55 protein-coding genes, 4 tRNA genes and 1 riboswitch (2 of these 60 cut by a window edge) are annotated in these 56,538 nt (G+C 54.2%); of the genes, 24 read left to right on the top strand and 35 right to left on the bottom strand.

The features are described from left to right. From acnB to NITSA_RS03990, 3 genes are all read right to left on the bottom strand, one after another. A protein-coding gene (acnB, locus tag NITSA_RS04000) for a bifunctional aconitate hydratase 2/2-methylisocitrate dehydratase (RefSeq protein ID WP_013553742.1) crosses the window boundary here: on the bottom strand, positions 1-1,085 show its 5' portion. Its footprint begins 1,489 nt before the window's first position; only the first 1,085 of its 2,574 coding nucleotides appear in the window; it begins with the start codon at positions 1,083-1,085; its stop codon lies beyond the left edge, outside the window. Between the two features lie 153 nt (positions 1,086-1,238). Then, complete coding sequence (locus tag NITSA_RS03995) at positions 1,239-1,637, bottom strand: hypothetical protein (protein ID WP_013553741.1); 399 nt, start codon at positions 1,635-1,637, stop codon at positions 1,239-1,241. 62 nt (positions 1,638-1,699) lie between these two features. Continuing rightward, positions 1,700-4,135, bottom strand: coding sequence for an FtsK/SpoIIIE family DNA translocase (locus tag NITSA_RS03990; RefSeq protein WP_013553740.1), 2,436 nt, complete (start codon positions 4,133-4,135; stop codon positions 1,700-1,702). A 171-nt stretch (positions 4,136-4,306) separates the two neighbouring features. On the opposite strand from NITSA_RS03990, the gene NITSA_RS03985 reads away from it, so the two are divergent. The 3 genes from NITSA_RS03985 to NITSA_RS03975 all read left to right on the top strand — a co-directional run bounded on the left by NITSA_RS03985 (position 4,307) and on the right by NITSA_RS03975 (position 4,800). After that, complete coding sequence (locus tag NITSA_RS03985) at positions 4,307-4,579, top strand: HU family DNA-binding protein (protein WP_013553739.1); 273 nt, start codon at positions 4,307-4,309, stop codon at positions 4,577-4,579. 47 nt (positions 4,580-4,626) lie between these two features. Beyond that, positions 4,627-4,711, top strand: a tRNA-Leu gene (locus NITSA_RS03980). 14 nt (positions 4,712-4,725) lie between these two features. Continuing rightward, positions 4,726-4,800 (top strand) — tRNA-Gly (locus tag NITSA_RS03975). A 49-nt stretch (positions 4,801-4,849) separates the two neighbouring features. Here the strand turns inward: NITSA_RS03975 and NITSA_RS03970 are convergent. Further along, on the bottom strand, positions 4,850-5,686 hold the full coding sequence (locus tag NITSA_RS03970; protein ID WP_013553738.1) for a M15 family metallopeptidase: 837 nt from the start codon (positions 5,684-5,686) through the stop codon (positions 4,850-4,852). Between the two features lie 260 nt (positions 5,687-5,946). Next, positions 5,947-6,483 (bottom strand): hypothetical protein, encoded by a 537-nt coding sequence (locus tag NITSA_RS10785; RefSeq protein WP_013553737.1) that lies wholly within the window; start codon positions 6,481-6,483, stop codon positions 5,947-5,949. Positions 6,484-6,829: 346 nt separating this feature from the next. Here NITSA_RS10785 and NITSA_RS03960 point away from each other — a divergent pair, with 346 nt between their 5' ends. Further along, the gene (locus tag NITSA_RS03960; protein ID WP_013553736.1) at positions 6,830-7,507 is read left to right on the top strand and encodes a MerR family transcriptional regulator; all 678 of its coding nucleotides are present in this window, start codon (positions 6,830-6,832) and stop codon (positions 7,505-7,507) included. Beyond that, positions 7,504-10,944 (top strand): acyl-[ACP]--phospholipid O-acyltransferase, encoded by a 3,441-nt coding sequence (locus NITSA_RS03955; RefSeq protein ID WP_013553735.1) that lies wholly within the window; start codon positions 7,504-7,506, stop codon positions 10,942-10,944. Before NITSA_RS03960 ends, NITSA_RS03955 begins: the two co-directional genes overlap by 4 nt. Before the next feature lie 13 nt (positions 10,945-10,957). Here the strand turns inward: NITSA_RS03955 and NITSA_RS03950 are convergent, their stop codons facing one another. Further along, complete coding sequence (locus NITSA_RS03950; RefSeq protein WP_174254512.1) at positions 10,958-11,446, bottom strand: hypothetical protein; 489 nt, start codon at positions 11,444-11,446, stop codon at positions 10,958-10,960. A 119-nt stretch (positions 11,447-11,565) separates the two neighbouring features. Between NITSA_RS03950 and NITSA_RS03945 the strand changes: the two genes are divergently transcribed. Then, positions 11,566-11,874, top strand: a complete 309-nt coding sequence (locus tag NITSA_RS03945) for a transposase (RefSeq protein WP_013553734.1) — start codon at positions 11,566-11,568, stop codon at positions 11,872-11,874. Continuing rightward, complete coding sequence (locus tag NITSA_RS03940; RefSeq protein WP_013553733.1) at positions 11,874-12,689, top strand: IS3 family transposase; 816 nt, start codon at positions 11,874-11,876, stop codon at positions 12,687-12,689. The genes NITSA_RS03945 and NITSA_RS03940 overlap by 1 nt, the downstream gene beginning before the upstream one ends. Before the next feature lie 360 nt (positions 12,690-13,049). Here the strand turns inward: NITSA_RS03940 and NITSA_RS03935 are convergent, their stop codons facing one another. After that, the gene (locus tag NITSA_RS03935) at positions 13,050-14,864 is read right to left on the bottom strand and encodes a nuclease-related domain-containing protein (protein ID WP_013553732.1); all 1,815 of its coding nucleotides are present in this window, start codon (positions 14,862-14,864) and stop codon (positions 13,050-13,052) included. Positions 14,865-15,191: 327 nt separating this feature from the next. Here NITSA_RS03935 and NITSA_RS03930 point away from each other — a divergent pair, with 327 nt between their 5' ends. After that, on the top strand, positions 15,192-15,986 hold the full coding sequence (locus tag NITSA_RS03930) for a transposase (protein ID WP_083799791.1): 795 nt from the start codon (positions 15,192-15,194) through the stop codon (positions 15,984-15,986). A 532-nt stretch (positions 15,987-16,518) separates the two neighbouring features. On the opposite strand, the gene NITSA_RS03920 is transcribed toward NITSA_RS03930, so the two are convergent. Both NITSA_RS03920 and NITSA_RS03915 read right to left on the bottom strand, forming a co-directional pair. Next, positions 16,519-17,145, bottom strand: a complete 627-nt coding sequence (locus tag NITSA_RS03920) for a hypothetical protein (RefSeq protein ID WP_148224934.1) — start codon at positions 17,143-17,145, stop codon at positions 16,519-16,521. A gap of 62 nt (positions 17,146-17,207) precedes the next feature. Beyond that, positions 17,208-17,298, bottom strand: a tRNA-Ser gene (locus NITSA_RS03915). Positions 17,299-17,524: 226 nt separating this feature from the next. Between NITSA_RS03915 and NITSA_RS03910 the strand changes: the two genes are divergently transcribed. From NITSA_RS03910 to NITSA_RS03895, 4 genes are all read left to right on the top strand, one after another. Continuing rightward, positions 17,525-20,158: a DUF2339 domain-containing protein gene (locus NITSA_RS03910; RefSeq protein WP_013553730.1), complete on the top strand. Its 2,634-nt coding sequence runs from the start codon at positions 17,525-17,527 to the stop codon at positions 20,156-20,158. Then, a complete protein-coding gene (locus NITSA_RS03905; RefSeq protein WP_013553729.1) occupies positions 20,155-21,138 on the top strand; it encodes an amidohydrolase family protein in 984 nt (327 codons plus the stop codon). Before NITSA_RS03910 ends, NITSA_RS03905 begins: the two co-directional genes overlap by 4 nt. A gap of 72 nt (positions 21,139-21,210) precedes the next feature. Further along, positions 21,211-22,245, top strand: a complete 1,035-nt coding sequence (locus NITSA_RS03900; protein WP_013553728.1) for a phosphagen kinase — start codon at positions 21,211-21,213, stop codon at positions 22,243-22,245. A gap of 28 nt (positions 22,246-22,273) precedes the next feature. Next, a complete protein-coding gene (locus NITSA_RS03895) occupies positions 22,274-22,960 on the top strand; it encodes a carbonic anhydrase (RefSeq protein WP_013553727.1) in 687 nt (228 codons plus the stop codon). A 6-nt stretch (positions 22,961-22,966) separates the two neighbouring features. On the opposite strand, the gene NITSA_RS03890 is transcribed toward NITSA_RS03895, so the two are convergent. The 3 genes from NITSA_RS03890 to NITSA_RS03880 all read right to left on the bottom strand — a co-directional run bounded on the left by NITSA_RS03890 (position 22,967) and on the right by NITSA_RS03880 (position 24,801). Then, positions 22,967-23,722 (bottom strand): TSUP family transporter, encoded by a 756-nt coding sequence (locus tag NITSA_RS03890; RefSeq protein WP_013553726.1) that lies wholly within the window; start codon positions 23,720-23,722, stop codon positions 22,967-22,969. A 9-nt stretch (positions 23,723-23,731) separates the two neighbouring features. Beyond that, a complete protein-coding gene (locus tag NITSA_RS03885; RefSeq protein ID WP_013553725.1) occupies positions 23,732-24,337 on the bottom strand; it encodes a hypothetical protein in 606 nt (201 codons plus the stop codon). 161 nt (positions 24,338-24,498) lie between these two features. Further along, a complete protein-coding gene (locus NITSA_RS03880; protein ID WP_013553724.1) occupies positions 24,499-24,801 on the bottom strand; it encodes a hypothetical protein in 303 nt (100 codons plus the stop codon). Between the two features lie 221 nt (positions 24,802-25,022). On the opposite strand from NITSA_RS03880, the gene rsmD reads away from it, so the two are divergent. The 4 genes from rsmD (at position 25,023) to NITSA_RS03860 (ending at position 27,134) form a co-directional block, all read left to right on the top strand. Beyond that, entirely contained in the window at positions 25,023-25,652 is a 630-nt protein-coding gene (rsmD, locus tag NITSA_RS03875; protein WP_013553723.1) for a 16S rRNA (guanine(966)-N(2))-methyltransferase RsmD, read from the top strand. Then, a complete protein-coding gene (locus NITSA_RS03870; RefSeq protein WP_013553722.1) occupies positions 25,642-26,454 on the top strand; it encodes an ABC transporter permease in 813 nt (270 codons plus the stop codon). The genes rsmD and NITSA_RS03870 overlap by 11 nt, the downstream gene beginning before the upstream one ends. Before the next feature lie 77 nt (positions 26,455-26,531). Then, positions 26,532-26,825 (top strand): type II toxin-antitoxin system RelE/ParE family toxin, encoded by a 294-nt coding sequence (locus NITSA_RS03865; RefSeq protein WP_013553721.1) that lies wholly within the window; start codon positions 26,532-26,534, stop codon positions 26,823-26,825. A gap of 9 nt (positions 26,826-26,834) precedes the next feature. Then, positions 26,835-27,134: a HigA family addiction module antitoxin gene (locus tag NITSA_RS03860; protein WP_013553720.1), complete on the top strand. Its 300-nt coding sequence runs from the start codon at positions 26,835-26,837 to the stop codon at positions 27,132-27,134. 31 nt (positions 27,135-27,165) lie between these two features. On the opposite strand, the gene NITSA_RS03855 is transcribed toward NITSA_RS03860, so the two are convergent. The 3 genes from NITSA_RS03855 to rhuM form a co-directional block, all read right to left on the bottom strand. Further along, positions 27,166-28,356, bottom strand: a complete 1,191-nt coding sequence (locus NITSA_RS03855) for an acetate/propionate family kinase (RefSeq protein WP_013553719.1) — start codon at positions 28,354-28,356, stop codon at positions 27,166-27,168. Continuing rightward, complete coding sequence (pta, locus tag NITSA_RS03850; RefSeq protein ID WP_013553718.1) at positions 28,353-30,452, bottom strand: phosphate acetyltransferase; 2,100 nt, start codon at positions 30,450-30,452, stop codon at positions 28,353-28,355. Before pta ends, NITSA_RS03855 begins: the two co-directional genes overlap by 4 nt. 117 nt (positions 30,453-30,569) lie before the next feature. Continuing rightward, positions 30,570-31,541 (bottom strand): RhuM family protein, encoded by a 972-nt coding sequence (rhuM, locus tag NITSA_RS03845; RefSeq protein ID WP_013553717.1) that lies wholly within the window; start codon positions 31,539-31,541, stop codon positions 30,570-30,572. Between the two features lie 268 nt (positions 31,542-31,809). Between rhuM and NITSA_RS03840 the strand changes: the two genes are divergently transcribed. The 3 genes from NITSA_RS03840 to NITSA_RS03830 all read left to right on the top strand — a co-directional run bounded on the left by NITSA_RS03840 (position 31,810) and on the right by NITSA_RS03830 (position 35,089). Continuing rightward, positions 31,810-32,376 (top strand): LemA family protein, encoded by a 567-nt coding sequence (locus tag NITSA_RS03840; RefSeq protein ID WP_013553716.1) that lies wholly within the window; start codon positions 31,810-31,812, stop codon positions 32,374-32,376. A gap of 4 nt (positions 32,377-32,380) precedes the next feature. Beyond that, complete coding sequence (locus NITSA_RS03835) at positions 32,381-34,258, top strand: DUF2207 domain-containing protein (protein ID WP_013553715.1); 1,878 nt, start codon at positions 32,381-32,383, stop codon at positions 34,256-34,258. Positions 34,259-34,330: 72 nt separating this feature from the next. Beyond that, the gene (locus NITSA_RS03830; RefSeq protein WP_013553714.1) at positions 34,331-35,089 is read left to right on the top strand and encodes a hypothetical protein; all 759 of its coding nucleotides are present in this window, start codon (positions 34,331-34,333) and stop codon (positions 35,087-35,089) included. Here the strand turns inward: NITSA_RS03830 and NITSA_RS03825 are convergent. Genes NITSA_RS03825 through NITSA_RS03805 form a run of 5 tightly spaced genes read right to left on the bottom strand, consistent with a single transcriptional unit; the run spans position 35,059 to position 38,766 of the window. Next, positions 35,059-35,721, bottom strand: a complete 663-nt coding sequence (locus NITSA_RS03825; protein WP_013553713.1) for an HAD family hydrolase — start codon at positions 35,719-35,721, stop codon at positions 35,059-35,061. The two genes, NITSA_RS03830 and NITSA_RS03825, sit on opposite strands and share 31 nt — an antisense overlap. Before the next feature lie 4 nt (positions 35,722-35,725). Continuing rightward, entirely contained in the window at positions 35,726-36,634 is a 909-nt protein-coding gene (locus NITSA_RS03820; RefSeq protein ID WP_013553712.1) for a PDC sensor domain-containing protein, read from the bottom strand. After that, positions 36,631-37,458: a phosphatidylserine decarboxylase gene (locus tag NITSA_RS03815; protein ID WP_013553711.1), complete on the bottom strand. Its 828-nt coding sequence runs from the start codon at positions 37,456-37,458 to the stop codon at positions 36,631-36,633. Before NITSA_RS03815 ends, NITSA_RS03820 begins: the two co-directional genes overlap by 4 nt. Continuing rightward, entirely contained in the window at positions 37,451-38,290 is an 840-nt protein-coding gene (locus tag NITSA_RS03810; protein WP_013553710.1) for a hypothetical protein, read from the bottom strand. Before NITSA_RS03810 ends, NITSA_RS03815 begins: the two co-directional genes overlap by 8 nt. Then, positions 38,287-38,766 (bottom strand): iron-sulfur cluster assembly scaffold protein, encoded by a 480-nt coding sequence (locus NITSA_RS03805; RefSeq protein WP_013553709.1) that lies wholly within the window; start codon positions 38,764-38,766, stop codon positions 38,287-38,289. The genes NITSA_RS03810 and NITSA_RS03805 overlap by 4 nt, the downstream gene beginning before the upstream one ends. Positions 38,767-38,933: 167 nt before the next feature. On the opposite strand from NITSA_RS03805, the gene NITSA_RS03800 reads away from it, so the two are divergent. Continuing rightward, positions 38,934-39,020, top strand: a tRNA-Leu gene (locus NITSA_RS03800). 118 nt (positions 39,021-39,138) lie between these two features. On the opposite strand, the gene NITSA_RS03795 is transcribed toward NITSA_RS03800, so the two are convergent. The 4 genes from NITSA_RS03795 to hemL are packed head-to-tail and all read right to left on the bottom strand — an operon-like array spanning position 39,139 to position 41,736. Then, the gene (locus tag NITSA_RS03795) at positions 39,139-39,630 is read right to left on the bottom strand and encodes a hypothetical protein (protein ID WP_013553708.1); all 492 of its coding nucleotides are present in this window, start codon (positions 39,628-39,630) and stop codon (positions 39,139-39,141) included. Continuing rightward, positions 39,623-40,153 (bottom strand): hypothetical protein, encoded by a 531-nt coding sequence (locus tag NITSA_RS03790; protein WP_013553707.1) that lies wholly within the window; start codon positions 40,151-40,153, stop codon positions 39,623-39,625. The genes NITSA_RS03795 and NITSA_RS03790 overlap by 8 nt, the downstream gene beginning before the upstream one ends. Then, the gene (locus NITSA_RS03785; RefSeq protein WP_013553706.1) at positions 40,153-40,440 is read right to left on the bottom strand and encodes an AtpZ/AtpI family protein; all 288 of its coding nucleotides are present in this window, start codon (positions 40,438-40,440) and stop codon (positions 40,153-40,155) included. Before NITSA_RS03785 ends, NITSA_RS03790 begins: the two co-directional genes overlap by 1 nt. 3 nt (positions 40,441-40,443) lie before the next feature. Then, complete coding sequence (gene hemL, locus NITSA_RS03780) at positions 40,444-41,736, bottom strand: glutamate-1-semialdehyde 2,1-aminomutase (protein ID WP_013553705.1); 1,293 nt, start codon at positions 41,734-41,736, stop codon at positions 40,444-40,446. Positions 41,737-41,868: 132 nt separating this feature from the next. Between hemL and NITSA_RS03775 the strand changes: the two genes are divergently transcribed. Further along, positions 41,869-42,762 carry an energy transducer TonB gene (locus NITSA_RS03775; protein WP_042203685.1) on the top strand — a complete coding sequence of 298 codons (894 nt, stop codon included), beginning with the start codon at positions 41,869-41,871 and terminating at the stop codon, positions 42,760-42,762. A 151-nt stretch (positions 42,763-42,913) separates the two neighbouring features. Here the strand turns inward: NITSA_RS03775 and ruvA are convergent, their stop codons facing one another. The 9 genes from ruvA to NITSA_RS03735 all read right to left on the bottom strand — a co-directional run bounded on the left by ruvA (position 42,914) and on the right by NITSA_RS03735 (position 52,978). Beyond that, the gene (ruvA, locus tag NITSA_RS03770; RefSeq protein ID WP_013553703.1) at positions 42,914-43,477 is read right to left on the bottom strand and encodes a Holliday junction branch migration protein RuvA; all 564 of its coding nucleotides are present in this window, start codon (positions 43,475-43,477) and stop codon (positions 42,914-42,916) included. Positions 43,478-43,579: 102 nt separating this feature from the next. Beyond that, positions 43,580-46,414 (bottom strand): excinuclease ABC subunit UvrA, encoded by a 2,835-nt coding sequence (gene uvrA / locus NITSA_RS03765; RefSeq protein WP_013553702.1) that lies wholly within the window; start codon positions 46,412-46,414, stop codon positions 43,580-43,582. 54 nt (positions 46,415-46,468) lie between these two features. Next, complete coding sequence (locus NITSA_RS03760) at positions 46,469-47,215, bottom strand: sulfite exporter TauE/SafE family protein (protein ID WP_013553701.1); 747 nt, start codon at positions 47,213-47,215, stop codon at positions 46,469-46,471. Between the two features lie 85 nt (positions 47,216-47,300). Then, positions 47,301-48,212 (bottom strand): phosphoenolpyruvate carboxykinase (ATP), encoded by a 912-nt coding sequence (locus NITSA_RS03755; protein ID WP_013553700.1) that lies wholly within the window; start codon positions 48,210-48,212, stop codon positions 47,301-47,303. 98 nt (positions 48,213-48,310) lie between these two features. Next, complete coding sequence (locus NITSA_RS03750; RefSeq protein ID WP_042203683.1) at positions 48,311-48,730, bottom strand: hypothetical protein; 420 nt, start codon at positions 48,728-48,730, stop codon at positions 48,311-48,313. Between the two features lie 221 nt (positions 48,731-48,951). Then, on the bottom strand, positions 48,952-49,128 hold the full coding sequence (locus tag NITSA_RS11390) for a hypothetical protein (protein ID WP_169308528.1): 177 nt from the start codon (positions 49,126-49,128) through the stop codon (positions 48,952-48,954). Positions 49,129-49,223: 95 nt separating this feature from the next. After that, positions 49,224-49,946 (bottom strand): hypothetical protein, encoded by a 723-nt coding sequence (locus tag NITSA_RS03745; protein WP_013553699.1) that lies wholly within the window; start codon positions 49,944-49,946, stop codon positions 49,224-49,226. 10 nt (positions 49,947-49,956) lie between these two features. After that, positions 49,957-52,371 carry a proprotein convertase P-domain-containing protein gene (locus tag NITSA_RS03740; RefSeq protein WP_013553698.1) on the bottom strand — a complete coding sequence of 805 codons (2,415 nt, stop codon included), beginning with the start codon at positions 52,369-52,371 and terminating at the stop codon, positions 49,957-49,959. 54 nt (positions 52,372-52,425) lie between these two features. Next, positions 52,426-52,524, bottom strand: a riboswitch (cyclic di-GMP riboswitch). A gap of 181 nt (positions 52,525-52,705) precedes the next feature. Next, the gene (locus tag NITSA_RS03735; protein ID WP_013553697.1) at positions 52,706-52,978 is read right to left on the bottom strand and encodes a PqqD family protein; all 273 of its coding nucleotides are present in this window, start codon (positions 52,976-52,978) and stop codon (positions 52,706-52,708) included. A gap of 101 nt (positions 52,979-53,079) precedes the next feature. On the opposite strand from NITSA_RS03735, the gene NITSA_RS03730 reads away from it, so the two are divergent. Beyond that, positions 53,080-53,736, top strand: coding sequence for a M15 family metallopeptidase (locus NITSA_RS03730; protein WP_042203680.1), 657 nt, complete (start codon positions 53,080-53,082; stop codon positions 53,734-53,736). Positions 53,737-53,885: 149 nt separating this feature from the next. Beyond that, entirely contained in the window at positions 53,886-54,110 is a 225-nt protein-coding gene (locus tag NITSA_RS03725) for a hypothetical protein (RefSeq protein ID WP_013553695.1), read from the top strand. Positions 54,111-54,244: 134 nt separating this feature from the next. Here the strand turns inward: NITSA_RS03725 and NITSA_RS03720 are convergent, their stop codons facing one another. Beyond that, a complete protein-coding gene (locus NITSA_RS03720) occupies positions 54,245-54,613 on the bottom strand; it encodes a hypothetical protein (RefSeq protein WP_148224932.1) in 369 nt (122 codons plus the stop codon). Between the two features lie 135 nt (positions 54,614-54,748). Further along, complete coding sequence (locus NITSA_RS03715) at positions 54,749-56,017, bottom strand: mechanosensitive ion channel family protein (RefSeq protein ID WP_013553693.1); 1,269 nt, start codon at positions 56,015-56,017, stop codon at positions 54,749-54,751. 33 nt (positions 56,018-56,050) lie between these two features. Here NITSA_RS03715 and NITSA_RS03710 point away from each other — a divergent pair, with 33 nt between their 5' ends. After that, positions 56,051-56,538, top strand: the 5' portion of a protein-coding gene (locus NITSA_RS03710; RefSeq protein WP_013553692.1) for a 6-carboxytetrahydropterin synthase. It continues 82 nt past the right edge of the window; 488 of the gene's 570 nt are visible here — the first part of the coding sequence; its start codon is at positions 56,051-56,053; its stop codon lies off the right edge, out of view.

The raw sequence follows: 56,538 nt of genomic DNA, 5'->3' as shown, positions 1-56,538 counted from the left end.
GTGAAGACGTCGCTGTGGCCGAGGCCCAGAGCTTCGCGGGCCTTGTTGGTCAGACCCTTGCCGATGATGAGAGGGATCCGCCCGCCGGCGCGCATCTCGTCAGGCAGGGTGTTGGGCTTGAGGGTGAATTCGCTGACCACTTCGCCGTTTTTGAGGATCTTACCCTCGTAGGGTTTGACGACGATCTCATCGCCGGTCTCCAGGGCGTCGACGGGCGCTTCGATGGGCAGACAACCGCTGTCCTCGGCGGTGTTGAAGAAGATGGGGGCGATGATGGAGCCGATGACTACGCCGCCGGTGCGCTTGTTGGGGACGCCGGGAATGTCGTGGCCGAACCACCACTGCACGGAGTTGATCCCCGATTTCCGGGAGCTTCCGGTTCCGACGACATCGCCCACATAGGCCAGGTCGTTGCCCCGCTCTTTGAGCTTTTTGATCGTTTCGAGGGGATTATCCATCCGGTTGACCAGCATCGACTGGGCATGCAGAGGAATATCGGAGCGGGTGAAGGCTTCGCTGGCGGGAGAGAGGTCGTCGGTGTTGGTTTCGCCGGGGACCTTGAAGACGGTCAGTTTCATCTCTTCGGGCAGAGGCTCACGGTTGAGGAACCACTCGGCGTTGGCCCAGGATTCGATCACCTGCTTGGCGTATTCGTTGCCCTGATCCATCAACTCTTTGACATCGTTGAAGGCATCGTAGACGAGGATGGTGTGCTTGAGCTCGTCGGCGGCCGCCTGGGCGATCTCGGCATCGGAGTGTTTGAGGGCATCGACCAGCGGGCCGACATTGTATCCGCCCAGCATCATACCGAGGATCCGTACCGCCTCAACGGGGCTGATCGCCTTGCTCTGGGCTTTGCCCTGGACGATGTCGTTGAGGAAGGCCGCCTTGACGTAAGCGGCGTCATCGACCCCGGGGTTGACGTGGTTTTTGAGCAGGTCGAGGAGGTACTCCTCTTCGGGAATGGGATCCTGCTTGAGGAGCTCGACCAGTTCGGCGGTCTGCTGTGCCGTGAGGGGCAGCGGGGGAACGCCCAGTTTGGCGCGCTCTTCGGTATGTTTTTTGTAATCTTCGATCAGAGACATTTAGGTTCTCCCTCTTGATGGTATTGGTAACAAGATGGTAGCAGAAGCTCGATGAAACTCTTTTATAAAAAGAAAAATAAAAGAAAGTAGGGAATGAAGTGTGTAGCGGATGGTTACAGCCGGGGAGCCTCGCTCCCGCAGCCGAGGCTTCGATCAGGGCTTTTTGCGGAAGAGGTGGTACTTTTCGTTCTCCAGCAGACCCTCCACATAATCGGGATCGGCCTTTTTGACATTGACCCAGAGCCCGGAAGGCAGACGGACCTGAAGCTGCTTCTTCTCCCGGAGTTTGATGATCTTCCTGGGGGAGAGGATCTTCTCCACAGGGGAGAAGTCGGCGTTGCTCAGGTCCACATCGTTGCGATAGAAGAGAGTCTGCTTTTTGAAGCGGCCCCAACCGGGAACTCCCTCCTCGGTATAGGGAACCTGATAGCCGTTGTCAAACTCAACCATAATCGAATAGTGGCTGTCGGGATAGACTTCGAGGATCTTTCCTTTGCCGAAGACCAGGCCGTAGACCTTGTCTCCCTCTTTCGCTTTGCTGAAATAGGCCATATTCCACTCCTTGCTTGGATAGTGTATTGTAGCGTCTCTTCGTTACCCGATGGGAACAAAACCTAAAGCAGCAGCTCCCGCTGCCCTTTGGCGTTGGGGGCACTGAGCACGCCGGTGCGCTCCAGCTGCTCGATCAGGTTGGCGGAGCGGTTGTAGCCGATCTGGAGTTTGCGCTGGAGATAGGAGATGGAAGTCTTCTTGTCGGTCAGGACGATCTCTTTGGCCTGCTCGTAGAGGGGATCGAGCTCTTCGTCGACATCACCCTCTCCCTCTCCGCCGGAGGTACCCCCCTCGCTCAGGTAACTCTCGTCATATTCGGGCTCCCGCTGGGCTTTGAGGAATTCGACCACCTTCTCGATCTCCTCTTCGCTGTTCCAGGGAGCGTGAAGACGCACCAGGCCGATGGCTCCCGGAGGGGTGAAGAGGGCATCGCCCCGGCCCAGCAGACTCTCGGCACCCATCTGGTCCAGGATCACCTTCGAGTCGATCTTTTGCCCGACACGGTAGCTGAGGCGGGAGGGGAGATTCGCTTTGATGAGCCCGGTGACCACATCGACGCTGGGGCGCTGGGTAGCCACGATGAGATGGATCCCCGCCGCCCGTGCCATCTGGGCCAATCTGGCGATGGAGTACTCCACATCCTTGCCCCCGTTCATCATCAGGTCGGCCAGCTCGTCGATGACGACGACGATGAAGGGCATCTCCTCCCAACCCTCCTGGCGGGCCTTTTCATTGTAATTGTCGATATTCTTGACCCGGCTCTCGGCCATCACTTTGTAGCGCCGTTCCATTTCGTGGACCATATTGGCCAGAGCCGAGATCGCCTTTTTGGGTTCGATGATCACCGGGGTGAGGAGATGGGGAATGTCGTTGTAGATACTGAACTCCAGCATCTTGGGGTCGATGAGGACCAGCTTGAGCCGGTCGGGGTCGTTGCGGTAAAGGAGGCTGAGAAGCATCGCGTTGATCCCCACCGACTTTCCGCTTCCGGTGGTCCCCGCGATAAGCAGATGGGGCAGTTTCTTGAGGTCGGTGACGAAGGGATTGCCCACAATGTCCTTGCCCAGGGCTACGGTGAGAGGTGATTTGGAATTTTTGAAGAGATCGCTCTCCAGGATCTCCCGCAGGTAGATGGTCTCGAAAGTCTCGTTGGGGATTTCGATCCCGACTACATCACGCCCCGGGATGGGGGCCTGGATCCGGATCGTCTCGGCACTGAGCGCCATCGCCAGGTCATCCTGCAAGCCCAGGATCTTGGAGACTTTGACGTTGGGAGCCGGTTTGAATTCAAAGGTAGTGACCAGCGGACCGCTGTAGGTGCGGACCACATCCCCTTCGATCTTGAAGCGCCCCAGTTTGTCCAGCAGCTCCCCGATCTTCCGGTCGATCTCCGTTTCGTTGATCTTTTTGGAGCTGCGGGGAGGTTTGGCCAGAAAATCGAGCTTGGGGAGGCGGAAATTCTTGGGTTTGGCCATCTTGCCTTTTTCGATCCCTTCGAGGAGCTTGGCATTCTCTTCGAGCTGATCGACGATGGTCACGTTACCGGGGGAAGCCGGTTTTTTCTCTCTCTTGCGGGTCGTTTTGGGGGTAGGCTTGGCATTTTTCGTTGCCGGTTTTTCCTCGAGGATGGACGGCAATTCCTCTTCAGGCTCTTCTCGATTTTGAGACACCGCAGGAGCCTGCTCCAGGCTCTCAAGCAGCGTCTCTTCCTGCTCTACGTTCTCTTCCAGCTCGCTTTTGTAACTCTCGAGCTCCTCTTCGGGTTCGCTATCGACTCGGCGCCTGGCGGCGGGGAGCCCCCTCGGTTTTCTGCGGGGGGTATTTTTGATCGTATCTTCCACTTCGATCGGCGGAAGATCCATCGTGATAATCCGCTCGATCTCCTTCTCCCGATTGTGGTCGAAGGGGTTGCGGAAAAGTTCCCGGATCCACGCGAAGGAGATCGTGGGAACTTTGATTCGCTTTCTTGGCGATTTGACCGATACCGATCCGGATCGCATAGCCTTTTTCTCCGCACGCTGTTCCAGACGTTCCCGGCGCTTCTCACGTCGCCGCTCCAGCCAGTGGCTCAAACGATCGGCAACTTTCCACTCCCCATCCATCACCAGGGTCAGAGAGAGGGCGAAAACCATCAGCCAGAAGAGCCAAAGCCCCGCCAGGCCGATGAAGGGGATCATCGCATCATAGAGCTCCCGGCCGATGAGCCCGCTCTGGATGCGCCCGACCAGAAGGGGCTGGAGGATCACCAGGGAGATGAAAAAGAGCATCCACCCCACATACCCTTCCCGTCGTTTCATCACCGAAGGATCGCGATAGAAAAGATAGAGCGGATAGAAGAGGATCAAGAAGTCCACATAGGCGAGATAACCGAAGAGGCGCAGGTTCCAGGTGCCGATCTGCCGTCCGACCTGCCCCACGAGCGTAGTGTCGTGCATCACCGTCGAAAAAGCTCCATAGATCAAAACTATGGCACCGATAATCACCGCTACAATCCGCACATACACTCCTTCTCGGTTAAAGCCATATTATAACATATCAATATGAATCTCCCTTACGCGACTCTTTCGACGGTGATTGTATACCATCTTCTTCACAAAGTGTTACCTATCATTGACAAAATGAAATACGCTTTATGCTAGAATAGTTCAAAATCCAAAGGAGGAATGCAGATGAAGAAAACGGATTTTATCGCCGAAGTCGCCCAGAAAAGCGGCCTCTCCAAAAAGGATACCGAGGCGGTCATCGATGCGGCACTCGAGACCATTACCGAAGCGCTGAAACGTAGGGAAAACGTCTCATTCCTCGGATTCGGCTCCTTCCAGGCGGTCAAGAAGAACGAGCGGGAGATCACCATCCCCGGCACGACCCGTAAAGTCAAAGTCCCCGCCAAATACAGTGTCCGATTCAAACCGGGAAAACTTCTCAAAGAAGCGGTAGAATAAACATTCTTTAAGCTTCGATTCCCTACAATTCCGTCACCCAAAAGTATGCCTCGGTGGCGGAATTGGTAGACGCAGCAGATTCAAAATCTGCCGCCTTCGGGTGTGCCGGTTCGAGTCCGGCCCGAGGTACCAGATTTTGAATCGGTGCGGGAGTAGCTCAGGGGTAGAGCACAACCTTGCCAAGGTTGGGGTCGCGGGTTCGAATCCCGTCTCCCGCTCCATCGAATCACTCTCCTTTTATTTTTCCCTCTTTTCTCACATTTTTATACTTTAGAACAGACTGGCAGGTTCAGCAGCCGATCTCTTTTTCCCGCTCTTTCGAATCTTTTTATGACTCCCTGTTCCGGACGCCCCCAGGATCTCCGGCCGATACTCGAAATGCATCGTATCGTAGTGGTACCATTTCCCGCCCCAGATGAAACCGTGCTTTTCAAAGGTTTCGACGATGGGAAGGGGGATCTCGTTGCGGTAGCGGTAGGGACCTTTGTTCCAGCGCCAGTAGGCGGAGTGTTTGACATTGATATCGATGGCGGCACCGAAGGAGTGGACGCTGAGGCGACGGGTCCCGGCGATTTTACGCCATTTGAAGGTCCCGCCCATGGGAACGAGGTATTTTTTGTACTCGGGGTGGCGCCGCAGCAGGGTATCCAGATCACGGGAGACGGCGGCAAGTCTCCGATCCACACCGTTGACCCGGGTGACCGTGACCCGGTAACGCCCTCCGGTATTACGCGGGAGCCAGGGAATGGTGGTCAAATGCCCCTTTACCTGTGCAGCGCTGTTGCCGTACATCTTACGAAAAAAAGGCTCGTAGCGGATCCGTCCCGGGTCGTGATTGATTGCGGGAGCTTTCCCGTAACCGGCCCTTCCCTTCGGATAACGGTAATGAAACATATCCTCCAGGTCGGGACGGTTGAGCAGCTCTTCGAAACTTTTGTTCTTCTTTCCGTCATCGTAGCGCATACGGGTTCCGTCTCTCCAGATCAGGGTATTGCCCCGGCACTCTTTGAGTTGCTGCGGATAGGCTCTGAGCAGATCAGGGCAACCCGCCTGCAACCAGAGGGAGCTTCCCAGCAGAAGCGATACGGTGTAGTTCATCCATTTCATAGCGACCCTTCTCTTCACACTCAATAACTTCTTATGCCTACAGTGAATCTCAATCAATTCTAACACAAAAGACGTGAGCGAAGCCGCTATGACTCCAAGGTTTTCACTCCATCCCGGCAATACCGGCAGGTGCGAAAAGAAGATTGGTCATTTCAATAGTAGTGTATGAAATCTCTGTGAATATTCTGTCAGTGTCGCCGATCCCGTGAGTGATCGAGAGGATTTCAGGTTAAACAAGACCCCATAGGGGGCAGCCAAGGCTATTTGCTCAGGAGTTTCAGGAGCTTTTCGGGGGACTCGGCGTGTTCGATGGAGCTGACTTTGCCGTGATCGAGATGCATCACGACCACCTGCTCTGCGTTTTCGCTTTGCTCGAGGCGCTTGGCCATATTCTTGTCGTAGATGAGCAGCATAGAGTAGTGACTCTTGCGCAGATCGGGCAGAGCGAAGAGGTTCTGGATGACGGTGGGCATTCCGCTGATATCGGCGATGAGCACCGCGTGGTGACGCTGGAGGAAGCCGGCGGGAGCTTTTTGCATCGCGCTGCGGATGATGTGCCCCGCTTTTTTGGAAAAGGCGAAGGCAACGGTGCGGGTATCCGGTGAGAGGCTGTGGCTCTTGCCGAACTGATCGGGGAGTGTGAAGGCCAAGGTCGATCCCACTCCGAAAGGTTTCCCTTCCGGGCTGACCTGCAGCGAATATTTTTCGGGCTCATAGCTGCTCTTTCCCTTGAGGGCGAAGAGCAGACCTCCCCCGACAACGATGAGGAGCGAGAGGATCAATAGAATCTTTTTCATTAGTTTCCTTCTGTTCAGTATGTTGAATCGTCGCGCGCATTGTAGTGAGTTTTTCTTCAGCCAATATAAGGATCGGCTTTTTCCGCTTCACAGTACTTCTCTTCTGTGAAAAAAGATTGAAATTTTTATCTGTATGCAATAGTCCGATTTTGTGGGAATCAATGTTTTTGGACGAAAAAACACCCCGGAAATAGCAAAGTGTTTATATTTATGAATATACAATACACAGTAGGGCCATTTTGCCAAATATTATCCATTTTATGGGAATTGAATTATTTGTAAAGTCATACTTGACACTTTTTACTTTTCAGGTTAAAATGCTGAAAAATACCCAAAGGAGCCCCGAATGGCCCTCAAAATGAAAGATCTGGTCCAACTGACCGATACACCCAAATCGACGATCCTCTATTACATCAAAGAGGGGTTGCTACCCGAGCCTGAAAAGCCCAAACCCAATGTCCATCTCTATGACGAGAGCTTCGTCGAGCGGATCAAATTTATCAAATACCTCCAGAAAAATTTCAATGCCTCCATCGATCAGATCCGGGAGCTGATGCAGCGGGAGGAGTTTGACCTAAGCCGGGGGTATGAGTCGATCCTCGATACCCTGGATCTTCTGATGGCGCCCCCCTCCCCCAGGCGCTATACCAAAGAAGAGCTCTGCAAGGCTGCGGAAATCGACTGCGATCGCCTCGACCACTACCTCATCAACAACGTGATCTTCGAACGGGACGGGGGCTTCAGCGAAAAGGAGCTGGAGATCCTCAGAATCCTCAAAGAACTCGAGGCGGTGGACCCCGACGGAGAATTGGTCCAGGCCTATGTAGCCCACGCCCGTTCCGTCGCCCGATCAGAGGTCGACCTGGCCCAGCGCCTCATCGAATACAGCTTCGATACCAACCGCACCATCAAAGCCCTCTTCGACGCGACCCTGATCCTCAAACCCTACCTCTTCAATATGCAGCTCTTCGAAACCTATCGCCAGCGTTTCGGCGACCGCCACAAAGTGAAGGAGACTTCATGAAAACGCTGCTGAGCCTGAGGGGTTTTGCCCCCTTTCTGCTGGTGCTGGTCTTCAATGCCATGACCGACATCGCCCACAAGATCACCATCCAAAACGTCCTCATCAAGAGCTATTCCGGCGATACTCTGCTGATTCTCAGCGCCCTGGTCAACGCCCTGATCCTTCTGCCCTTTATCCTATTTTTCTCCCCCTCGGGCTGGCTCAGCGACCGCTTCGACAAAAGCCGCATCGTCCGGGGGATGGCCCTGGCGGGCTTCTTCCTGGCCGTGGCGGCGACCCTGTCCTACTATCAGGGCTGGTTCGTCGCCGCCTTTGGGATGACCCTGCTCCTGGCGGTCCAGAGTGCCCTCTACTCCCCCGCCAAATACGCCCTCATCCGGCACCTGGCGGGCACCGAGCGGCTGGCGGCGGCCAACGCCCTGGTCCAGGCCCTCACCATCGCGGCGATCCTCGTCAGCGGCCTTCTCTTCTCGTGGGTCTTCGAAGGGCTCTACGATGGCAGCCGTGCCTCCGGTAACGTTCTGCGCTCCGTGGCACCCCTGGGGTGGGGGCTCATCCTCATGAGCGGCATGGAGTATCTTTTTGCCCGGCGCATCCCCTCCACGGGCGAAGCAAACCGGGAACTCTTCGAGTTGGGCCGCTACCTGCGCCTGGAGTACCTGCGCCGCAACCTCTCCACCCTCAAAAGCGACCGGAACATTTGGCTCTCCATCGTCGGTTTGGCCGTCTTCTGGGGCCTTTCGCAGCTCATCATCGCCGCTTTCCCCACCCACTACAAGCTCCTCACCGGCGACGACAACACCGTGATGATCCAGGGGCTGCTGGCCCTGAGCGCCGTGGGGATCGTCCTGGGCAGCCTCGTGGCCGGACGCTTCAGCCGGCTGCACATCGAGCTGGGGCTGGTCCCCCTGGGAGCCTTCGGGCTCTTTGCCTCCCTGACGCTCCTAGCCGCCTCCGCCACCCCCTTCTGGATGGGGGTAGCCACCCTGGCCTTCGGCTTTTTCGGGGGGCTGGCCATCGTGCCGCTGAATGCCACGGTGCAGTTTTTGGCTCCCCTGGAGAAGCTGGGGGTGATCCTCGCCGGCAGCAACTTCGTCCAGAACCTGGCGATGCTCGCCGCCCTGCTGGGAACCATCCTGATGGTCTGGACGGGCTTCTCGACCCTGGGGATCCTGCATACTTCCGCCTGGCTCACCCTCGCGGCGGCGGTCTATGCCCTGCTGCAGCTGCCCCAGCTGGGGGCCAGGCTCCTGCTGCTGCCCCTGCTGCGCACCCGCTACCGCCTCAGCGTGGAGGGGCTGGAGCACCTCCCTCCCAAGGGGGGCGTGCTCTTGCTGGGCAACCACATCAGCTGGATCGACTGGCTCATCCTCCAGGTCGCCAGCCCCCGCACCATCAAGTTCGTAATGGAGAAACGGATCTACGAGCAGTGGTATCTGCGCTGGTTTTTGCGGTGGTTTGATATGATTCCCATCTCGGGCTCCGCCTCCAAAGGGGCCATCGAAGCAATCCGCAGGCGTCTGGACGCCGGAGAGGTGGTGGCCCTATTTCCCGAGGGGCGTATCAGCTACAACGGCCAACTCAATGAATTCAAAAGGGGCTTCGAAAAGGTGATGGAGGCGTGCGACGTGCCCATCGTCCCCTTTTACCTCCACGGCCTCTGGGGCTCGACCTTTTCCCGGGCCAACCCCCGCTACCGCCTGGTCTCCCGCCACGGCGCCCGCCGGGAGCTCGGGGTCTGGTTCGGTGCGCCGCTACCCTCCGACGCCAGGGCCGACCGGGTCAAGCAGGCGGTGCGCTCCCTCTCCTTCCGTGCCTGGGACCAGACCATCGACCGGCAGGAGCCTCTGCACCTCCAGTGGCTGCGCCGCTGCAAAGAGCACCCCTTCGAGCGGGCCGTCGCCGACGCCTCCGGCACCGACCTCAACCGCGTGCAGCTGCTCACCGCCGTGCTCCTTTTCATCAAAGCGCTCAAACCTGCGCTCAAAGACCAGAAGAATGTGGGGGTACTGCTGCCTTCCTCCGCCGCGGGCAGCATCGTCAACCTGGCGCTGATGGCCCTGGGCAAACGCCCCGTCAATCTCAACTACACTCTCTCCGCCGAAGCGATGGAGGCGGCGGTAGATCGGGCCGGGCTCCAGACCGTGATCAGCTCCGAGCAATTCCTCAAAAAGCTCTCCGCCAAAGGCTTCGACCCCGCCGCACTCCTGGGGGAGCGCCTGCTGATGGCCGAGACGGTAGGTAAAGGCTTCGATACCCGATCCAAAGCGCTGGCGATGGCCCGGGCCCTGCTCCTGCCCGCCTCCTGGATCCGGGCGCTCTATTTCGAGCCGGTGACGCTGGAGGAGACGGCGACCATCCTTTTTAGCAGCGGGAGCGAAGGGACTCCAAAAGGGATCGAGCTGAGCCACCGCAACCTCCTGGGCAACATCAAACAGGTCAGCGCCATGCTCAACTTCAGCGACGATGACCTGATCCTGGGATCGCTGCCGATTTTCCACAGCTTCGGGCTGACGGTGACCACCCTGCTGCCGCTCTGCGAAGGGATCCCCGTGGCGGCCGTCCCCGATCCCACCGATGCCCTCAGCGTGGGCAAGATGGCGGCGCGCTACGGGGCGACGATCCTCTTTGGGACCTCCACCTTCTTCCGCCTCTACGCCCGTAACCGCAAACTGCACCCCCTGATGTTCGCCTCCATCCGTATGGGTGTCGCCGGGGCCGAAAAGCTCAAGCCCGAGATCAAAGAGGCCTTCCGGGCCAAGTTCGGCGTGGAACTCTACGAGGGTTACGGCACCACCGAGACCTCTCCGGTGATCTCGGTCAATATGCCCGACAGGCTCGATCCCGATACCTTCCGGGTGATCCAGGGCAACCGCCCCGGCACCGTGGGCCAGCCCCTGCCCGGCACCCTGATCCGCATCAGCGACCCCGAAAGCCTGGAGGAACTCCCCACCGGTGAGGACGGTCTCATTATGGTCGCCGGGGTGCAGGTGATGAAAGGCTACCTCCGCGACCCGGAGAAGACCGCCGAAGTGATCGCCGAAATCGACGGAGTCCGCTACTACAAGACGGGGGACAAAGGGCACCTCGATGAAGACGGCTTCATCACCATCGTCGACCGCTACAGCCGCTTCGCCAAGATCGGCGGAGAGATGATCAGCCTGGGTGCTGTGGAGGAGAAGCTCGCCGCACTGCTGGGCGAAGGGATCGAACTGGCCGCCGTGGCCCTCCCCGACGAAAAAAAGGGAGAGCGGATCGTCCTGCTCTACAGCGGAGAGATCGCCCCCGAGGAGCTCATCGAGAGGATCAAAACCTCTGACCTGCCCCCCATTATGCGGCCCGACTCCGTCTATCAAGTCGAAACTCTTCCCAAACTCGCCAGCGGCAAAGCCGACTTCAAAGGGGCCAGGAGGTTAGCCGAGCAGCTCCAGAGCTGAGAAGCCTCTGTGACTATCGCTTCATCAAAGCCAAATGAAAAGCCCCAACCCCCAACAAAAAACCCGCCAGAAACAGCGGCCAGAGAAAGGGTTCGGGCATTCCAGTCACAGCAATATTGCGTCCCGAGAGCAGGAACGAGGCAACGATCATCAACCCCGCCACTGTTTCCGTCACTACAAAACCTTTGCTGAAATGGGGATAGCGCCTGCGGGCATTGAGCGTCAGAACGGCACTTCCCACACCGATCAATCCGAGCGAAACCAGCACCGGCGCCCAAACCGGCCCGACCCAGGGTAAGGGGATGAGAAAAAGCAGATCCCAGGTCCTTGGACTCTCGGGCCAGCCCAGGATGAGCCGAAGAAAAATGTAATAGAAGATATCCCAGACTCCGAAGAGCACTGCAAAAGCCGCAAAACGGCTCTGGAAACGATCATAGGCCAGCATCACCGTCACCGCCATTAGTACCAAAGTCGCCACCTCCCGGCCGATCTCGGTCCACATAATCGTTCCCGTGATGAGTTTGAGGGGAAAAGTGAAGCCCTCGGGATAGTAGAGCGCCCGTATACTGACCCCCAGCCCGACTGCACAATGTATAATGCAAGGAATACAGGAGTGACAGTATGGAAAAAGGGGCTAATGAGATCAAACGTTTTACCGCCAAGAAAAAGGCACAAATTGTGATGGATATCTTCCAGGGAAAGACCAGCATCGCCGAGGTTTCCCGTAAGTATGATTTGACCCCCGCTACCGTAGAAGAGTGGATGGATGAGGCCCGTCGGGGAATGGAGAATCAATTGCGGGCACGGCCTAAAGATATCGCCGCTCAGTACGAAGAGGAGATCAAAGAGATGAAAGCTGTCATCGGTGAGCTGACCCTGGAGAATATCGCCCTAAAAAAGTACGACGCTCTGTTCGGAGAGAAGAAGTGATGCGGGTTCGGAGCGAAATGAGAGAGGAAGGGCATCCCATCAGCATCACGAAACTCTGCGGTCTGTTTGGAATCCCTCGTAGGAGCTTTTATTACAAACCGATCGAGAGAACTCCAAGAGTAGATGAAGAGCGTGTGCGAAAGGTTCAAGAGAAGATCGAGGAGTTCCCTACCTACGGCTATCGGCGTCTGGCTCTACTGCTGGGGATGAACAAGAAAGCGGTTCAGCGGATTCTACAGCTCAAAGGCTGGCAGGTGAGAAAACGAGCAAAAGGCCACAGGCCAAGGGCCCAAATGATGCCCTCACGCTCACAATATCCCAATCAAAGATGGGCCATCGATATGACCAGAGTTTGGAGTGCCCAGGAAGGATGGGGAACCCTAGCCTGTGTCATCGATACCTGTACCCGGGAGATCGTAGGGTGGAGACTCTCAAAAAGCGGCAAGACGAAAACAGCGGAAGCGGCTTTGCAGGAGGGATTGATCTATCGATTTGGCCAACTTAAGCGGCTGAGAAAGCCTATAGCCCTTCGAAGTGACAACGGGCTTGTCCTCAGTAGTAAGTCCTTCACCAAAACGGTCAAAGACTACAATTTTATTCAGGAGTTCATCACTCCCTACACTCCGGAACAGAACGGTATGATCGAACGATTCTTCCGAACGATCAAAGAAGAGTGCATCTGGCACCACAATTTCAAATCGCTTAAGGAGGCCAATCGGATCATCGGAGACTGGATCGACTTTTACAACCAAAAGCGCAAACATTCGGCGCTGCGATACAAAACACCGGCAGAGGTATTTCGTTTAGCGGCTTAGGTGTGCAGAAAGGGAGGGGTCATTATACCCGCAGGTAAACCACCACAGCCGCTTCCATATAGCCGAAAAATCCCCCAGATGATGAGCAGAAATAGTTTTTTATTCATAGACATAATTGATTTTAGCGAGAAGATTCCGAAGCCGTCAATATAGTTGATAAAAGAAAGTTGGGTGGCGGAGAGAGGGGGATTCGAACCCCTCGGATAGCTAGCAGTGGAATAGCTCTAACCCCCGTAGTATAGGACTTTATTATTGTTTATTGTATCAAAAAAATATGAATATCAGTAGATAATGAACGTTAGTTACTGACAAATCAACTGACAGTTGCTGAATAACCGTATATGTATTCAAATTAAAATATCAATTTCTTGGTTCAATGAGATCAAATGCATACATTGACTCTCTTAGAATATATTGCTTATATTTTGCCTCATTATAAATTTTTTTAGCTAACCCATTAAGAACTTCAAAATAAATCGATTTTTCAGATAAATAATTAAGAAAATCTATTTCATTGAAATCTGTTCTATTTTTATACATATATATTTTTTTTTCTAATTTTTTTGACTCACCTGGAACTCTAGTATATTCTTTTAAAACACCATCATCTAGCAGCTTATCCAGGCTATATATATCGCGGAATGAAATTCCTTTATAATTCAAACCTGAAATATTTCGATTTGACATGATTACTACTTTATGGACAACATATTCCTCAATATTGTCAATTTCTATTTTTAAATGCTTTTTCAAAAAACCTTTTCTATCCATATTAAAATAGTTTTCTGATTGCTCAACTTGTTCTGTAGATTTTAAAAAATTTTTATAGTTTGTTGATGCTGTTGAAGCAGAGATCGGATGTAAATTATTTTTACATTCAATAAAATATATATTCTTATCTCCAATAATACAAATATCAATTTCGCCTTCCTTATTATCATTGTCTTTATATTTAATACTTGAATGAATATTATCAAAGTGCTTCGACAATACCTTTAAAACAACATTTTCGAATTTTTTCCCTTGATCATCCAATGCAATATCAAAATTTTTAATATACGCACGGGCAAGATCAACCATAGAAAAAGTATTAAAGAGTATAAAGCTAAACTCCTTTGCTTTAACTATAGGCATAAATTGTAAGTCTATTCTTCCAGATACTTTTTCTATATTTGTAGAAAACTTACTCAAAAATGCTTGCACATCTTTTTGTGTTATTTCAGAATTTATATCATGTAATATTGTATAGAAAAAATCACCTTTATACGAATTACTCATCAGGTGTACCTTAGAGTTAATTTTCATTCTTTCACTTGTAGATTTCTCATCAATGATTTTATTCATATATGTCACTAAATATTGTAAAACAATTGAGAAAAACACAAGATCAATCCATTTTAAATTTCCCTTTTTGGTGCACTTGTCATTAATATTCATACCTATATTATCAAGGTATTTACTCATTATTTGATTATACCTCATATCATGCTCATCAGTCAGAATTCTATGCAATTTAGCTAATCCTTGTGGATTTATCCTAAATATAATTGCTTCTTTCACAGATCTATGGTATTTTATCTCATAATCAATTATTTTCGTTAATTTAAATAAATGCTCATTAAAAGACTCTGACATATTTTCAAACTTTATTTCTTTTTCATCATATACATTAAAACCAATTGTAATATTCTCCAATGTATTTCTCAAATATCCCATTTGATAATAATGTTGAAAGTTTTTTATTGGATGCTCCACAGAAATGACATTATTAACAATAGATAATGTATATCCTTGCTTTGTAATATATATATCCATTTCACGAATTATACTTCTAGCTTTTAATAGCTCCAACAACTGATTTAATATTTCATTATTTTTCTTAACAAACTTTATATAATCTATATTCTCTATTTTTAATAGATTTAATTTTTTATTAAAATGATTTAACTTTAAATATAAAACATATGAAAGTTCTTCCGAAATATCTTCTTTATAAAATAAATTTGCCTGATTTTTTTCATATTCTTGATTAAATAATTCATTTTCAAACATTACTAGAATAAATTTGATCAATCCATTTGTATCCAATCTGTATACTAATTTTTGTATATCCAATTCTATTTCGTTTTTTAAATTGATGATAAAGTTCATATCATTTTCTTTTTTTTCTTCCATTATAAAATCTCCTTATTATTTTTACATCAGTTTATCTACATAAACTCAACTTTCTCACATAGATTTCAGAGATAAATCCATCAGAGAAAGCCCATAAAAAGACACTTTGTAACCACACACATTGCGAAAAGGACCAATTTTTGGAGCTTGAGAAGTATATCGAATCTGCGTTAAGAGGCGTACTAACAAACCTGATTCTTCCCTGCTGTGTGAGATAGGTATCTCTTCAGTGCTCAGACAGGCAAACTTCACCAAGCGTTCTGTCGGCTTTGCTCCCTATTGGGTGCTGTTGCATTTTGTCTATATGCTTCTTTAGCATAAACGCCAATCCTCTTTCATCAAATAAAGCCTGGGAATGCCTTTGGAAAGGATATCTACTACCGTTTTCTTAAGAAGCACCGTTTTAACTGGCGCAAACTGTTATTGCTGAGTGCCGTGATGCTCATTGCAAAGATAGATCCCTTACATCGTAGAGGGGAGCAGCGTCTACTGATCATCGACGATACGGTTGAACCCAAACGCGGTAAACAGATCGAGGGAGGCTGCCGGTATCTTTGGAGCAATAAGGAGCATCGTCTCATTAGCAGCCTCAATAATGTTTCGCTCAATTATGCCGACAGCCATTCCACTTTCCAGTTAGACTTCGCCTTGCGACTCAATACAAGCCGTCACAAGAAACTGGCCGATTTTTCACAAAGTCTCCACCACCGCAGCAATGCATTCAAACGATGCAAAGAGGGGCTCAGGGATAAAAATCTTCTTGCGCTCGAAATACTGGAACATGCTTTGTATGCCGGGATTGTGGCAGATTATCTACTTATTGACAGTTGGTATGCCAAACCCGATTTCATTCATCAGGCCAATGCAATGAGTTTACCTGTCATTGCCCGGATTGCCAACACTAACCGCCTCTGGCATTTCAAGAGTAAATACAAATCGCTTCAGGCTCTTTACATCATCATAAAAACAACCACCGTAAACATTACGGTACCCATAGAAAGATTTACTACCGTGATCGCCGAACATCAGTTACTTGGCAGAGTCAAACTCCTTTTCCTGCATACGGGCAAAGAGCTTATCATCTTCATCAGTGCCGATCATCGCTTTCAGGCAAAGCGATGATCGAGACCTACAAAAAACGGTGGAATATCGAACAGGGGTACAAAGACCTCAGGGAACATTTCGGTCTGGGCAAGGAGGAAAAACCGACTTTATGAAGCGCTCATTGCCCGGATAAGACTCTCCATATTCACCTATTCACCTACAATCTGGTCACCACCATCAATCGACTTCAGCACGAACCCCAAACACTGGGAGAACTCTTCAGGAATCTACAAATGCGAATTTGAGGTATTGGCCATCTCCATGCAGCGCTTTCTTGAGATTCTGACAAAACTCATACAAATCGATACCTGTGTCAAGGAGAATACCGATCTGATCCAGATCATCGCCCTCTTGAGAGCTTTCATGCAAAAAGAGCTTAGGTTTATGTGCGACGGTGTCTGTTTCGAACTTTACCTGTCTATTTCTCGTCCGCTTCATAGGTCAATATCTCCGACGCGCCTTTTGAAAACAGACTGCCCCTATTATTGTTTGCGCAGCCGGATGGAAACCGCAGGGACTCAAGCATACCGAGATCTACTATGCCGAATCACTATCTCTTCCTGATGCTATAGAAAAAAGCCCCAACCCCCAACAAAAAACCCGCCAGAAACAGCGGCCAGAGAAAGGGTTCGGGCATTCCAGTCACAGCAATATTGCGTCCCGAGAGCAGGAACGAGGCAACGATCATCAACCCCGCCACTGTTTCCGTCACTACAAAACCTTTGCTGAAATGGGGATAGCGCCTGCGGGCATTGAGCGTCAGAACGGCACTTCCCACACCGATCAATCCGAGCGAAACCAGCACCGGCGCCCAAACCGGCCCGACCCAGGGTAAGGGGATGAGAAAAAGCAGATCCCAGGTCTTTGGACTCTCGGGCCAGCCCAGGATGAGCCAAAGAAAGAGATAGTAGAAGATATCCCAGACTCCAAAGAGCACCGCAAAAGCCGCGAAACGGCTCTGGAAACGATCATAGGCCAACATCACCGTCACCGCCATCAGCACCAAAGTCGCCGCCTCCCGGCCGATCTCGGTCCACATAATAGTTCCGCTGATGAGTTTGAGGGGAAAAGTGAAGCCCTCGGGATAGTAGAGCGCCCGCAGGTAAACCACCACAGCCGCTTCCATATAGCCGAAGGCGATCCCCCAGATCATGAGTAGAAATAGTTTTTTATTCATAGACATAGCTGATTTTAGCGAGAAGATTTCGAAGCCGTCAATATAGTTGATACAAAGTTGGGTGGCGGAGAGAGGGGGATTCGAACCCCCGGTCCGGGAAGCCCGGACAACGGCTTTCGAAGCCGCCGCATTCGACCACTCTGCCATCTCTCCGAAGAAAAACGATGACATTATAGCCTAAGACTCCTCCGGACCGGCTTTTTAAGAAAAACGCCCCTCAAAAGACAGACTAACAAAATGATCTAAATCGAAGCATCCCCATTTTATCGTTCATCTCGCATTGTTTTTCCATACTGTAAAGTATTACTTGACGCTTTATGCTATTTATTCTAAAATGGTGTCGTATCCGGGTAAAACCCGGGAATAAAAAGGAGAGGCTATGGAATTCACCCTTTTGCTGCTGATACTTCTTGCTCTGTGGATCCTGACACTTCAGTCCAGAGTGAAGAGGCTCGAAGAGAAAATGAAGGAGCTCTCATACGAAGAGCCGCAGGATGAAAGCTGCACCCGGACGGCGGAGCCTGCTGTAGCCGCCCCCGTTGCCGTCAGGGATGTGACCATTGAAACGTCGCATCTTCCACCCGATACGAGCGATACCGACTTCCGATCCTTGGAAGCCCCGGCAGAACGGATCGAAAAAGCAGCGGGGGAGAGGCCGGCCGCTTCCCCCCAAGCCTCCGGCCTTTTCCACGAAATATCGCGACGGCTCTTCGGCGGGAACATCCTGGTGCGCCTGGGCGGGGTGGTCCTCTTTTTCGGGCTGGCCTTTCTGGCCAAATATGCCGCGGCCCACACCCATCTGAGCCCGGAGATGAAGGTAGCCGGCCTCATCGCCGTCGGCCTGGGGATCGGTGCTCTGGGCTGGAGGCTGCGCCGCCGCCCGGGTGCCTACGGTATGATCCTCCAGGGGGTGGGAGCCGCCACCGTCTATCTGAGCCTCTTTGCCGCCCAGAAGTTTTACGGGATTCTGACCCCGGCCGAGACCTTCGCCGCGATGCTGATCGCCGTTGCGGCTACGGTTTGGCTGGCCCTGCGGCAGGATGCACAACCCCTGGCGCTTTTTGCGGAAGCGGGGGGATTTCTGGTGCCGATCCTGACTGATACGCGCCACGGCGATGTGACACTCTTTTTCGGATACTACGCCCTCCTCGATCTCGGGATCGGGCTGCTCGCCCTGCGGCGCGCCTGGCCCCTGCTCAATCTGGCGGGCTTTCTCTTCACCTACCTCATCGCCACCCTCTGGGGCGTCCTGAACTATCGGCCTGAATCCTTCGCGGTCATCGAACCCTTCTGGATCTATTTCTACCTGCTCTACCTGGCGCTGCCGATCCTCGAAGCCCGCACGGGCCACAGGCTGCACAGGAGACTCCCCTTCAACGCCGCGGTGGTCTTCGGCCTTCCTCTGCTGGCCCTGCCCCAACAACTGCGCCTGGTGCAAAATATAGAACACGGCGATCTCGCCACCTCGGTGATACTGGGCATCCTCTATCTGCTCCTGGCGCTTTGGCTGCATCGCCGCGCCTACGGTCGAAAACTCTCCCGGGCCTACGGGGCTTTGGGACTGATTTTTCTGACCCTGGCGGTCCCTCTCTATTTCGGGGAAGAGAGCACGGCGGCCATCTGGGCCCTGGAAGGGGCGGTCCTGCTCTACCGTGCCGGGACGAAAACTCCGCTCAGGCTCTGGGAGTTCGCGGGGCACGCTCTGCTTCTGGCGGCCCTCGTACTCCTTTGCCTCCACGGCTGCACAAGCCCCACCCACGCCCTTGCCGGCCGTCTGGCGATCGTCGCCTCCTACCTCGCGGCGGCCTGGGCTCTTGATCGTCCCGCTGCCGTCGTCTCCTTCTTTAGAGGCTCCGCCGCATTCTATTTCGCCCTGGCTGTGCTGGTCTGGATTCTCTCACTCTACACCCCGCTGCGGGATCTGGGTGTCCTCCCCCGCCACATCCTGCCCCTGAGCCTGCTTCTGGGCTCCCTCGTCCTCGAACTGCTCCATTTTCGCCTCCGGTGGCCGCGTCTCCTCCGGGCCCAGGCCCTCTACGGCCCGCTTGCGCTACTCGGCTTCTTCTGGGACCTGATCGAGGGTCAGAGACTCTTTCATCCCTTCGCCCAATACGGCTGGCTCCTCTATCTCGCCCTGCTCGCCTGGGGTTATCGACTGCTCTGGCGCTATCAGGATCACTGGGAGAGCGCCCGGTGGCTCCACCTGCTCTGGTTTGAGAGTACCCTGGGGCTAGTGACCCTCGAGGCGGGATACTGGGGGGAGAGGCTGATCCCGGCCCCCGAAGGGAAATGGCTGGCGATGACCCTGGCGCTTATGGCGGGATTCGCCGCCGCCTTCCTTGTGCCCCTCCCCCGCCGTTTCGCCCCGTTCCAAACAGACTATCGCCTCGAGGGGGCCGCGATCCCGGCGCTCTTCGTCGCGGAGCTGATGCTCTATCTGGGGATGTTCCGCGGATTTTGGGGGCCGCAGATCCCGCTGCTGAATCCCCTGGACCTCACCCAACTCGCCGCGGCCCTGCTTCTGGGCCTCTGGATTCGCCGGATTTCACCCCAGCTCTCCCCGCGAACACAGCCGGCGCTGCAAACCCTCTACGGCTTGGTCCTACTTCCCCTGCCCGCTATGCTCTGGTCCCGGGCCGCCTCACGGCTGTTCGATATTCCGTGGACCCTTTTCGATCTTGGGCTGAGCCCCATCTTCCAAAGCGGGGTGAGCCTGATCTATACGCTGATCGCCTTTGCCCTGGTCCTTGCGGCCAAGAAGCGTCACAACCGTCTGCTCTGGTTCGTCGGCTTCGGATTACTGGTCGCCGTCGTACTCAAGCTCTTCCTCATCGACCTATCCAGCACCGGAACCCTGGCGCGTATCGTCTCCTTCATCGGGGTGGGCACGGTACTGCTCCTTCTGGGCTACCGGGTCCCCCTCCCACCCTCCCACAGCGACGACGAGCAAATACGAGAACCTGAAGCTCCCGATAGTTTGCACTCCGAAGAAGAGAGAGGGGGCCGGAAATGACCACCGTCGATATCCATATGCATCTGCTCAACCCCCAGGTGCGGTTCAACCGCTTTTACGACCGTCTGGCGATCCGCTTCTTCGCCGGGAAGCTGGGGGCCGATGCCGACAGACTCCTGGCCGATCCCTATGCCGCCTACTGCGATACGGTAGTGAATCGGCTTCGGGAATCGCGCTACCTGGAGCGTGCCGTCATCTTCGGCGTGGATGCGCGGGTGGACGAAGCGGGCCGGGAGCTGCACCGGGACCCCACCGTTTGCGCCGGCAACGAAGCGGTCGATACCCTCTACCGCCGCGCCCCCGAGCTTATCATTCCCTTTATGTCGGTCAATCCCCTGCGCCCCGATGCCCTCACCCGGGTGGAGCATTGGGCCGCCAGGGGGTTCCGGGGGGTGAAATTTTTGCAAAACTACTGGAACGTCGATCTGCGCCAAAAGCGTTTCGCCCCCTTTTTCCGCAAACTGCGCGAACTGGATCTCCCCCTCATCATCCATATCGGCAGCGAGAGCAGCGTGCATTCCTACAAAGAGTGCGAAAGCCTGGAGATGCTGGAACAGCCCCTGAGCTGCGGAGTCACCGTCATCGCCGCCCATATGGGCCTGGAGTACTCCCCCCGGCATCCGATCCGTGCCCTCTCCCGGGATCCCAGGCACTTCGGCGCCCACTACCGACGGCTCCTGGAGATGCTCGAAGAGCACGACACCCTCTACGCCGACCTCTCCGCCATCCTCACCCCCGTCCGCGCCCGGGCCCTGCCCCACCTGGCCAGGCAGACCCGAATCCACCGCAAGCTCCTCTTCGGCACCGATTTTCCCGTTCCCTACACCACGCTTCTCAATACCCACGACCTCCCCTGGCGGCGGCGCCTGGAGCTCTCCCGCATCGCCAACCCCTTCGACCGATACGTCGAAACGCTGCTGGAGTATTTCCCCGAGGACCACCCCCTCTGGAGCAACTACAAAAAGGTCTTGAATTTGTGAGAATAATCCCTTCCCAAAGCTTCTTTTTTGGAGTATCATTGGGGGAAGTAATATAATGTATGAAAGGGTCTTATGACCAACGACTATCCCCGTTTTCCGAACGATTGCAAATCACTGCTCTGCAAATACCTCACCCCCGAACTCTTCGAAACGCTCAAAGACAAAAAGACCCGCTACGGTTTTACCCTGCGGCAGGCGATCAACTCCGGCGTCATCAACCCCGACAGCAGCATCGGCGTCTATGCAGGCGACGAGGAGTCCTACGAACTCTTCGCCCCCCTCTTCGACCCGATCATCGAAGAGTACCACGGCTTTACAAAGGGGCAAAAGCACCTCAGCGACATGAACCCCGAGCATCTCAAAGCCCCCAATCCCGACCCGGAGGGGAACTACATCCTCTCCACCCGCATCCGCGTAGGCCGCAATCTCCACTGTTTTCCCCTGGGGCCCAACATCGCGCGGAGGGAGCGCCTGATCGCCGAGTGTATGATCTCCGACGCCCTCAAAGCCCTCGAGGGGGACCTGGCGGGCGAATACTATCCCCTGCTGGGGATGAGCAAAGAGGTGCAGCAGCAACTCATCGAAGACCACTTCCTCTTCAAAGAGGGGGATCGCTTCCTCGAAGCCGCCGGCCTCAACCGCGACTGGCCCGAAGGCAGAGGCATCTACCACAACCGGGACAAGACCTTCCTCGTCTGGGTCAACGAAGAGGATCAGCTGCGCATCATCTCCATGCAGCCCGGCGGGGACATCGAAGCGGTCTTCGCCCGCCTCTCCCGCGCCGTGGCAGCCCTCGAAAAGCAGCTCACCTTCGCTTTTGACGAGCACCTGGGCTACATCACCAGTTGCCCCACCAACCTCGGCACGGCAATGCGTGCCAGTGTCCATATCCGGCTGCCCAAACTCGCCCGGGATATGGAGCGCTTCAAGGCGATCACCGACCGGCATCATCTGCAGATCCGCGGCATCCACGGTGAACACAGCGAGAGCGAAGGGGGCATCTACGATATCAGCAACCGCCGCCGCCTGGGCATCACCGAAGTGGAGGCGGTGCAGGAGATGCACGACGGGGTCGTCGAACTGATCGAAGCCGAGGCTTCCCTCTAAGCTCAACCCACCGCGAAAGGAGTTCATCATGCCTTTGGACGCTATGGCCCACTCCCACAAAAAGTTCAAAGAGGAGTACGGCAAAAAGTACATCCAGCTCTTCAAGGACCTCGCCGAGAAGGGCCAGGCCCCCAAGACTCTCTTCATCAGCTGCAGCGACTCCCGTGTCGTCCCCAACCTCATCACCTATACCAAGCCGGGCGATCTCTTCGTCACCCGCAATATCGGCAACTTCATTCCACCCTACGATCCCGAGCGGGACAACTGCGCGACGGCGGCGGTGATCGAATATGCCCTCGTGCACCTCAATGTCGAAACCATCATCGTCTGCGGCCACACCCACTGCGGCGCCTGCGAAGCCCTCTATCACGAGATCCCCGACAGTGACGAAGAGCTCAACCTCCGGCGCTGGATGCGCTACGGCGAAGAGGCCAAGGAGCAGGCCCTGGCCCTCATCGGTGACGGCGACAAGGATGACCTGCTCCGTGCCACGGAAAAGTTCAACGTCATCGACCAGCTCACCCACCTGCTTAGCTATCCTGCCGTCAAAAAGCGGGTCCACAACCACGAACTCCACGTGATGGGATGGTACTACCACGTCCACTCCGGCAACCTGGAGTATTTCAACCCCCTCGAGTACCGTTTCGTCCCTGTCGAAGATTTGAAAAAACCGGCGAGAAAGTCCAAAAAGAAAAAAGAGAAATCGACCGAGTAGACTCCCTCAACGCAGCCAGGGCCCCAGCAGCGAAGCCAGCCCCGTGAGAAAGAGGAAAAAGAGAATGAGCCGGCGCAGGCGCTCCCGGTCCAGGCGGTTGCCCAGCCGGATCCCCGCCAGAGATCCGGCGATCACCAGCGGCGTCATCAAGAGTCCATAGAGGAAAAAATCCGCCACTTCATCCCCCAGCTTCCAATAGAGCAGGCCCAACTGCACCGGCGCCGCCATCAGGAAAAGGGCCGCCATAAAAGCCCGGGTGTTTAGGACACTCAAATCACGGGCCATCAGCCAGAGAACCACCGGGGGGCTGCCCATAGCGATCATCCCCAGCATAATGCCGCTGAGCCCGAAGGCCAAAAGATCCCAGGCCGGATGGAGCCTGGGCCTCGGAGTGATATGGATCCAATGCTGGGCTGCCAGAATCAGCAGCAGTATCGCCCCCACGAACTGCTTGACCGTTCCCGGGTCATAGCTGTTGATGAGATAAAGCAGAGAGATCCCCACCGGCAGGGTCACGAAACGGATCAGTGAAGCGGGGAGCACCTCCCGCCAGGGGACGTCAGCCCGGAGCTTCCAGGTAGCGATGGAGACTTGCACCAGGATCGGCACGGAGGTGAGCGCCACCGCCTGGGCCAGGCTCAGGCCACTCCAGATCAGCAGCGGCACCGCCAGCAGGTTGAAAGCGAAGCCGATGACCGACTGGACGGCGCTGGAGAGAAGTAGGATCGAGGCCGCCAGAAGCAGAGTCTCTATCGGCGGCATCCCCGATCCTTAGCGGAAATAGAGTCCGCAGCTGCGGGCGATCTCCCGATAGTGGGCCAGATCCTCCGGCGTCTCGGTGAGCACCGGCAGGGAGAGGTCATAGCTGTAGGCGATCATCAGGGGGCGCTTCTCGAAAAAGAGCGCTCCACCCACCAACTCCCGCAGAAAATACTTGACGGCGAACTCCAGGATCTCCAGATCCTCGATCCGAAAGAGGACGTTTCCTTCACGTATCTCGAACTGCCGGGAGTAGATCATCTCATCGATCCGGTCCATCAGCTTGATCTTGTAGAGGTAGTTCTGCATATCCCCCAGCTTGAACTCCTGGGTATGCCAGTAGCACACACCGCCGTTCTCCCGAAAGACCCGGCGGGCGAACTCCAGGTAGTTCCGCTCCGCCGAGAGGCGGAAATATTCGCAATCGAGCAGCTTGATCCTCGGGTCGTTCTCGGGCAAAAGTCCCGGAAAGACATCCAGGATCGCGTGTTCGAAAAAATCCCGCAGCTCATCCAAAGATTCGGCGGCGTTGGGGAGGATCTTGCCCAGGGAGCCGAACTTTTCGGTGATCCTGGGATCCTGGGCCTTCATCAGAGGGATGACACATTCATAGCGCATATCGTCTCCCGAGCATTCCCGCCGCAGCGGGAAAAGTTGTGGCGCAATTGTAGCTCATTTCCCCCGCTTCTTCCAATCCGGATACCTGTCGTTATTCTCCGGCAACCGTTAAGCCGATCGTCTAATAGTAAAGGAGCTATCGGGTGAAAGCTCCGGCTTGTTTAGCCGAAGATCCCTTTGGAAGCGACGATGGTGGCGAAAACCAAAATCACCATCGCCCCGAAACGCCGGATATAGGACTGATTGCCGATCATAATCGAAACGATCGTTCCCGAGAGGGTCGAGAGAATCAGCAGGCCGTAGAGGATGAAAAGCAATGCCGTCTCCTGCTGGGGCAACTGCATGATCTCCCCCCGATGCAGCAAAAAGGTCCGCACCCCGATCCAGAGGATCCAGAGATAGAGCAGCACCGAAAAGAAAAAAGCCCAAAAGAGAAACTGCATCTTGCCGCTGCGACGAACCATCACGATCCTTTCCGATAGAGTGAGTCATTTTACTCCAGGCTGGATAAAAGTCGCAAGTCACAGGCACGGGCCTACGGCCCCCTCAAGTCGCAAGAGGAATGGGCATTGGAATTATTGTAAAAAATATCATTCTCCATTCTCCATTATTCGGTTGCTCGGTTACTCGGTTGCTCATTGCTCATTATCGCAGTGCTATAATTGCTTTCAAAAAAGAGTCTCCCATGCCTGCACCCAGACGACGCAAAAGCCGAATGAAAACCTACAGCGCTCCCATCATTGCCGGGGAGTTCAAGGGCAAGCCGGTCGAGATCCCCTCCGTGGCCACCACCCGCAGTTCCAAATCGATCCTGCGTGAATCCCTCTTTAATACCCTACAGTTCGATCTGGTGGGCAAGCCCTTCGTCGAAGTCTTCGCCGGCAGCGGTTCCGTAGCTCTGGAGGCGGTCAGCCGTGGGGCTTCCCGGGCCTGGTGCATCGAGAAAAACCGGGATGTCTACGAAATCCTGCGCTCTAACGTCGAGCGCATCGCTCCCGGACGCATCGAGACGATCTGGGGCGACAGCTTCGAGGAGTTCGAGCGGATCTATCGGCAACTCGAAGCGACGGGAGAGAAGGCCTACTTCTACTTCGACCCCCCCTTCAGCATCCGGGAGGGGATGGAGGATATCTACGACAAGACCATCGCCCTGCTGGAGCGGATCCGTCCCGAATCCTGCGAACGGGCCATCGTGGAGCATATGACCACCGTGGACCTCCCCGAGCGCATCGGGGATCTCCAGCTAAGCAAAAAGCGCCGCTTCGGCAAAAGCACCCTGAGCTACTACACCCCGGCGGAGCCCGATGAAGCCTAAGCCCCCCTACCTGAGCCTGGGTATCCTGGCGGCGCTGGTGCTACTGAGCCTCGTCGGGCCGCTGCTCTACGGCCAGGACCCCTACACCTTCCACAAAGGGCTGATCCTCCACCCCCCGAGCCCGGAGCACCTGATGGGCACCGACCGCCTGGGCCGGGATCTGCTGGCCCGCATTATGCAGGGCGGCCGCGTCTCTTTGCTCATCGGCGTGGGCTCCGCCGTCATCGCTTCCCTCATCGGGCTCATAATGGGGGTCAGCGCGGGCTATTTCCGGGGCTGGTGGGACAAGGGCTTCGTCGTCATCGTCGATCTCTTTTTGACCTTCCCCACCTTTTTCCTGCTCCTGACCCTTGTCAGCTACATCCCCGCCTCTTCGCTGATCCTCATCATAGTTATCTCCATCACCGGCTGGATGGGCACCGCCCGGCTGATCCGCAGCGAGAGCTACCGCATCGCTTCCCAACCCTTCATCAAAGTCCTCCGCCTCGCCCGGGTCCCCACCCGCGTCGTCATCTTCAAATACTTCCTGCCTCTGCTGGCTCCGATCTTCTTCGTCAGCTTCACCTTCGGCGTCAGCGGCGCCATCCTGGCCGAAAGCGGGCTGAGCTACCTGGGCCTGGGCATCACCCCGCCCGAGATGAGCTGGGGAAGCATCCTCAGCGACGGCAAGGCGATGATGGAAATCGCCTGGTGGGTCAGCTTCTTCCCGGGACTGATGATCTTTCTGGTGACCTTCAGCCTCATCCAGATCTCCGACTGGCTCCAGGAGCGGGCCAATCGGCGGGAGATGGCGCAGAGTTAGGCTCTCTTCTCGATTTGAGATCACCTTGAGTGGAATACGGTTCTCCTGATATCACGGATATTATGCTATTATTTGCTATGATCGTTTCATTCAAAGATCAGGTGACTGAGGATATTTTCGACGGACGGAGAAGCAAGGCTGCGCGCAAACGACTCCCCGAACACCTTTGGCGAATTGCCCAACGCAAACTCGATCAGTTGGATGCTGTGCTCTCGATCGAGGAGTTGCGTATTCCGCCCGGCAATCGTCTGGAGAAATTGGGCGGGGATCGGCAAGGCACCTACAGTATCCGCATCAACGATCAGTTCAGGATATGTTTTTATTGGGAAGAGGCCGGTCCCACCAATGTAGAAATCATCGACTACCACTAGGAGAAAGGCATGAGACTACCGACACACCGAGCGCCCACTCATCCCGGCGAAATGCTGCTCTACGAGTTTTTGGAACCGATGGGGATTTCCCAAAAAGAGTTGGCCAAAGCGATCCACGTACCCTATCAGCGCATCAACGAGCTTGTCAACGGCAAAAGAGGCATCACACCCTCTACTGCCTTGAGGCTTTCAAAATATTTCAGCAATTCCCCGGACTTTTGGCTCAATCTCCAAATGCGCTGGGATCTCTACCGTGCCCGCAAGCAGGAAGAGAAGATCCTCGATAAGATCGTAGAACGGATCGCGTAGTTCATTCGATCTCCCATTGACATAAAAACACTCACTCTTTCCCGATCAACCGATAACTCTCCTCAGCGATCACCCCCTCCTCGTCGGTGGGGATGACCCAGAGGGCTACCCGGCTCTGCGTATCGTGAATGGCATGGGCTTCATCGCCGGTGCGTTCATTGGCTTCAGGGTCCAGGCGAATTCCCAGGATCTCCAGCCGTTCGCAGAGGGCCCGGCGGACCGGGGCGCTGTGCTCGCCGATCCCTCCGGTGAATACCAGGGCATCCAGACGCCCCAGGAGCGCAGCGTAGGCCCCCACATATTTGACGAGGCGATGGACGAAGATTTCGAAGGCCAGTTTCGCCCGCTCATCCCCCTGCTCCATCCGCGCCTGGATTTCGCGCATATCGTTGACCCCGGCGATCCCCAGCAGGCCGCTCTCGTGGTTGAGCTGCCGGTCGATCTCCTCGGGAGAAAGTTTGCCATATTTATTCATATAGAGATGGATCCCCGGGTCGATATCCCCACTGCGGGTCCCCATCACCAGCCCTTCCAGCGGGGTCAAGCCCATAGAGGTTTCGATACTTCTGCCCCCCTGGACGGCACAGGCACTCGCCCCGTTACCCAGATGCAGCGTAATGGCGTTGATATTTTTTAATGGCATCTCCATTAGCCGGGCCAGCTGACGGGAGACGTAGTAATGGGACGTGCCGTGAAAACCATAACGGCGAACGTGATACTCCCTGTACCAGGATTCGGGCACGGCGTAGCAATAGGCCTCGGGAGCCATACTCTGATGAAAGGCGGTATCGAAGACCGCCACCTGGGGCAGCTCCGGAGCCAGGCGGCTGACCGCTTCGATCCCCCGAAGGTTGGCCGGGTTGTGCAGGGGCGCCAGGGGGATGAGGCGGCGAATGGTTTCGCGCACCTTTTCGTCGATGAGGACAGGCTCGGTGAAGGCTTCACCTCCGTGGACCACCCGGTGCCCCACCCCGCCCAGGGCGTGAAAACTCTCCAGGATGCCCAGCTTCGGTAGCGTCTCGGCCAGGATCCCCAATGCCCGGTCATGATCGGGAATCGGGATCTCCTGATCGGAGTGATGGCCATCGTAATTAATATGAACCGCCGACCCCTCTTCCCCGATCCGTTCGATCAATCCCTGAGCCAGAACCCGCTTACCGGACATCTCATAGAGTTTGAACTTCAGAGAGGAGCTGCCGGAGTTGAGGACGAGGATCTTCACGCTTCCTCCTCCTGGGCCTGGATGGCGGTGATGGCCACCGTGTCGATGATATCATCGATGGTGCAGCCGCGGCTCAGGTCATTGACCGGTTTGCGCAGCCCCTGCATCACCGGCCCTACCGCCACCGCCCCGCTGGAGCGCTGCACCGCTTTGTAGGCGATGTTGCCGGTATCGAGATCGGGAAAGATGAAAATCGTGGCGTGCCCGGCTACGGGATTGTCGGGCATCTTGATCTTCGCCACCTCCGGATCGATGGCGGCGTCGTACTGGATCGGTCCGGCTACGGGGAGATCGGGGCGCCTTTTTTGCAGCAGCTCCGTAGCACGCCGCACCTTCTCCACATCGGGACCCACCCCAGAGTCGCCCGTGGAGTAGGAGAGCATCGCCACCCTCGGCTCGATGCCGAAGCGCTCCGCCGTCTCCACCGTCTCCAGGGCAATCACCGCCAGCTCGTCGGCAGTAGGTTCGGGATTGACCGCGCAGTCAGCATAGACCAGCACCCGGGTCGGCAGGCACATAAAAAAGCAGCTCGACGCTAGGGGGTAGCCCTCTTTGGTCTTGATCACCTGCAGAGCGGGAGAGATGGTATCCCGGGTCGAGTGGATCGCCCCACTCACCAAGCCGTCGGCCCGGCCGTCGTAGAGGGCCATCGTGGCAAAAAGGGTCTTGTTGGCGCTCACCCGGTCCCTCGCCATCTCCCGGGTCACTCCCTTGTGCTTACGTTCCGCGTAGTAGAGATCGGCAAAGCGCTCGATAAGCTTTTCATCGGCAGGGTCGACCCTCTCGGCAGCAGTGAGGTCCAGCCCCAACAGACGTTCCCGGCGTCGGATCTCCTCTTCGGATCCCACCAGCACCGGGATGACCACCTTGCGCCGCAAAAGGCTCTCCGCCGCTTTGAGGATCCGATCATCCTCGATCTCGGGTAGCAGAATCCTCTTGAGCTCTCTTTTGGCCTGCTCGAAGATACGCACCCGGAACATCGCCGGCGTGACGATGGGCTCCCTCGGTTCGCTCAGGCGTTGCTGAAGCTCCTCGGTATCGATATGGCTCTCGAAGAGTTCCAGGGCGGTATCGATCCTGCGTCGGTCCCCCGGCCGGATGCCGGGTTTGATCTCGAAAAAGCTCGGGGCAAGCTCGTATTCATATTTATTAGTATAAAGTACAGGGATCGGAACATCGTCCAAGCCTTCCAAAAGACGGAAAAGGGCCTCGTCGGGCCGCGGACCGCAGAGGAGGATCCCCGCCGGCATCGGAGTGGCGACACTCTGGGCCGAAAGGAGCAGGCCCGTAAGCAGATCGGCCCGATCGGAAGCGGTGACGAGAAATTCGTAGGGTTTGAACTCTTTGAGCAGACTCTGCAGATGCAGCGTCCCCACCCGGATACTCTGCAGATAGTTCAGGCGCTGCCTCGGTTCCCCCGCTACCCACTCCAGGGGCAGATGCTCCATCAGATCTTCGATGCTGAGCCACTCCAGGGCTTCGACCCGGGGCAGGCACGCAGTCGGGAAATCAAAAAGCCCCTCCTGCCGGATCAACCCCATCGCCTCCTGCACCTCTTCGCAGCAGCGATTGGCACAGAGCAGGAAGATCTCGGCCCCCTGCCGACGGATGGCGGCGCTCCAAAGCCCAAAAGACTCTTCGAGAGCTTCGGGCCCCTCCCCGGCCATCGAGAAGACCCCCGCCACGGGGGCCGAGAGGTTCTTGGCCAGCTCGATGTTGAGATCCATCCCCAGCTCCCGGTTGAGCCCCTCGACGCGGCTTCCCAGGCAGAAGATGAAATCCGCCTCCGCGTTCAGAGCCTCGTAGTGCTCCAGGATCCGCTCCATCAGTACCGAAAGCCCTTCTTCCGCCACGATCCGCTCCGCCTCTTCGATGCCGATCCCCCTACTCGACTTCGGGCTCTGGCTGAGGCCGAACTCCCGCCGGAGTGTCTCCAGGTCCCGGTCCCGCTCCTCGAAGACCAGGGGACGGAACAGGGCGATCCTCCCGTAACGCCGGCGCAGGAGGCTCATCAGCCCCAGGGCCAGGACCATACTCCCCGCCCCCGGCTCCCGGGAAGTGACATAGAGGCTTTCGATCCGCTTGTTTGGGGTCATTTTGGCTCCTTCTTTTGTTGATAGAGTATCTCCCCGATGACATCTGTAAAATCACTGATTTTGAATTATTTCCACTTCGATTTCATACCTAACCCCCACTAAAATCTTCTCTTGTCATCACAGACTTTCCCCATACAGCATATTCATTATCAGCTTGATAATGATCTCTTTGTGCCCCGGATCGCTCTGGGCCACCAATAGCGTCAACGATACCAAGGTATTGTCATTGATGACGGCCTCCCCTTTGGCATCGTGGAGCATGTCGTTTTTGTGTAAGAACAGCACGAACAGATAGGCTCCGATGCGTTTGTTCCCGTCGTTGAAAGGATGCCCCTTGACCACATAGTAGAGCAGATTCGCCGCTTTGGCTTCGAGAGAGGGCAAGAGATCCTCCCCTCCGAAGGATTGGTAGATATTGAGCAGATTGCCTTTGAACTCTCCCGCCTTTTCATTGCCAAAAAGCTCTGTTGCCTCTCCTTTTGCCATTAATGTAGCTTTGAGCTGAGCAATCGCTCTTTTCGCTTCATCATAGTCGAGAATAAATCGCCCCTCTTTGTGGCCCTTTATTTCTGTAAGTGACTGCTCATCATAGCCTTGCAGCAGCGCCCAGCTTTTGGCATAGTGGCTGATGATCTCCACAAACCCTCTGGCTTCATTGGCACTGAGCTCCCGATTCTCGACGGCAAGACGGATCATCCTGAGTGTCTCGTTAAGCTCTTGCAATTTTTGCGCTTGAAGCCTCTTTTGGTCGATGGCGTAGCCTTTGAGGAGATACTCTTTGAGCACTTTGGTGGCCCATCGACGGAATTTTATAGCTTTCGCAGAGTTTGTTCTATACCCCACGGCCAGTACGATGTCCAAACTATAGAACTTTACAGGTTTGTCACTATTTGCAATGTGCATTTTTTGCACATTGCTTTTTTCATCCACCTCTTTGTCTCTCAAAATATTATTTATATGTCGGGTAATAACTGTCCTGTCTTTAGCGAAGATCATAGCAATGTCGCTCTGCCTCAGCCAGATGGACTCGTTCTCTAGCGTCGTCCTGATCGCGACATCGCCATCCTCGTAAATGACTATCTCACTCATACTTCGTACCCGAGCCCCGCCAGATTCTTCCTGATCTCTTCTTCGAGCCGGTGTAACTCTGCTCTGTTCTTTCAGTGTCGCCGTCAAATGACAACAGCAATTTATTAGCCGAACTCCACAGTTTTTTCTCACGATTTTTTAAAAATTCTTGTTCTATCAATCTTTCCCTCTCTGCTGCGGAGTCTTGGGCTATTATACTCAAGAATAGGTTTCGACTCTGAAACGCTCAGTGTGATACAATAGAACAAGATAATCTGAAGGAGTCTTTATGAGTACCAGCACCATTCTCCTGCTGCTGATCGTCGGAGCGGTCCTCTATGCCGTCTACCTCTACAACCGCCTGGTAAGCCTGCGTCAGACCGCCGACGCCGCCTGGTCCGACATCGACGTACAGCTCAAGCGCCGCTACAACCTCATCCCCGCCCTCGTGGAAACCGTCAAGGGGTACAAGAACTACGAAGCCGATACCCTGGAAAAAGTGGTCAAAGCACGGCAACTGGGGATGAACGCCGGCAGCGTCAAAGAGCACGAGCAGGCCGACACGATGCTTACCCAGGCCCTGGGCAAGCTCTTTGCCCTGGCCGAAGCCTATCCCGACCTCAAGGCCAATGAAAACTTCCTCAATCTCCAGCAGCAGCTCAGCGAAATCGAAGACGCCATCCAAAACGCCCGTCGCTACTACAACGCCGTGGTCCGCGACTACAACACCCGCATCGAATCCTTCCCCGACAACCTCATCGCCCAGAAATACCACTTCACCCCCAAAGAGTTTTTCGAGCTGGAAGAGTCGGAGAAAGCGGCGGTCAAGAAGATGCCCGAGATCAAATTCGACTGAACCGATGATTCAACGACTCCTTTTTGTCCTTGGGTTCCTGCTGGCCCTGGATACCTCCCTCGCGGCAGAAAAGATCGCTGATTATCAGACTCGACTGGAAATCCACCCCGACGGGACCCTCCAGCTCCACGAAGAGATCCTCTACGATTTCGAGAACAGTTGGCGTCACGGGATCTTCCGGGATATCCCCGTCACCGTCAAAGTCTCTGAGTATGCCCATCCCGTGGACCTGGGGATCCAAGCGACCGGGGTCCGGATGGACGGAGCCTCCGTGCCTTGGCACAAGGAGAGCCTCTACTCCTCCCAGGCCGGCAAGATGCTCCGCCTCAAAATCGGCGATCCGGATCGGCTCATCAGCGGCACCCACCGCTACACCATCGACTACCGCGTCAGCAAGGGGGTGCTCCCCACCTCCGACGGTTCGGGGGATGCCGTGCGCTGGAACCTCGTGGGGACCGGCTGGAAAGTCCCCATCGAGCGTTTCCGCGCCGAAGTCATTCTCCCTCCGGTTCTGAGCCGCCAAAACGTCACCCTCCACAGCTGGCGGGGGCGTTACGGCTCCACCACCCCCACAGAGCCGCCCCGATGGATCGACGATCACCGCTTCATACTCACGGCACATAATCTCGGCCCCCACGAAGGGGTGACGGTAGAGGTGGCTTTCCCCGAAGGGCTCCTGGGGCAGCGGGGGACCGAGAATGTCCAAACATCGCTCTGGGACCGTCTCGCCGATGCCCTTCCCTTGCCTCTGCTGCTGCTTTATCTCCTCTTCCTCCGCCAATTTGCCAAAAAGAGCGGTGTGGGCAGCGGCGAAGGGAGCATCGCCCCCCAATATTACCCGCCCAAAGATCTCAGCCTCCTCCAGTCGGGGCTCATCTACGACAAATTCAGCGACCACCGGGATATCTCCGCCGCCATCGTGGAACTGGCGGAGAAAGGATACCTCGTCATCCACAAGGACGGACGAGACCCCGCCTATGTCCAACGCACCGACAAGCCCCTGGATGAGAGCCTGACGGAAGATCAGCGCTACCTGCTCACCCGGATCCTCTTCGTCGGCGCCGACACCTTCACCTTCGATCCCGATATGAGAGAGCGTCGGGAACTTTTCATCCAAAAGCTCAGTGATCTCGACCGGATCCTCTACGACTGGTCGGTCCGGGAAGGCTACTTCACCGAAAAGCCCACCAAAGCCCGCTCAAAATTCCTGTTGAAATCGATCCTCCTGGCCCTCCCCATCGCGGGCCTGCTGGCTTATCGTGCTGTGGAGGCGGGGCATCCGGAACAGCTCATCCTCTCCCTCTTTGCTGTCGTCTTTATCGGGGTCGGCCTGGGGATGCTCTATCGCGCCTGGGAGCTCCGCAGCATCAGCCAGGGGATCTTCGGCCTGGTCTGGACCGCCTTCAGCTCTTTTGCCCTGCTGGGTGATCTTTTGCAGACCGGGGATCTGCGTTCCCTTCTCTTCGGCCCCTTCGGTTATCTGTTGGTCATCGCTCTGAGCCTCTGGTATTACTACCGCCGTATCGGTCCTTTCACCCCCAAAGGTGCCGAGATGCACCGCTACCTCCTGGGGCTCAAAGAGTTCATATCGCGAGTCGAGAAGGACCGCATCCGCCGTTTTCTCAAACAAGACCCCCTCTACCTCGACAAGACCCTCCCCTACGCTATGCTCTTCGGAATGACCAACGCCTGGAAAGAGCTCTATACCGAGCTGCTTCCCCAGGCACCGGTCTGGTATGTGGGGGATTTCGATACGATCGACGATTTCTACGACAGCGCCGCGGAGCTCGCTTCCCCTCCCCCCAGCGAGACCGGCGGCTTCTCCGGCGGGGGCGGCTTCTCCGGCGGCGGAGGCGGAGGCGGGGGCGGCGGCTCCTGGTAAAGCGACCTGGATTGCACTGCTTGGCGATTCAAACTGATACAATGGAGAAAAAGTTTTCAAGAGGAGTGTGAAATGATCCAACCGAGCAACAAAGAGGCGATCAACATCGCCGCCAATTTCTTCAAGGGCAATGTGGCCCTCTCCCTGGCCGCCATCGCCATTCTGGTCACCCTGGCGCTACTGCAGTATGTCCCCTTTCTGGGACTGGCTTTCGCTCTGGCCTATGCGATTTTGAGCTTCGAAGTACAAGTCTATGTCGCGAGACAGATCCCCGAAGCCTCAAACTCCGAGGAGATGGCCGATGTCGCCGCGCGTACCAGACTGGGCGACCTTCTGACCCGTCATCTCGACATCGCGGCGGGAGGAATGCTGGGATACTTCACCATCAGTATGGTCCTGGGCCTGATCTTTATGATGATGTTCAGCGCGACCGTCGACGTAAGCGCCATCCAGGGCAATGATATGCAAGCCTTCGTCGCGGCGATCTCCACCTCCGGAGCGATGGGAGTGATGGTGTTCTTTTTGCTGATCCTGCTCTTTTTGTCCTATATCTTTCCCGGGGTCACCGGAGAGGTGATGGCCGCCGACGGATTCGGCCCGGCCTTTATGAAAACCTTTTTGCTCTTTAGCCCCAAATTCTGGAAGCGGACCTTCAACAAGGATTATTTCCTGCTGATCCTGCTCTGGTCCGTGATCGTCTTCGTGGCCGCGGTGGTCCTCTCCTGGTTCACCGTCTCCATTTTGCTGATCCCCATCGCCCTGATCGGCGCCTATTTCCTCTCGCTCTACAACGCGGCGGTCTACTTCTTCGCCAGAGAGCTTCTCTCCTGACAGCGGCGCTCCAGAATACTCCGGAGCTCCTCCACACTCTCCACCGCGTGACGGTGGTCGCTAAAGCCCCACTGCACCAGGATAAACTCGATCCCGGCCGCTTCGGCGGCCATTGCGTCCCGGGGGCCGTCTCCGATGAAGATCGCCTCTTCCCGGGAAACCTTCAACTCCTCTAAAATCTTCACAAGCATATCGGGAGCCGGCTTTCCCCGCTCCACATCGTCGTAGCTCGCCACCGCGTCAAAATAATCGCTGATCCCCAGATGCTCCAAAGTCTCCAGGGCCGAACGGCGATAGGCGTTGGTAGCGACGGCCAGGAGGCAGCCTTGACCCTTCAGCCACTCCAGCAGCTCCAGGATGCCTGGATAGAGCCGGAGCTCCTCCTGATGGTGGGCGCTGTAATATTCCGAAAACCACTCTTCGTGCCGCACCTCGAAATGGTCGGTGGCGTAAAAATACTCTGCGGCGTTGAGATGGGGATCGTTGATCCTGGAGATGATCTCCTCCCTGGGCAGAGGTGGCAATCCCAGGCGGGAACGGACGAAGTTGATGGCGTTGGCGATGGCCAGGGAACTGTCGACCAGGGTGCCGTCCATATCGAAGATGGCCAGGCGTTTTCGGAGAGTCGCCATCGATCTATGGTTTTCTGTGGCCGTTGATCGCCCGCAGATAGACCGAAAGGCCGATCATCAGCGCGGTGATCCCCAGAAGCAGCCCGACGGCATAGAGGAGTTTATTGGGATCGGTGATGGCAAATTTGAAGACCAGCATCAGCGCTTCGATCGCCAAGGCGATGATGATGGAGCCGAGGAAGCGCACCATCGTTTTGTGGATATCGTCTTCCGCGTGTTTGCGATGGGCCCCCAGGACCTCCTCTTCGAAGATCGCCTTGACCAGATCGAAAATAGCCAGAGAGAGGGTCAGGAGGATCGTCGATTGGAACATATCTTTGACGGTGATCTCCTTGAACTCCATTCCGTAGGTGATGAAACTGTCGATCGCTTTGACGAAGAGCAGCAGCGCCACTGCGAAAAGCGCCAAGCTAAAAGCGCCATAGACCCCCTTGTTAAATCGCCCGATCATCGAATCGATGGAAGTGGGATGGATCATATGGAGGATATCCTCCAGGGTGATATCCACGCAGACGATGTACTGCAGCTCGTTTTTGTCGTTGAAGATGGGGTAAGCGGCGGTGACAACCAGCTTGTTGCCCCCCAGGGAGGGATAAGGATCGGTCAGCACACAGCGCTTCTCCTTGATCACCCGGTAGTAGTAGGCGCGGTTGCTGCGGTTCTCCCCTGCCCCTTTGCGGGCGAATTTGGGATCGATGCTGACGGTATTGGTGATCTGCCGTCCCATCGGATCCAGCACATAGATCGCATCGACTTTCCCGATCTCGTTGCTGATCTTCTTCATCCCGGCGACCAGGTCATCCAGCTCGATCCCCGGCAAATGGTTGGGCAGGTTGCGCTCCATAATGAAACAGAGATAGGCTCTCGCCTTGGTCCGTATCTCGGCAAACTCCTGTATCTCCTGGATCTTCATCCATCCTCCTTCAATCGACCGATGGTTTGGGCGAAGCGGACCTTCTCTCCCGCTTCGATCTCATACTCCAAAGCCCCTTTCTGACTCAGCATCACGATCGTCGAGCCCATCTCGAACCAGCCGAAGAGCTCCCCTTTTTTCAAAGAGATTGGCGTCTCGTAGCGGTAATGGCGTGCGGGGCCGGGCGCAGTGTTGGTGTGGATACGCTCCTCAAAGGTCACGACCATCTTCCCCACATTGAGCGCCCCTACCAGCACAAGGAAGTGACGCCGACCTTGCCGGTCCGCTGCCTGGAGGATCACCCGCTCATTCTCGATGAAGAGGTTGAGCTTGTTTTTCAGCAGGGGCATATTGACCGGATAGAGACGCCCGGGGATATGGGTGATACTCTCGATCTTTAGATCCATCGGGGCGTGATAGCGGTGATAATCCCGGGGAGAGAGATAGAAGTTGGCATAATTCCCCCCCTCCAGACGCTCCGCTTCACTGGCATAATGCTCCCCCAGCAGCGCGGCGGTATCGTAGGCCATCCCCTTGATCTGGTACGCTTTTCCATCGCTAATGGTCCCCAGATCGGTGATCAGTGCGTCGCAGGGGGCGATGACCGCCAGCGGATCGGGATCGATGCTTCGCTGGGCTTTTAACGCCCGGGTAAAGAGCCGATTGAGAGAAGAGTAGCTCTCCGCCGGGGCAAATTCGCTCATATCCAAGCCCATCAGCCGAACGTAGGAACGGTTGATCAGCCGCTGAAAGGGGCCGGGAAAGCTCGTGACGGCGAACTTACCGAAGAGGCGGGAGAGGAGCGACGTGTAGTGGCTAGCCATCGCGATGCTGCTTTCGGTAGTGTTCCACCGCTTCGCGCATCAGCTCGATGTGGTAATTCTCCTGATGATTGATAAAGTCGAAGAACTTCGCCAACTCCTCGCTCTTGGCGGCTACGGCGTCGGAGAGCTCCCGGCACTGATCCTTGGCGGCGATCTCCTCTTCGATCCCGTCGAGGAGGAATTTCTCGATATCGCTGACCTTGTAGAGGCTCTCGTGGATCACCCTCGGCACCCCCAGGATCCCCATCTCCGCCATCATCTCCCCGAAGCTGCGCAGGTGAAAGAAACTCTCGTCGATGAGGATCTGGAAGATCCGGTTGAGGAAAGCATCCTCGCTGTGAGCCTGGAGATAGTTGTAGATCATAATCAGCTCATACTCTTTGTAACTCTCTTCGAAGAGGAAAAGGGTCAGCGCCCCCGTCGCCTCCTCATCCAGCTCGATATCCCGGTAGGTCCGGTTCATATCGAAGGCGTGCACCTCTTCATCGGGCAGCTTGCCCAGGGCGTATTTCATATACTCCAGATCGGTTTCGATCCGCTGTTTGAGCGCCGCGTCGTCGCAATGCACCAATAGCAGCTCCTGATCGTTCATCCTGCGGATAATGTCGGCGACGATGACGCTGAGCCGATCGACTTTGATGGGGATATTGTCCCGGTTGTAGTCATACTCGATCCCTTTTTGGATCAGATCGTGCTCGATCCAGGTGAAATGGCGCCAGAGAATGCTGGAGAATTCCCCCAGCACCCGTTTGTTTTCACCGTCGCGGCTCATCAGAGACGCCATCAGGGTCTCCAGCCAAAGTTCGTGGGTCTTGACCAGCAGTCGTTTCATTTTGCCTCCTCTGTTTGCTTCATACTCGGGTCCGCCGCTTCGGGGTTGCAGCTCTGCTCGATCTTGTAGATGATGGCGGGGATCTCCGGGTTCTCTTTCTTGGCCCGGTAGGTATCCATCGCCGCCCGTAGGGCTACGACCACCATCTCCGAACAGGCCGCCTGATCGGGCGGGACCCCCTCCAGCATCCCCAGAGTCACGGCGATGAGATCCTCGGCCTGCTCGAAACTGAGCCGCTCCGCCTCCTTGGTGATGATCGACCCCGCCACGACCGTGGTCATACACGCGATCGCCTGAAAACGGATCTCCTCGATCCGCTCGGTTCCTTCGCTCTCATCCACCTTGAGATAGATGATGACCTTTTCACCGTTCTCCGGGTTCTCCCCGATCCCAATGGCGTCGGGCTCTTCCAGGCTTCCGTAGTTGTTGGGATTGGCCATATGCTGGACCAGTTCGTCGTTGACTTCGATAGACATTGAGACTCCTCAAGGATATTGAGGAATTATACCCCAGGATGCCGACATCAGCCTGTATGAAAAAAGGTACGAAAAAAATCTCCCGGCCTTGCTTTTTTCAAGTTTTGATTAAGCTATCTCAAGTATAATTCTGCCCATCAAAGCTAACGCATTGATTCTTCATCGATGCGGACGTGGCGGAATTGGTAGACGCGCTAGATTCAGGTTCTAGTGGGAGCAATCCCGTGGAGGTTCAAGTCCTCTCGTCCGCACCATCCTCTTTATTTCCCAACTCTTTTCAAAGTTTTTAAAGACAATCAGTAAAAATCATCGTGGCTTCCTATATTTATCAGGATAATCACCTTATCCACACCACAATAAGACCTACAGGCCTTACTTCGTTACGTTATTCTCTTGGGACGTCGTAAAGGGAAAGCCCTCGTGGTGCAGCTGGAGGGTTTTGGGGCCGACGTGGACTTTACGCATCAGGATCTTTTTCCCTCGCCGGACCACCATAATGTCGATGGGATAGCTTCCGTTTCCATCCAGAGTGAGCTCTCCGGAGAGGGTGACGGTGTCGTTGTTTTCGTTCAGGTTTTTCCAGCGGAGGGTATGGGGACGGTCCAGATGGAGGGTTTCGACAAACAGGGCGATATCCTCCAGGGCGATACTGGCGTTGCCTTCCCGGTCGAAACAGCTTTGACAGCCGGTGAAATTCCCCTCGCCCAGCTGCCCCAGAAAACGCTCACCGTAGCTCTGATAGAGACGCTTTTTCGCTTCGAGCCGCTGAAGCTCCTCCTGATGGAGATACTGCCGGTAGAAATAGACCGCCAGGATCGCCAGAAGCACGATCCAATAGCCCGGACGCCGCAGCCGCCTAAGCATTTTCGCTCCCCGGGTTCATCAGGCTCCAGACCGCCAAAATGATGGGAAGTGCCAGAGACAAAAGGTAACTTCCCAGGTGCAGCAGATGCGCACCGTTGAGAAAGAAAAATCCAGCGACCAGCACCCCATAGGCCCCCAGCCGCCAGGGGGAGAAGGCCGGCACCGCATCCCGGGCGGCGGCTGCGGGGGAGCGTCGCTGCTTTTTGAGCCGCTTTTTCTCCTCCCGGATCTGCTCCCGTGCCGATTTCTCCTCTGTTGTCTCTTCCGCCTCTTCGCTGTAGAGGTCGTAGGGGTCTTCGAGCCTGTCGATCACATCACGGTCGATATCGGCGGCGGGGATACTCTCGGCCTCCAGGCGGCGCTGCACCATCCTGCGATAAGTGCCGAAGGAGGCCAGAACCACCAGAGCGCTGCTCCAGTAGCCCACCTGAGCACTCGCGATCACCCGGAGATCCCCCACGATCAAGGTCAAAAGCAGCAATACTCCATCCCCAGCCAGCAGGGTCAGCAACGTGCGTCGCATCAATCCTCGTCGTCCTCATCATCGTAGCGGCGCTTGTTGTACCGGGGATCCCGCGCCAGCTCATCGAGGGAAGCTTTCTGTTTTTTATAGGCGATCTGGATATTCCGCAGCGCGGCCCCCAGGCCGATTAATACGCCGATCCAGAGGGTCCAGCCCGCTCCCGTAAGCCGCTTGAGCCCCAGGCCGATGGCGACGCCGATAAGCACCGCCACCACGATGGAGATCCCCAGACTCAGGCCGTCGGCCGCGGTGACGATCTTTTTGATTTTGGGGTCGTTGTCATTCATAGCTTATCCGTGGATACTCTGCATCGCTTCGTAAGCGATCCGGATCGTCTCGTCGATCAACGCGTCATCCAGGGCGGTGGAGATGAAGCCCGTCTCGTAACTGGAACAGGCCAGATAGACGCCCCGGTCCAGCATCGCGCGGTGGAACTTTTTGAAATATTCGTTATCCCCGCGCTTGGCATCTTCGAAATTCTTCACCGGCTCATCGGTGAAGAAAAAACCGAACATACTCCCCCGCACTTCGGTCACCAGAGGCAGGCCCGCGCTTCTAGCCGCCGCTTCGAAGCCTTCCATCAGCTTGCGGGCACGCTCGGCCAGGGTCACGTAGAGGCTCGGGTTGGCTTTGAGCTTCCGCAGGCTTGTCAATCCGGCCGCCATCGCCACCGGGTTGCCGCTGAGGGTCCCCGCCTGGTAGACCGGCCCTTCGGGACTGAGCTTGTGCATGATCTCCGCCCGGCCGCCGAAAGCCCCTACGGGCATTCCCCCGCCGATCACCTTGCCCAGGGTCACCAGGTCGGGCCGGACGGTGGTCAAGCCCTGCGCTCCTTTGAGGGAAGCGCGGAATCCGCTCATCACCTCATCGAAGATCAGCAGCGCGCCGTGAGCGTCGCAGAGCTCGCGCAGCCCCTGCAAAAAGCTCTCTTCTGCCGGGACCAGCCCCATATTGCCGGCGATGGGCTCGATGATCACACAGGCGATCCCTCCCTCGCTCTGCTCGAAACAGCGCTTCACACTCTCCAGATCGTTGTAGGTGGCCAGGAGGGTATGCTTGGTCAGGTCCGCCGGCACACCGGGGCTGCTGGGAGCGCCGAAAGTGGCCGCGCCGCTGCCCGCCTGGACCAGCAGGCTGTCACTGTGGCCGTGATAGCAGCCGGTAAATTTGACGAAATCATCCCGTCCGGTATAGCCCCTCGCCAGACGCAGGGCGCTCATCACCGCCTCGGTACCGGAGTTGACGAAACGAACCTTGTCGATGGAATCGAAGAGCTCCACGATCTCTTTGGCCAGGGCCGTCTCAAGCTCCGTAGGTGCCCCGAAGCTCAGGCCCTTTTTGGCAGTTTCGATCACCGCATTTTCAATCTCGGGATCACAATGGCCGAAAATGAGCGGCCCCCAACTCTGGACGTAATCGATGTAGCGGTTGCCGTCGATGTCGTAGAGGTAGGGCCCCTCTCCCCGCTCGATAAAAGGAGGCACGCCCCCTACACTGCCGAAGGCCCGCACCGGGGAATCCACGCCCCCCGGAATGTATCGGTAAGCCTCTTCAAAAGCCGCTTCACTCTTCTCGTAACCCATAGTGCCCCTTTGGATATAATTTCACAAATTGATAATTCGGGATTATACTACATTCCCGAGAGAAATCCCGGTAAAGAGCGGTAGGGCAAGGAGGCGGAGATTCGACGATTAGCGACGGGATTTGTCCTCTCCGTGCTGCTGCATATGACCCTGCTGGGGCTGATCCTCTGGCTCATCCACCAGAGCCGGGTCACCCCCAAAGCAATCAACCGGACCAAGATCACCCTGGATTTGACCCGCTTCCAAACCCTGCCGCCCAAAGCACCGGCCTCCCATCCCAAACCCAGGCCAAAAGCTCTGCCGCCCCGTCCCAAGCCGATGCCGCCGAAACCGAAAAGAGCACAGCCGGCGCCCAAACCGATCCTCCGGCCGAAACCCAAGCCTCGACCGGCCGCCAAAAATCCCGAAAAGAAGATCGCCCGGGGGGAAGAACAAAAGCGGATCCAAAAAACGGACGAGAATCTCACCCAAAACAAAGGTGAGAAAAACAGCAAAAAGATCGTCATAAAAATGACCGAGAAAAAGCCGGCTCCGCCCAGGAAAAAGATCGCAACCACACCCAAAAGGAGCAAGGCGCTTCCCCAGAAGAGACGACCCAAACAATTCAGCCGCCCCCGGAAACCGACGCAGCAACGCAAAAGCCGCCGTGCCGTCCGCCATGTCCCCACCGGCCCCGCCAGCCGCCTCATCAAACGGCTCTACGGCAGCAGCTACTCACGAATGAGTTCGACGCAACGCAAATTCGTCGACGAGAATCTCCGCCGCATCCTCCAGATCTCCCAGCAGACCCTCAACTACCTCGGCTACCCCCAGGAGGCCGCCCGCTTCGGAGAACAGGGAACCAACATCGTGCAGTTCTACCTCCACCCCAACGGTGACATCAGCGGCCTGCGCCTCCTGAGGCGCACCGGCTCCACTTCCCTCGACCGCCAAACAATCGAAGTGATCAAAACCGCCTATATGCACTATCCCAGGCCCAAAACGACTACGAAGATCATTATTTATGTGCGGTACAGGCTCTATTGAGAGTCCCTCGTCGCAAGCACGGGGCTTCGCCCCTCAAGTCGCAAGATTTTTTGTACTAAGTGTTACGTGCTACGTGTTAAGTGATTGCCTTGTCTTTCACCACTCTTTTGTTCGGTTACTCATTGCTCCGTTACTCGGTTACTCGGTTGTTTCAAAGTCTCTGCAACTTCTTCAGCGCCGCCTTGACCAGAGTGGCGGTGTCGCCGCTCTCTCCCGCCAGGGCTTTGCGGATCGCCTCTTTCTTGAAGCCCAGGCTCTCCAGGGCCATGACCGCCTCCTGATGATCGGCCGCGGCACTCCCCTCGGCGGTAGAACCGTCGACGATGAAGTCGGCCAATTCCACCAGGATCCGGCTGGCCGCTTTGGGACCGATGCCGGGGACTCTTTTGAGCAGTGCCACGTCTTTGGCGGCGACGATCTTGGCGAAGCTCTCGGGGGTGAAGGTGGAGCAGACCGCCTGAGCCACCTTGGGCCCCACACCGTTGATCTTGAGCAGGGTGTCAAACATCTTCTTCTCGTTCCGGTCGGCGAAACCGAAGAGGAGATTCGCATCCTCCCGGATGATCTGGGTGACGTAGAGCTTCACCTGCTCCTTGCCCGCAACGGTGTTGGAGGTATTGAGAGAGACATTCACCTCATAGATCAGGCCGCCCACATTGAGATGAAGCCAGGTCGGCTCTCTGGCTTCCACTTTTCCTTCAATTCCCACGATCATCGATCCCCCCTCTTTTTGACACTCATTTTAGAGTATTTTCCCTCAAGCGCGTAAGAAAATGGCTATCTGAAATCCCGATGCTCCTGCCGTCAAGCTCAATTCTTATTCAAGCCCCAACTCTTTCGCCAGATATTCTCCCGTACAGCTTCCGGTCTCCATATAGCCGGCTGCCAACTCTTCGGGAGTCCCGGTGGCGACGATCTGCCCGCCCTTGTTCCCCCCTTCGGGGCCCATATCGATGATGTAGTCGGCATTTTTGACCATATCGAGGTTGTGCTCGATGACGATGACGCTATTGCCCAGCTCCGTGAGGTGGTGCAACACGCCCGTAAGCCGGTCCACGTCGGCGAAGTGCAATCCCGTGGTGGGTTCGTCGAGCACATAGAGGGTCCGGCCCGTATCTTTGCGGCTGAGCTCCTTGGCCAGCTTGATCCGCTGGGCTTCTCCGCCGGAAAGGGTGGTGGCGTTTTGCCCCAGTTTGATGTAGTCGAGCCCCACGTCCATCAGCGTCTTGAGCTTGCCGGCGATGGCGGGGATCGCTTTGAAAAACTCCATCGCCTCGGCGACGCTCATATCGAGCACTTCGGCGATGTTCTTGCCCTTGTAACGTACTTCCAGGGTCTGCTCATTGTAGCGGGCCCCATTGCAGGCGTCGCAGGTGACCATCACATCGGGCAGGAAGTGCATCTCGATCTTGATCTGCCCCTCCCCCTGGCACTTTTCGCAGCGGCCGCCCTTGACGTTGAAGCTGAAGCGTCCTACCTTGTAGCCCCGCAGCTCCGCCTCCTTGGTCTGGGCGAAGAGTTTGCGGATCTCATCCATCACCCCGGTGTAGGTGGCGGGGTTGGAGCGGGGGGTCCGGCCGATGGGGCTCTGATCGAGATAGATCACCTTGTCCAGGTGCTCCAGCCCGTCGATCTCGACTCCCTCAACCCGGTTGACCTTTTTGGCCCGGTTGAGGATCTCCCTCGCGGTGGGCAGCAGGGTCTGAAGGATCAGAGAGCTCTTGCCGCTGCCGCTGACCCCGGTGACACAGACGAAGTTCCCCAGCGGGATGCGGGCGGAGAGATTCTCGATGTTGTTGAGGGTGACATTGCGGATCTCCAGCCACTGCTCCCTGGGCCGCTTTGCGTGGGGGTAGCGGATCTCCTTTTTGCCGTGGAGGTATTGGGCGGTGAGGGTCTTGGCCCGCTTGAGCTTGGCCGGGGAACCGTTGAAGACGATCTGCCCGCCGTGTTCCCCGGCTCCGGGCCCGATATCGACGATATGGTCCGCCGCCAGGATCGTCTCTTTGTCATGCTCGACCACGATGACGCTGTTGCCTTTGTCCCGCAGGGACTGGAGAGTGCGGATCAGCTTGAGGGTGTCGCGCTCGTGCAGCCCGATGCTGGGCTCGTCGAGCACATACATCACCCCCGTCAGCCCGCTGCCGATCTGGCTGGCGATGCGGATACGCTGGGCTTCGCCCCCGCTGATGGTCCGGGCGTCCCGGCTCAAAGTCAGATAACCCAGCCCCACATCGTAGAGGAAGAAGAGCCGCTCCCGGATCTCTTTGAGGATCGGCTCGGCGATGAGCTTCTGCTGCTCGCTGAGGTGGCTGAAGTTGCTCTCGTCGGCGAAGTAGGCGTAACTCTCCTCGATGGGCATATTGACGATATCCGCGATGTTTTTCCCGTCGATCTTCACCGCCAAAGACCGGGGGCGCAGGCGGTTGCCCTCGCACTTGTCGCAGACCTTCTCGGTCATATATTCGGCCAGGTCCTTCTCGTCGGTGAACATTTCGTGGGCAAACTTCACCACCCCGGGCCACTCCCGCTTGAGCTTGTGGCGCTTCCAGGTAAAGTTCACCGGTTCGCTCCCCATCCCGTAGAGCACCTGCTTGCGCTGATGCTCGGGCAACTCTTCCCAGGGAATATCGGTAGGGATATCGTTCTGCTCACAAAAGGCGGTGAGGAATTTGGAGTAGTAGCTCTTGTTGAAGCCGTGCATGATCCGCACCGCCCCTTCGGCGATGCTGCGGGAGGAGTCGATGATCTTGCTCATATCCAGGGTATAGCGGATCCCCAAACCGTCACAGGCGGGGCAGGCCCCTTTGGGGGAGTTGAAGGAGAAGCTCACCGGCTCCAGCGGCTCGAAGCTCAGCTTACAGTCAAAGCACGCCAGATGCTCAGAGTAGTGGAAATCCTTGCGGTCCAGCCCTACTTCTTCGTGGTTGAGCACTTCAATCTCCACTTCGCCGTAACTCTCTTTGAGGGCCTTTTCAATGTCCTGGCCGATCCGCTCTTTGGAGCCCTCCTTGACCACGACCCGGTCGATGACCACCTTGATAGTGTGTTTCTTGGTCTTGGCCAATTCGATCTCATCATCCAGGCGCACCATCACCCCGTCGATCATCGCCCGCACATACCCTTTGTGCCGCAGCGATTCGATCATATCGGCGAAGGTGCCTTTCTTCTCCTTGACCAGGGGAGCCATAATGACCAGTTTGGAGCCCTCAGGCAGACGCAGGACCTCGGTGATGATATCACTGGCACTCATACTGGAGATGGGCTTGCCGCAGTGGTGGCAATACTGCTTGCCCACCCGGGCGAAAAAGAGGCGCAGGTAGTCGTAGATCTCGGTGATGGTCCCCACGGTGGAACGGGGGTTTTTGGAGGTGGTCTTCTGGTCGATGGCAATCGCGGGGGTGAGTCCCTCGATCTTGTCCACATCGGGCTTGCCCACCCGACCCAGGAATTGCCGGGCGTAGGAGCTGAGCGATTCGATATAGCGCCGCTGCCCCTCGGCATAGAGGGTGCTAAACGCCAAAGTCGATTTGCCGCTGCCGCTGATGCCGGTGATCACCACCATTTTGTTCTTGGGGATCTCCAGCTCGATGTTTTTGAGGTTGTGCTCTCGGGCACCCTTGACCTCGATGATGTCGTGATGTTTGCTCATAAACTCTTCAATCCTTGTTTTAATTCTTTATTCTCAACGCTCAACGCTCAAATCTCATTTCGCAAAAAACATCTTATAAACCATGATCGCCAGAATGATCGAATACATAACGACAATGAAAGTTTTATGGCGTTTGTTACACACATGCTCTTTGAGCCAGACTCCCAGATAGACCCCGGCCAAAGATCCGGCTCCCACGATCGCGCCGCTGAGCAGATCAATCTGCCCATGCATCAACCGCCCGATCAATCCCGCCACCGAAGAGAAGACGACGAAAAAGAGCCCGGCGCTGACCGCCTTTTTGACCGGATAGTGCAACAGGCCCGAAAGAAGGGGGATCAAAATGATCGCCCCACCCACCCCGATGCTGATGGCGATGACTCCGATCCCTACCCCGATGACAAAGAGCAGCGCTTTGGGGAGGGATCTGCTCTCCTCTTCATCGCTATGGGCTTTGGAAGTCATCATTCGAATCAAGGCAAAAAGTACAAAGCCGATGAAGACCGTCTGCAGCACCCGATCGGGTACATAAGGGGTGATGTAACCGCTCAGATATCCCCCCAAAAAACCACCGAAACCGACAAAGAGCCCTTCCCCCAGTTGCAGGGAACCCTTCTTGATATTGAGATAGGAGCCGTAGACGGAGCTGAAGACCATCTGCATAATGGAGATTCCGACCGCGTGCTTGAAGCCAAAGCCCATCAACAGCAGCACCGGCACCAGCACCGTACCGCCCCCGATCCCGAAAAATCCCGAAAGCGTGCCGATCCCCATTCCGACAAAGAAAAGGAGTATTTCCATACATATCCTCTATAGAGAAATACGCGATTATACCATCTTGGTAATGTGAACTTTCCAAAAGCGCTATGTTGCCTTATGCCCCTAGCTATACTATAGAAACTTGAGACTGATCCTGAAGCTGTTTGACAATAGCGTTGTAGACTTCAGGCAAGCGTTCTTTATCCCAGGGTATTGAGACACGATAAGCGGGAGTTTTCATCGCCATTTTCGCAAAAAATTCAAAGCGTTCTTTCTTCATAAAAGAAAAACTCACAAAGACACTTTGATAAAAAGCCCTGAACTTTTCAATGCCTTCCAGAGGCCTTACGTCGATTGAATCGTTCGGTTCGCATTGTCTCAACTCAAAAAGGGCTTTGAGAAGGGCAGGTTCCCCGGCAAAATTCTCCACGCGACGCCCCAGAGTTTCCGGTTGTCGATAGGGACGATGGTAAGGGAATGAAGGGTAGACAATAAATTCCCCGTTTTCTTGCTTTATCGGGAGTGTATCATCCGCAAAAAGAGTATGCCCGCGTCCAATGAAATAGTCTGTAAGTGTCGATTTCCCCCCGAAGGAGGGGGCAGAAAAGAAAACCACTCCTCCATCGATTTCCACTGCCCCAACATGAAGCATCGTGTAATTTCTTTCCAATTCAAGCGCGATCGGGAAAAAAGTATGATAAATCCAAAATTGAAGTAATCGGGGGGTAAAGTCTCTTCCTTTTGCATAAAGGATGCGTCTACTTTTGCCATCCCAAACCAGGGTCAAGACATTTACAATCTCCAATCCCCAGTCATGATCTCGCTCAATCTTCTCAGGAGAAGTGTTGCTCAAATAATAGCATCCACGTCCAGACAGATACAACAGAGAGCTTCGTCGCTCAAACCCCTGATATGTGTCGATTTCCCTTACTTCGATCGTGTTTAATCTATCGTTGCCGGAATGAGAAAATTTGAAAGAGTCATACTCTTCTTGCAAACTTTGCTGATCGACAAAGAGGAATTGATGTCCATGTATCATACAAACTTCTTCATTTCTCCCCACATCTGACGATATTCAGTGAACTCAATAGAATATGTGTCGGATTTTTTATAAAATCAGTTTTTCTTTTTGTCAGGTTATTCAGGCGGTTCTCCAAACTTATCTTCAGAATCTTTGGGTTTTGGCGGTTCCCATACCACATCGGCACCGCCTATGAGGTGAGTTCTTTTGACATAGGAAGCTTCATCTTCGGCCTCTTCGTCACCGGTTCCTTCATCTTCGTTCGATCCAGATTCTGCGCTCTCCATTCTCTCCGCATTGAGCGAAGAGTTCTTTTCCTCTTCGGTATTGGAATTTTTCGGGTGAAATCCCCTCTCAACTCCAGCGTTCAGAGCCTCATTTGCATCTATGGCAGAGGATGTGTTCTCTGTTTGGGTTGTCGCTGCGCCCGTAGCGGCAGGTTTTTGATTCACTTTATCAGTATTGAATCTCATAAAAGCGACCACTACCAACACAAGAAGAATCACTCCATATAAAATCGCTCGATTTTTCGGCATAAATATTCGTCCCTTTCTATCAAAACGCTACTGAATCCGGCATTGGAAGGTATATCTGTTTATATTGTCCGTATCCATTAGAATGAATCGGTTTACCATCCTTTTTTAGTTAGATTGGTTTCTGTATAGCGGATATTTCCATTTACTTTGACAAAGTTCACACGCCTCATCTTCTGATCATATTCTGATTTTTATCGATCTTGATAGAGGACCCTTTCTTATTACCAGCCAGATGGATCGCTTGGTGGTCCTCCGAATTGATCGGCTTTTGCCCTAGTAGGCTTGGCCAAGCTGCCCAACACCATTATGGATGGAGCCGAATATGCAGCCTTTTTCAAAAAGTTCCGGCGAGCATTAAGCATCTTGCCATTCAGCTTCTCTCTTTTTTGCTTATTCATTTAGGAGTTCTCCTATGCTTTTGCATATATTTATCATTATATCGAAACCACTATCAATATAATTAAATTCATACATAAATTATTGAATCTAAAAGTCATTTCGGCAGCACGACTGGTTTAAAATCTTCCTCAAGTACCGGCCCCCTGACCCATCGGAATGTCCGGATGTGTTTACCGTCCATATTGAGATTGATCTTATCCAGTTCATCGACACTGTACGTCTGCTTATTGTCCACATCAACCAGAGTAAATTGGTTCTTCATTCCTTGGTTGAGGCCGGTCTCTTTATACCGGATATTTCCATCTATTTTGACAAAGTCCACACGCCTCGCGTCATCAAGTTTAATCCTAATATCCGCATTGGAGAGGTCGACACTCTTTTGATTTTTGACCTGGAAGGTCCAGACAGCTCTTTCATTCGACCCCTTCTCCGGGTAGCTACGATAATCGCTCCAGTAATCACCGCTCTCCTTATCTCCCCAATTATAATGAGGAAAAACCACCTGGAGTGCTGCCGGCCCGTAGGCGGGGATATCGTGTCGGTCTTTTCCATTCCAGCTGTCAACAAGCCGACCGAAAACCCCGGCTGTATTATGCTGATAAACGGTCCCGTCTTCTGCAGTGGCAGAGACTCGAGTACGCATATACCATCCGCCTTCTCCGGCTTTGGAGTCTTTCCCTGTATCGGGATTTGTCTCTTGTTTTTTGTCGGAGGAACCCAACCCATCCTGGGAAGTCCCCTGACATCCCTGCATCAGACCGACCAGTGAGAATAATATCAGGAAAGAAAAAAATCTATAAATATTTTTGCTTTGCATCAGGAGCTCCTTAATCATTACTGTAGGTCAGAGGATAGGCGAAATGGTTGACATAATTATCACTTTGGTTCTTCTCGATCTTGATAAAGAACCCTTCCATCGGCTCGATGGAGCCGCCGAATCCAGGTGTCGAAGGATCTATCGCTTCATATCCGGTAACAGGACCTGTTTCATTGCTATCATGCTTATAGACAATTTTGTTGATATAATCATCGTTATTTATATCTCCCATCGGATGGTAAGTCATTCCATCTGCATTGTGTTTAAAATAGAGATTGGCCAAATGAAAGGCATAAGGGAATGGATTGCCTGCCATATATTTTTTGTAATCAACCGTATCTGGATCACTAACTTCATTTTTAGGCAGCAGGTATTCGTGTACTTTACTAAAGTTGCCATCACTGATACCGACTGCAGAGGCATCTTCCACCGATGTTGGATTGATATCATCTAGTGTTTCATTAATAGTGATATTCTTTTCATTCCCCGTCCCTCCGAGGTCGGCGATGATCCAATATCCCTTGCCCGGCACGACGGTATCCCCAGCATTGAGTTTCCGTTTATCCGTGTTGGGATGGGTCGTACCGTTGATCTCATAGTTGTCACTACCACTCTGCTCGTACATCACCCAGTCAGTACCATATTCACCCAAACCGTCGTCACCTCCCAAAAGATCAGAGATGGAGTTTGCCCCAGTATCACAACTGAAGCTGATGATTTTCCACTGCATATGGGTCAGTGTGGTTCGGTTTTTTCCGCAGAGAAACTCCCGGTAGGCTGCTTCATGATTACCGGTAACTTCATCCTGAATATTTCCTCCATCGTCCGGATCAGGGTCCGTTATACCGGCAGACACATTGTCATAGCCATCGCCCACTTGCAGCCATTCCGGCAGCCCGTTCTTTTCTACAGCCGGGTTGGGATCACACTCAGGGTTATTCCTTCCCTCTTCACAGTCACTGTAGCCATCATTATCACTGTCACTGTCGAGGTAGTCGGGAATACCGTCATCGTCGGTATCAGGAGAAACAAGCCCTATACTTCCGGGGGCACTTGAGGTGTTTTGGTCATAAGCATCATCCAAACCATCACCATCGTCATCGGTTCCACTCGTTGCAGTGTAATCCCCTGTTGATTGCGCCTCCACATTATCGGGAATGCCGTCGTTGTCGCTGTCGAGGTCGACAGAATCAAGAATGCCATCGTTGTCGCTATCCCGATTGTTCGAAGTGCTGATATTAAGATCTGCCTCGTTGAAGGTTCCTTCATCTTGACTCGCATCATCACACATATGCAGTGTCCAAGTGCCTTTCGGATCTTCTCCATTAAATGTACTCAGCGGCTGATCAGGTTTTCTATACACCGGATGATCCAAATCTTGATCATCACTATCATCACCGATAGATTCCGTCGCGGCATCGGAGAAATTGGTACTTAAATTTTGGGCATTCCCCCCTTCATCTCTTATCAAATCAATCACTGTTCCAAAGGGAGAAATGAGTTGAACAACAAGATCTCCTCTCCATGAATGTTCTATTTTTACTAAAATCGTTATATCGTCGATAACATCACCATCTGATACGTTAAATGTTCGATCCAGACAGTTGTCGGGATATCCATCATCAGGAATCGTTCCTGTATCTGTATTGGAAACTGTCTGAGCCACAACAGGAGTTCTCTCGTTTACATCCAAAATTCCATCGTTATCATCGTCGATATCTTTGACATCTACAACACCATCTCCATCAGTATCGAGAGCTTCAAAATCAAAATTGTCAAACCAAATCGCCTGGCCAGTAGGGTTATCAGTATTGATATCTCCATCAGTATAGACGAAAGTCAATTCACTTACGTATACATCAGTAAATCCCAGGGTGACCATTGCCCCGGTATTGTCAGGCCCCCCATTGTGGTCTTGATTTTCATCAGATTCATATTCACCTGCTGCATTACTTTGGACATAATCTCCCAATTGGACATCATTGGGAGTAACTGTATTCCCATCAATATCTTGTGCGGTGACGATAATTTTGTCATTAAACTCATATGTACCGTCATCGGCATAATCTATATCTCTGAATCTCAAATTACTTAATTTAACCGGCGTAGAGAATTTTATCGTTACCGTAATTTTCTGGGTTGTATCATCATAATCCGCATAAAACTCCAGATTATCATTGGAAAGACTCCCTCCACCGTCATCCAGCTTTGGAGTACTGTCCTGCAATTTGTCAGTATCACCTGTCACAGTGATACTGACATTAACTCCGGAATCATCTACATTGGTATAGTTTTGACTCAAAGCTCCATCAGGCGACCATCCTTCTGTCTCCCAGTCGAATGTTGAAGGGAATGCCAAACTTCCGAGCAATAACATCCCCAAAACAAAAAACCGCTTCAACAATTGCTTATGTATTTTTTCCATTATTGCCTCTTTGCTATGGAAGAGAATATCCGCTTACTCATCCGTACTCTTCTATTAGGCAACCTGGCGATCTTCTCATTTACTGCCAAGTGACAGTATCAAAGACCCATGGCTTTCCGAACCTGCCTCGCAACAGGGGTGGCATTTTCTAGTAGCTTTATATTTTAACCAAAAATATCAAAAGATTGCCAAACCTACTAATATTTTTAGATTTTACGCTTTCAGAATGGATATTTTTCATATAAATTCCGCCAAGGCAAAAGGTGATTTAATTACTCTACTGAGGTTTCCTGAAAATTTTATCGATTGGAGATAGAGGTGTCCGGAGAAATTTTTACTCTATAAAAGCAAGCCTGTTTTCCAGGAGATTATCGATAAAGGTTTCGAGATCTTTCCTGAGTGTCTCCGGGTCCACTTCATAGATCTCCAGAAGCGCCTCGTATGTCTCCCCGATCGTTTTACCTTCCTGAAGCAGCTTCCAGATATCACTGGCGACGCTGTCGAGACCGAAGTAATTTTCGGTGTTCATATCCAGCAGCACCATCTCGCCGTCCACTTCCTGGGCGAATATAGAATCGGGAAAAATCACTTTCTTGGAGAAATCCATCTTTATCACCTTCATTCTGCTGATTTTTAATATTTCAATTTCTTAAATTTAAATAAAAGTATAACAGAATGAGTTGTACCTTTATAATGTATAATGTATTTATGAAAAGATTGTATCTACTCTTTACTCTTCAAACTCTCTTTCTTTCGATAGTGGTTGCCGGCTATACCGCCAAAATATCTTCCATCACCCCCCGGATCGAACATCGTATGCGGGCCGGACACAGCTATCGCGATGGCTGCCCGGTCAAATTGCGGGATCTTAGGTACATAAGGCTGAACTATCTGGGCTTCGACGGAAAGCCCCATACCGGAGAGATGGTGGTTCACAAGGATGTAGCCAAAGAGGTTACGCAAATCTTCGGTGAACTCTATCGGGCGAAATACCCCATCCGCCGAATGCAACTGGTCAGTGACTATGGCGGAAGCGACTATCGCTCCATCGAGGCCGACAACACCTCCGCTTTCAACTGCCGTGCCGTTACCGGCGGCAAAAAGTGGTCCAACCACGCCTATGGAAAAGCCATCGATATCAACCCGATCGAAAACCCCTACATCTCCCGTAGCGGCCATATCGCACACCGTGCCTCCCTCCCCTATCGTATCCGCAGACACAAAAATCCCTTTCACCCCGAAGACCGCGCCCTCATCGCGCCCCACGACCCCATCGTCAGAATCTTCAAAAGCCGGGGCTGGCGCTGGGGCGGGGATTGGCACTCCATCAAAGACTATCAACACTTTGACAAAAACCGCCACTGATTCCCCCCATTATCCTCTCTCAAATCCTGAAACTGACTCAACGAAATGAGTGACAAGACATCGAACGGTAATTCCCGGGTAAGGAGTTCCCTTTAGAATGGCGGTGTCCAATGAATCATTTTGGATCAATTCACCACAAAGGAAATTCCATGAAAAAGACTTTGATTCTCACTGCAGCCACACTCCTGCTCGGCGGCACTCTCCTCAGTGCCGGTGAAACGATGAAAGCAGCCCCTGCCCAGGCAGCACAAGCCCAGGCAGCACAAGCCGACCAGGCCGTCCAGAAGGAGGCCAACTCAACAGACGCGACCAAGCAGGCACCGGCAGGTTCCGGAGAGGAAGAGACAGCAAAGACCCCTGAAACTCAAAAGTAATCCTCCCTTCGCCATCCCGGAGCTTTCATCTCGTCGATTGCCCCGCTTCGGGGTAATCTTTTTAAGCCTTGGATTTTTAGATTTCAGACTCAGATACTTGACTAGCTCCTTCTCATCCGATCCGGCACATCCTGTCAGTGAGAAGAATCACGACTCTTCCCTCTCACACTGACATTATCATCCTTTCTGTTTTTACGCTTCTTTTGGACAGGAAAAGTCTCGAAGAGCATCTGCGCGACTGCTTCTGCCTCCTTTTTTGAGAGTTTTTTAGCCATCGAAGGCATAAGGCCGTAGGTATCAATAGAAGGACAAAGGACCTTATCGATTGAGGGATGGAAGATATAGTCGACGATAAAAGCGACGGCATTCTCGCTGATGGGGTATTTCTCTTTGACCCGGAGCATCACCTCATCGATGGGCGGGCCCAGAAGTTTGGCCCTTTCGGCGGGCGTGACGGGATGGGTGACATGGCAGAGCTGACATTTGCTTTGGAAGATTTCCATCCCCTGCTTTTGGGGACTTTTCTTGGCTTGTGCAATACCTGTCACTAGTATTAAAACGCTCAATACATACAGTACTCTTTTAGACATCGAATCGGATCCCTACTATTCTTTTTTACAGAATCCTAGCACACTATGCTATACAGAGAATGAACCGTCCTCCTTTTCCCTCGTCTCCAGGAGAATCTCCTCCCGTGGAACAGCCAACTCCAGGGAAGACTCTTCAACAATCTTGAGAATTTTTTTGATCACATCCTGCTTGACCCGAAGCCACTCTTCCCAGTTGACGGAGATGGAGAAGGCATAGACGAGGATATTGAGGGAATATTCGCCGATTTCGTCCAGATAGACCAGGAGCGTCCGACGCACTCCGTAACGATCCTCGAGATTGAAAAGACCGTTTTCGTAAGTACGTTTCATTCGACGGATGTAGCGAAGCTTGTTTTTGTTGACGATATCGGGATGGCTGTCGAGCATTTCGTGGATCTCGTAGATCACCCGCTCCAATTCCCGTGTGTCGGTGGTGAGCTTCAGGCGTAGGTAAAATTTGATCCGCCGTCCCACCATCCTCCGGGTCCAATTTTTGACATAGGTATTGGCCAAAACGCTGTTGGGCACGGTGACCAGGGCATTATCAAAGGTGCGGATCTTGGTGGAAGTCAGCCCCATTTCGGTGACGAAACCTTCGACCTTATCGGTTTCGATCCAATCCCCCTGGCGAAAAGCATCTTCACTGACAAGGCGAACAGAGTCGAGGAAATTTGTAATGGTATCCTTGGCTCCCAATCCGATGATCGCACCGCCGATCCCCAGGGAAGTGATCAACGCCGTCAGATCGACCCCGAGACGGGAGAGCACCAGGATGATGAACAAAAAGGCCAAAAAGACCCGCGTAATATTGAGAAAGAGGTTATAGAGCTCCGCGCGGGCCTCTTTTTGACGTTTGATCTTCGCCGAAAGAGTCAAATAGAGCAGGAATTTCGTGATCTCATAGAGCCACCAGAAGAGAAAAAGCCAATAGAGAACGAAAAAGAGAGTATCGATCCAACCCCCCGCCACGAAGATCTCCACCGCTTTTTTAAAGAGATAAACCGTCAGCAGCAGTCGCAAAGGCCGGAAGATACTTTCAAGCCGGCGATAGAGAAGACGGTAAAAGCTCTCCCTACGATGGCGGTAGAGCCGATGTTTAGCCCAGCGCAGGAGGGGGCGTCTCAGCAACCAGTTGAGCGTAATAGCCGCCAGCACCAGCCCCAGAGCCACCAGGAGTTCCCCCGGCGTCACGTGGAGCCACAAGGTATAGTGTAAAAGGGATTCCGGCAGACGGTGGTTGATAAGATTGATCAGCTGCTCCATAGGGAGATTGTAGCCAAACTCCCCATAAAACCATTCAGAGAAATCTGCTATCATCTTCTCCAGCCTATCAAATCAAAGTGAGCAACTATGCGCTGGATCATCGATAAATCCTTCGACTTCTGTTACGGGCATCGGGTGTGGTCCCAGAATCTCGACAAAGAATACAGCCTGGATGAGTGCCTGATGTGCCGGCATCTTCACGGCCATCAGGGGAAAATTAAAATCTTTCTCAGCTCCGAAAGCCTGATCGACGGTATGGTGACCGACTTCAAACATCTTAACTGGTTCAAAGCCTGGCTCGATGCCTCTTTGGACCACCGCTTCATCCTCGACCGCCACGATCCGCTTTTCGGTGACCTGATGCACCACTACGTCGATGAAAAGGGCCAAATGGACGAAGCCTCCTTCTTTTACCACGAAGAGGGATACTGGACCCCGAGGCTCGAGAAGCTGGGGGATGCTCCCGAGGCGCTGATTGAAAAGTACGAAGGGATGGTCGTTGTGAATTTCGTCCCTACCAGCGAGAACCTCACCGCCTGGATCCTCGAGATCGTCAGTGAACGGATGGAAAAGCT

Origin of the sequence: Nitratifractor salsuginis DSM 16511, assembly GCF_000186245.1 — a bacterium.
GTDB classification, from domain to species: Bacteria; Campylobacterota; Campylobacteria; order Campylobacterales; family Sulfurovaceae; genus Nitratifractor; species Nitratifractor salsuginis.
This window is presented reverse-complemented; position numbering and strand designations above follow the sequence as displayed.

Bases quoted from the DNA above. Each gene is read 5' to 3' on its own strand.
- NITSA_RS03995 (WP_013553741.1), bottom strand. From the start codon at position 1,637: ATGGCCTATTTCAGCAAAGCGAAAGAGGGAGACAAGGTCTACGGCCTG.
- NITSA_RS03985 (WP_013553739.1), top strand. From the start codon at position 4,307: ATGAAGAAAACGGATTTTATCGCCGAAGTCGCCCAGAAAAGCGGCCTC.
- NITSA_RS03970 (WP_013553738.1), bottom strand. From the start codon at position 5,686: ATGAAATGGATGAACTACACCGTATCGCTTCTGCTGGGAAGCTCCCTC.
- NITSA_RS10785 (WP_013553737.1), bottom strand. From the start codon at position 6,483: ATGAAAAAGATTCTATTGATCCTCTCGCTCCTCATCGTTGTCGGGGGA.
- NITSA_RS03960 (WP_013553736.1), top strand. From the start codon at position 6,830: ATGGCCCTCAAAATGAAAGATCTGGTCCAACTGACCGATACACCCAAA.
- NITSA_RS03955 (WP_013553735.1), top strand. From the start codon at position 7,504: ATGAAAACGCTGCTGAGCCTGAGGGGTTTTGCCCCCTTTCTGCTGGTG.
- NITSA_RS03950 (WP_174254512.1), bottom strand. From the start codon at position 11,446: ATGTGGACCGAGATCGGCCGGGAGGTGGCGACTTTGGTACTAATGGCG.
- NITSA_RS03945 (WP_013553734.1), top strand. From the start codon at position 11,566: ATGGAAAAAGGGGCTAATGAGATCAAACGTTTTACCGCCAAGAAAAAG.
- NITSA_RS03940 (WP_013553733.1), top strand. From the start codon at position 11,874: ATGCGGGTTCGGAGCGAAATGAGAGAGGAAGGGCATCCCATCAGCATC.
- NITSA_RS03935 (WP_013553732.1), bottom strand. From the start codon at position 14,864: ATGGAAGAAAAAAAAGAAAATGATATGAACTTTATCATCAATTTAAAA.
- NITSA_RS03920 (WP_148224934.1), bottom strand. From the start codon at position 17,145: ATGAATAAAAAACTATTTCTACTCATGATCTGGGGGATCGCCTTCGGC.
- NITSA_RS03910 (WP_013553730.1), top strand. From the start codon at position 17,525: ATGGAATTCACCCTTTTGCTGCTGATACTTCTTGCTCTGTGGATCCTG.
- NITSA_RS03905 (WP_013553729.1), top strand. From the start codon at position 20,155: ATGACCACCGTCGATATCCATATGCATCTGCTCAACCCCCAGGTGCGG.
- NITSA_RS03900 (WP_013553728.1), top strand. From the start codon at position 21,211: ATGACCAACGACTATCCCCGTTTTCCGAACGATTGCAAATCACTGCTC.
- NITSA_RS03895 (WP_013553727.1), top strand. From the start codon at position 22,274: ATGCCTTTGGACGCTATGGCCCACTCCCACAAAAAGTTCAAAGAGGAG.
- NITSA_RS03890 (WP_013553726.1), bottom strand. From the start codon at position 23,722: ATGCCGCCGATAGAGACTCTGCTTCTGGCGGCCTCGATCCTACTTCTC.
- NITSA_RS03885 (WP_013553725.1), bottom strand. From the start codon at position 24,337: ATGCGCTATGAATGTGTCATCCCTCTGATGAAGGCCCAGGATCCCAGG.
- NITSA_RS03880 (WP_013553724.1), bottom strand. From the start codon at position 24,801: ATGGTTCGTCGCAGCGGCAAGATGCAGTTTCTCTTTTGGGCTTTTTTC.
- rsmD (WP_013553723.1), top strand. From the start codon at position 25,023: ATGCCTGCACCCAGACGACGCAAAAGCCGAATGAAAACCTACAGCGCT.
- NITSA_RS03870 (WP_013553722.1), top strand. From the start codon at position 25,642: ATGAAGCCTAAGCCCCCCTACCTGAGCCTGGGTATCCTGGCGGCGCTG.
- NITSA_RS03865 (WP_013553721.1), top strand. From the start codon at position 26,532: ATGATCGTTTCATTCAAAGATCAGGTGACTGAGGATATTTTCGACGGA.
- NITSA_RS03860 (WP_013553720.1), top strand. From the start codon at position 26,835: ATGAGACTACCGACACACCGAGCGCCCACTCATCCCGGCGAAATGCTG.
- pta (WP_013553718.1), bottom strand. From the start codon at position 30,452: ATGACCCCAAACAAGCGGATCGAAAGCCTCTATGTCACTTCCCGGGAG.
- rhuM (WP_013553717.1), bottom strand. From the start codon at position 31,541: ATGAGTGAGATAGTCATTTACGAGGATGGCGATGTCGCGATCAGGACG.
- NITSA_RS03840 (WP_013553716.1), top strand. From the start codon at position 31,810: ATGAGTACCAGCACCATTCTCCTGCTGCTGATCGTCGGAGCGGTCCTC.
- NITSA_RS03835 (WP_013553715.1), top strand. From the start codon at position 32,381: ATGATTCAACGACTCCTTTTTGTCCTTGGGTTCCTGCTGGCCCTGGAT.
- NITSA_RS03830 (WP_013553714.1), top strand. From the start codon at position 34,331: ATGATCCAACCGAGCAACAAAGAGGCGATCAACATCGCCGCCAATTTC.
- NITSA_RS03825 (WP_013553713.1), bottom strand. From the start codon at position 35,721: ATGGCGACTCTCCGAAAACGCCTGGCCATCTTCGATATGGACGGCACC.
- NITSA_RS03820 (WP_013553712.1), bottom strand. From the start codon at position 36,634: ATGAAGATCCAGGAGATACAGGAGTTTGCCGAGATACGGACCAAGGCG.
- NITSA_RS03815 (WP_013553711.1), bottom strand. From the start codon at position 37,458: ATGGCTAGCCACTACACGTCGCTCCTCTCCCGCCTCTTCGGTAAGTTC.
- NITSA_RS03810 (WP_013553710.1), bottom strand. From the start codon at position 38,290: ATGAAACGACTGCTGGTCAAGACCCACGAACTTTGGCTGGAGACCCTG.
- NITSA_RS03805 (WP_013553709.1), bottom strand. From the start codon at position 38,766: ATGTCTATCGAAGTCAACGACGAACTGGTCCAGCATATGGCCAATCCC.
- NITSA_RS03795 (WP_013553708.1), bottom strand. From the start codon at position 39,630: ATGCTTAGGCGGCTGCGGCGTCCGGGCTATTGGATCGTGCTTCTGGCG.
- NITSA_RS03790 (WP_013553707.1), bottom strand. From the start codon at position 40,153: ATGCGACGCACGTTGCTGACCCTGCTGGCTGGGGATGGAGTATTGCTG.
- NITSA_RS03785 (WP_013553706.1), bottom strand. From the start codon at position 40,440: ATGAATGACAACGACCCCAAAATCAAAAAGATCGTCACCGCGGCCGAC.
- hemL (WP_013553705.1), bottom strand. From the start codon at position 41,736: ATGGGTTACGAGAAGAGTGAAGCGGCTTTTGAAGAGGCTTACCGATAC.
- ruvA (WP_013553703.1), bottom strand. From the start codon at position 43,477: ATGATCGTGGGAATTGAAGGAAAAGTGGAAGCCAGAGAGCCGACCTGG.
- uvrA (WP_013553702.1), bottom strand. From the start codon at position 46,414: ATGAGCAAACATCACGACATCATCGAGGTCAAGGGTGCCCGAGAGCAC.
- NITSA_RS03760 (WP_013553701.1), bottom strand. From the start codon at position 47,215: ATGGAAATACTCCTTTTCTTTGTCGGAATGGGGATCGGCACGCTTTCG.
- NITSA_RS03755 (WP_013553700.1), bottom strand. From the start codon at position 48,212: ATGATACATGGACATCAATTCCTCTTTGTCGATCAGCAAAGTTTGCAA.
- NITSA_RS03750 (WP_042203683.1), bottom strand. From the start codon at position 48,730: ATGCCGAAAAATCGAGCGATTTTATATGGAGTGATTCTTCTTGTGTTG.
- NITSA_RS11390 (WP_169308528.1), bottom strand. From the start codon at position 49,128: ATGAATAAGCAAAAAAGAGAGAAGCTGAATGGCAAGATGCTTAATGCT.
- NITSA_RS03745 (WP_013553699.1), bottom strand. From the start codon at position 49,946: ATGCAAAGCAAAAATATTTATAGATTTTTTTCTTTCCTGATATTATTC.
- NITSA_RS03740 (WP_013553698.1), bottom strand. From the start codon at position 52,371: ATGGAAAAAATACATAAGCAATTGTTGAAGCGGTTTTTTGTTTTGGGG.
- NITSA_RS03735 (WP_013553697.1), bottom strand. From the start codon at position 52,978: ATGGATTTCTCCAAGAAAGTGATTTTTCCCGATTCTATATTCGCCCAG.
- NITSA_RS03730 (WP_042203680.1), top strand. From the start codon at position 53,080: ATGAAAAGATTGTATCTACTCTTTACTCTTCAAACTCTCTTTCTTTCG.
- NITSA_RS03725 (WP_013553695.1), top strand. From the start codon at position 53,886: ATGAAAAAGACTTTGATTCTCACTGCAGCCACACTCCTGCTCGGCGGC.
- NITSA_RS03720 (WP_148224932.1), bottom strand. From the start codon at position 54,613: ATGGAAATCTTCCAAAGCAAATGTCAGCTCTGCCATGTCACCCATCCC.
- NITSA_RS03715 (WP_013553693.1), bottom strand. From the start codon at position 56,017: ATGATAGCAGATTTCTCTGAATGGTTTTATGGGGAGTTTGGCTACAAT.